Source organism: Paenibacillus sp. TC-CSREp1 (genome assembly GCF_050171015.1).
Taxonomy (GTDB): domain Bacteria; phylum Bacillota; class Bacilli; order Paenibacillales; family Paenibacillaceae; genus Paenibacillus; species Paenibacillus silvae.
In genome coordinates this window covers 1-42,348 of sequence record NZ_JBNOKM010000032.1, presented here as the reverse complement: position 1 = coordinate 42,348, position 42,348 = coordinate 1, and the positions used below count along the sequence as shown (strand labels likewise).

The 42,348-nt window shown below is 49.0% G+C and carries 39 protein-coding genes; 25 read left to right on the top strand and 14 right to left on the bottom strand.

Annotated features, from left to right (window positions below; translation table 11 throughout):
* The 5 genes from ACQSGY_RS29145 to ACQSGY_RS29125 form a co-directional block, all read left to right on the top strand.
* On the top strand, positions 1-342 hold a 342-nt coding region (locus ACQSGY_RS29145), incomplete at its 5' end, for a SufD family Fe-S cluster assembly protein (RefSeq protein ID WP_427182055.1).
* 143 nt (positions 343-485) lie between these two features.
* A complete protein-coding gene (locus tag ACQSGY_RS29140) occupies positions 486-1,055 on the top strand; it encodes a Crp/Fnr family transcriptional regulator (protein ID WP_427182053.1) in 570 nt (189 codons plus the stop codon).
* Between the two features lie 122 nt (positions 1,056-1,177).
* Positions 1,178-1,519, top strand: a complete 342-nt coding sequence (locus ACQSGY_RS29135) for a darcynin family protein (RefSeq protein ID WP_427182051.1) — start codon at positions 1,178-1,180, stop codon at positions 1,517-1,519.
* A 169-nt stretch (positions 1,520-1,688) separates the two neighbouring features.
* Positions 1,689-2,402 carry a M23 family metallopeptidase gene (locus ACQSGY_RS29130; protein ID WP_427182050.1) on the top strand — a complete coding sequence of 238 codons (714 nt, stop codon included), beginning with the start codon at positions 1,689-1,691 and terminating at the stop codon, positions 2,400-2,402.
* Positions 2,403-2,597: 195 nt separating this feature from the next.
* On the top strand, positions 2,598-2,732 hold the full coding sequence (locus tag ACQSGY_RS29125) for a YjcZ family sporulation protein (RefSeq protein ID WP_216520192.1): 135 nt from the start codon (positions 2,598-2,600) through the stop codon (positions 2,730-2,732).
* Between the two features lie 87 nt (positions 2,733-2,819).
* On the opposite strand, the gene ACQSGY_RS29120 is transcribed toward ACQSGY_RS29125, so the two are convergent.
* Together ACQSGY_RS29120 and ACQSGY_RS29115 are read right to left on the bottom strand one after the other, a co-directional pair.
* The gene (locus ACQSGY_RS29120; RefSeq protein ID WP_216520194.1) at positions 2,820-3,866 is read right to left on the bottom strand and encodes an HD-GYP domain-containing protein; all 1,047 of its coding nucleotides are present in this window, start codon (positions 3,864-3,866) and stop codon (positions 2,820-2,822) included.
* Positions 3,867-3,992: 126 nt separating this feature from the next.
* The gene (locus ACQSGY_RS29115) at positions 3,993-4,742 is read right to left on the bottom strand and encodes a molybdenum cofactor biosynthesis protein (RefSeq protein WP_427182049.1); all 750 of its coding nucleotides are present in this window, start codon (positions 4,740-4,742) and stop codon (positions 3,993-3,995) included.
* Between the two features lie 120 nt (positions 4,743-4,862).
* Here ACQSGY_RS29115 and ACQSGY_RS29110 point away from each other — a divergent pair, with 120 nt between their 5' ends.
* The 7 genes from ACQSGY_RS29110 to ACQSGY_RS29080 all read left to right on the top strand — a co-directional run bounded on the left by ACQSGY_RS29110 (position 4,863) and on the right by ACQSGY_RS29080 (position 11,595).
* On the top strand, positions 4,863-6,293 hold the full coding sequence (locus ACQSGY_RS29110) for a bifunctional metallophosphatase/5'-nucleotidase (RefSeq protein WP_427182048.1): 1,431 nt from the start codon (positions 4,863-4,865) through the stop codon (positions 6,291-6,293).
* A 106-nt stretch (positions 6,294-6,399) separates the two neighbouring features.
* Positions 6,400-7,485, top strand: coding sequence for an HD-GYP domain-containing protein (locus tag ACQSGY_RS29105; protein ID WP_427182047.1), 1,086 nt, complete (start codon positions 6,400-6,402; stop codon positions 7,483-7,485).
* A 217-nt stretch (positions 7,486-7,702) separates the two neighbouring features.
* Complete coding sequence (gene yfkAB / locus ACQSGY_RS29100; protein ID WP_427182046.1) at positions 7,703-8,839, top strand: radical SAM/CxCxxxxC motif protein YfkAB; 1,137 nt, start codon at positions 7,703-7,705, stop codon at positions 8,837-8,839.
* A 46-nt stretch (positions 8,840-8,885) separates the two neighbouring features.
* Complete coding sequence (locus ACQSGY_RS29095; protein WP_427182045.1) at positions 8,886-10,274, top strand: hemolysin family protein; 1,389 nt, start codon at positions 8,886-8,888, stop codon at positions 10,272-10,274.
* A gap of 219 nt (positions 10,275-10,493) precedes the next feature.
* Positions 10,494-10,754 carry a spore coat associated protein CotJA gene (locus tag ACQSGY_RS29090; RefSeq protein WP_427182044.1) on the top strand — a complete coding sequence of 87 codons (261 nt, stop codon included), beginning with the start codon at positions 10,494-10,496 and terminating at the stop codon, positions 10,752-10,754.
* Positions 10,723-11,001, top strand: coding sequence for a spore coat protein CotJB (locus tag ACQSGY_RS29085; protein WP_111271536.1), 279 nt, complete (start codon positions 10,723-10,725; stop codon positions 10,999-11,001). The genes ACQSGY_RS29090 and ACQSGY_RS29085 overlap by 32 nt, the downstream gene beginning before the upstream one ends.
* Before the next feature lie 24 nt (positions 11,002-11,025).
* Positions 11,026-11,595, top strand: coding sequence for a manganese catalase family protein (locus tag ACQSGY_RS29080; RefSeq protein WP_111271537.1), 570 nt, complete (start codon positions 11,026-11,028; stop codon positions 11,593-11,595).
* Between the two features lie 149 nt (positions 11,596-11,744).
* On the opposite strand, the gene ACQSGY_RS29075 is transcribed toward ACQSGY_RS29080, so the two are convergent.
* The 4 genes from ACQSGY_RS29075 to ACQSGY_RS29060 all read right to left on the bottom strand — a co-directional run bounded on the left by ACQSGY_RS29075 (position 11,745) and on the right by ACQSGY_RS29060 (position 15,396).
* A complete protein-coding gene (locus tag ACQSGY_RS29075) occupies positions 11,745-12,737 on the bottom strand; it encodes a 3-oxoacyl-[acyl-carrier-protein] synthase III C-terminal domain-containing protein (protein WP_427182042.1) in 993 nt (330 codons plus the stop codon).
* 60 nt (positions 12,738-12,797) lie between these two features.
* On the bottom strand, positions 12,798-13,139 hold the full coding sequence (locus tag ACQSGY_RS29070; RefSeq protein ID WP_427182041.1) for a hypothetical protein: 342 nt from the start codon (positions 13,137-13,139) through the stop codon (positions 12,798-12,800).
* Positions 13,140-13,377: 238 nt separating this feature from the next.
* Positions 13,378-13,746: a carboxymuconolactone decarboxylase family protein gene (locus tag ACQSGY_RS29065; RefSeq protein ID WP_427182039.1), complete on the bottom strand. Its 369-nt coding sequence runs from the start codon at positions 13,744-13,746 to the stop codon at positions 13,378-13,380.
* Positions 13,747-13,758: 12 nt separating this feature from the next.
* Positions 13,759-15,396, bottom strand: coding sequence for a thiamine pyrophosphate-binding protein (locus ACQSGY_RS29060; protein WP_427182037.1), 1,638 nt, complete (start codon positions 15,394-15,396; stop codon positions 13,759-13,761).
* Between the two features lie 345 nt (positions 15,397-15,741).
* On the opposite strand from ACQSGY_RS29060, the gene ACQSGY_RS29055 reads away from it, so the two are divergent.
* The 9 genes from ACQSGY_RS29055 to ACQSGY_RS29015 all read left to right on the top strand — a co-directional run bounded on the left by ACQSGY_RS29055 (position 15,742) and on the right by ACQSGY_RS29015 (position 26,764).
* The gene (locus ACQSGY_RS29055) at positions 15,742-16,719 is read left to right on the top strand and encodes a Gfo/Idh/MocA family protein (RefSeq protein WP_427182035.1); all 978 of its coding nucleotides are present in this window, start codon (positions 15,742-15,744) and stop codon (positions 16,717-16,719) included.
* Between the two features lie 18 nt (positions 16,720-16,737).
* Positions 16,738-17,424 carry an HAD family hydrolase gene (locus ACQSGY_RS29050; protein ID WP_427182033.1) on the top strand — a complete coding sequence of 229 codons (687 nt, stop codon included), beginning with the start codon at positions 16,738-16,740 and terminating at the stop codon, positions 17,422-17,424.
* Positions 17,425-17,610: 186 nt separating this feature from the next.
* Positions 17,611-18,501, top strand: a complete 891-nt coding sequence (locus ACQSGY_RS29045) for a carbohydrate ABC transporter permease (RefSeq protein ID WP_427182032.1) — start codon at positions 17,611-17,613, stop codon at positions 18,499-18,501.
* Positions 18,502-18,525: 24 nt separating this feature from the next.
* Entirely contained in the window at positions 18,526-19,410 is an 885-nt protein-coding gene (locus ACQSGY_RS29040) for a carbohydrate ABC transporter permease (RefSeq protein ID WP_427182056.1), read from the top strand.
* A gap of 120 nt (positions 19,411-19,530) precedes the next feature.
* Positions 19,531-21,273: a cache domain-containing sensor histidine kinase gene (locus tag ACQSGY_RS29035; RefSeq protein ID WP_427182030.1), complete on the top strand. Its 1,743-nt coding sequence runs from the start codon at positions 19,531-19,533 to the stop codon at positions 21,271-21,273.
* Positions 21,274-21,287: 14 nt separating this feature from the next.
* On the top strand, positions 21,288-22,895 hold the full coding sequence (locus ACQSGY_RS29030) for a helix-turn-helix domain-containing protein (protein WP_427182028.1): 1,608 nt from the start codon (positions 21,288-21,290) through the stop codon (positions 22,893-22,895).
* Positions 22,896-23,028: 133 nt separating this feature from the next.
* Positions 23,029-24,429, top strand: coding sequence for an ABC transporter substrate-binding protein (locus ACQSGY_RS29025; protein WP_427182026.1), 1,401 nt, complete (start codon positions 23,029-23,031; stop codon positions 24,427-24,429).
* 92 nt (positions 24,430-24,521) lie between these two features.
* Positions 24,522-24,857, top strand: coding sequence for a cupin domain-containing protein (locus ACQSGY_RS29020; protein WP_427182025.1), 336 nt, complete (start codon positions 24,522-24,524; stop codon positions 24,855-24,857).
* The gene (locus ACQSGY_RS29015; protein WP_427182023.1) at positions 24,854-26,764 is read left to right on the top strand and encodes an alginate lyase family protein; all 1,911 of its coding nucleotides are present in this window, start codon (positions 24,854-24,856) and stop codon (positions 26,762-26,764) included. The genes ACQSGY_RS29020 and ACQSGY_RS29015 overlap by 4 nt, the downstream gene beginning before the upstream one ends.
* 179 nt (positions 26,765-26,943) lie before the next feature.
* Here the strand turns inward: ACQSGY_RS29015 and ACQSGY_RS29010 are convergent, their stop codons facing one another.
* Genes ACQSGY_RS29010 through ACQSGY_RS28990 form a run of 5 tightly spaced genes read right to left on the bottom strand, consistent with a single transcriptional unit; the run spans position 26,944 to position 33,293 of the window.
* Complete coding sequence (locus ACQSGY_RS29010) at positions 26,944-28,119, bottom strand: YheC/YheD family protein (protein WP_427182021.1); 1,176 nt, start codon at positions 28,117-28,119, stop codon at positions 26,944-26,946.
* 36 nt (positions 28,120-28,155) lie between these two features.
* Positions 28,156-29,262, bottom strand: coding sequence for a YheC/YheD family protein (locus tag ACQSGY_RS29005; RefSeq protein ID WP_427182019.1), 1,107 nt, complete (start codon positions 29,260-29,262; stop codon positions 28,156-28,158).
* The gene (locus tag ACQSGY_RS29000; protein ID WP_427182017.1) at positions 29,262-30,635 is read right to left on the bottom strand and encodes a YheC/YheD family protein; all 1,374 of its coding nucleotides are present in this window, start codon (positions 30,633-30,635) and stop codon (positions 29,262-29,264) included. The genes ACQSGY_RS29005 and ACQSGY_RS29000 overlap by 1 nt, the downstream gene beginning before the upstream one ends.
* Before the next feature lie 52 nt (positions 30,636-30,687).
* A complete protein-coding gene (locus ACQSGY_RS28995; RefSeq protein ID WP_427182015.1) occupies positions 30,688-31,896 on the bottom strand; it encodes a YheC/YheD family protein in 1,209 nt (402 codons plus the stop codon).
* Between the two features lie 29 nt (positions 31,897-31,925).
* Entirely contained in the window at positions 31,926-33,293 is a 1,368-nt protein-coding gene (locus ACQSGY_RS28990; protein WP_427182013.1) for a YheC/YheD family protein, read from the bottom strand.
* A 231-nt stretch (positions 33,294-33,524) separates the two neighbouring features.
* Between ACQSGY_RS28990 and ACQSGY_RS28985 the strand changes: the two genes are divergently transcribed.
* The 3 genes from ACQSGY_RS28985 to ACQSGY_RS28975 all read left to right on the top strand — a co-directional run bounded on the left by ACQSGY_RS28985 (position 33,525) and on the right by ACQSGY_RS28975 (position 36,028).
* Complete coding sequence (locus ACQSGY_RS28985) at positions 33,525-33,872, top strand: YlbF family regulator (protein ID WP_427182011.1); 348 nt, start codon at positions 33,525-33,527, stop codon at positions 33,870-33,872.
* Between the two features lie 302 nt (positions 33,873-34,174).
* Positions 34,175-34,462: a hypothetical protein gene (locus tag ACQSGY_RS28980; RefSeq protein ID WP_188592953.1), complete on the top strand. Its 288-nt coding sequence runs from the start codon at positions 34,175-34,177 to the stop codon at positions 34,460-34,462.
* Positions 34,463-34,693: 231 nt separating this feature from the next.
* Positions 34,694-36,028, top strand: a complete 1,335-nt coding sequence (locus ACQSGY_RS28975) for a DRTGG domain-containing protein (protein WP_427182009.1) — start codon at positions 34,694-34,696, stop codon at positions 36,026-36,028.
* Between the two features lie 169 nt (positions 36,029-36,197).
* Here ACQSGY_RS28975 and ACQSGY_RS28970 read toward each other — a convergent pair whose 3' ends face one another.
* The 3 genes from ACQSGY_RS28970 to ACQSGY_RS28960 form a co-directional block, all read right to left on the bottom strand.
* Entirely contained in the window at positions 36,198-36,518 is a 321-nt protein-coding gene (locus ACQSGY_RS28970) for a YtpI family protein (RefSeq protein ID WP_188592955.1), read from the bottom strand.
* 95 nt (positions 36,519-36,613) lie between these two features.
* Positions 36,614-37,102 carry a hypothetical protein gene (locus ACQSGY_RS28965; protein WP_184179591.1) on the bottom strand — a complete coding sequence of 163 codons (489 nt, stop codon included), beginning with the start codon at positions 37,100-37,102 and terminating at the stop codon, positions 36,614-36,616.
* Between the two features lie 21 nt (positions 37,103-37,123).
* Positions 37,124-37,453, bottom strand: a complete 330-nt coding sequence (locus tag ACQSGY_RS28960) for a YtrH family sporulation protein (RefSeq protein ID WP_095288133.1) — start codon at positions 37,451-37,453, stop codon at positions 37,124-37,126.
* Positions 37,454-37,740: 287 nt separating this feature from the next.
* Between ACQSGY_RS28960 and ACQSGY_RS28955 the strand changes: the two genes are divergently transcribed.
* Positions 37,741-42,018: a DNA polymerase III subunit alpha gene (locus ACQSGY_RS28955; protein ID WP_427182008.1), complete on the top strand. Its 4,278-nt coding sequence runs from the start codon at positions 37,741-37,743 to the stop codon at positions 42,016-42,018.
* Positions 42,019-42,348 lie beyond the last annotated feature (330 nt).

The following is a 42,348-nucleotide window of genomic DNA, read 5'->3' as shown; positions in this document are numbered from 1 at the left end:
AAAGTAACGTACCGTGGTTTGGCTTCCTTCGGACGCCAGGCAGAGGGCGCGAAATCCAACATCAAATGTGACACACTCATTCTCGACAATGAGTCCACATCGGATACGATTCCTTACAACGAGATCATGAATGACAACATCATGCTGGAGCACGAAGCTACGGTATCGAAGGTTTCCGAAGATCAGCTCTTCTACCTGATGAGCCGTGGTCTGACTGAAGCGGAAGCTACACAGATGATCATCATGGGCTTCATCGAGCCATTTACGAAAGAACTGCCAATGGAATATGCCGTTGAGATGAATCGTCTCATCAAATTCGAGATGGAAGGTTCCATCGGTTAAGTTAATATATGTAAAATATTCATAAGAGAAGACGAACCGTTCCGGTTCGTCTTTTTCTTTGTTTCCCTTTTTAGTACAATACAGTACATATTATATGTGAATGTAAGATGACGTTTAATTTGAGTCAAATGTAGGAGGTGTGTATGCAGTATCATTACAAAGCCCTTCACATGGCAGCCTTGGAGGCCGGAATCTCGGCAGAAGAATGGGAATGGTTTGTGCAAGGAACCTCAGTGAAAGAAATCCCCAGGGGAACGACATTAATTCGTGCAGGCGAGAGAGTGCAGCACGCATATTTTTGCATTCAAGGATGTTTTCGATTGTATTACACGCTGCCTGATGGCAAAGATTTTAATGTTGCCTTTACGCTGGAGCAGGATTATGCCACATCCTATGCGGCAATGGTTTCAGGTGCTGAATCACCGTATACCATTGAAGCGCTGGAGGAGGCTGCTGTCATTGTTATTCCTTACGATGCGCTGCTGCACTTCATGGAAGCCAGTCATCATTGGGAGCGCTTTGTGCGTAAGGCGGTTGAGCGACTGTATATACGCAAGGAGGAACGAGAGCGAGAACTGTTATGTTTATCAGCACTGGAGCGTTATGAAGCATTCCTGCACAAATATCCTGGACTTGAAAACAGAATTCCTCAATATCATATTGCTGCGTATATTGGCATCTCTCCTGTTTCCCTTAGCCGCTTACTCAGGTAAACGAACGTGCCCCTCATGTCATTAACCTATGTTAATGCTAACGGCTACAGTGTGCGTTACACTATGACTAGATAAAGGGGGGATATCCACTCCCGGATCAGATGCACAAGGAGAGATGAGTCATGAGACATATGATGATTGTATTACTTGAATTTTATCCTTCCTGGCTGGCTTTGCCACGGGAACAGCGTAGAATGCATGCTGCTGCTTTAAAGGCTGCAATCGAAAAGTACAGCGGTCAGGTAAGCGTCAGATTTTTCGATGCAGAGGCATTGCCAGGTAAGGACTACACCGATTTTGTCGTATGCGAGACAGAGGATCTCAAAGCCTATCATTATTTATGGGAGGAAATTCGTGATTCAGAACCGTATACAAAGGGATATATGAAAATCAAAGATGTCATCATGGGATTAGAGAATGCATTTCAAGCATATGAACGGGAAGCTTTAGACATGCCTGAGTAAGGCGAACTGATTTGCATCAAAATAATATTATACTGACCTCACAAGCGCTGCACCGTAGATATACAATCGGGCGGCGTTTTTGGTTGAATTAATCCTTCTCCGCAGAGGATATAAGCACAAGCCATTGCATCACACAGCGCATGTAATGATAGAAAAAGGATGTGAAGCTATGAATGCAAACCCTTTCGAAGGGTATCGGATTACTAGTTCCTTCGGTTATCGAATTCATCCTATACATGGGGGACAGACGTTTCATCGAGGTGTAGATCTGGTTACCGAGCCATGGAATGGCCCTGTGTACGCTTTTCTGGACGGAAGCGTACGTTTTGCGTCTGAAGGGCAAACAGGCTCCGGCTTCGGCGGATATGGACTTACTGTAGCTCTGGAAGATCATCGGGGATACCTGCATTGTTATGGTCATCTTTCTCGAATTGCCGTTAAGGTTGGTGAGCGAGTGAGAAAAGGACAACTGGTCGGTTATCAAGGCAGTACGGGCCAGAGCACGGGACCCCATGTGCATTATGAGATTCGTAAAGCCAGTTCGCCTTCCTATGGATATACGTCCAGTGAAAAAGGAGTGGTTGAGCCGGGCGCTTATTTGTTAAAAGAGTATGGCATAGGGGCTCAGGAGGAGGAGGGTCAACCGATGACCAGTGAGGAAAAGCGGATGTTTACACTGATGCAGAAGCAATTGGAGCTTCAGGGAAGCTGGATTCAAGAGCAGAAGCGTTTGTCCAATATGAGTTGTCCTGAATGGGCACAGGAGGCGCTGACTTATTATCGGCCTTATATCAAGGATAATACAGGAAGCTACGACTTCTGGCGAATGCTTGTGATCATGTACCGCAAGGAAACAGGGAAACAGGTGAAGGAAACAGACTAATGTTGCTGAAGCATATTAAACCCTGACGGAAGAAGAAGGAGAATGGAACAATCAACATGAAGCGATGTTAAATGTTACTCCATCCCATCGGCTTCCGGGCTAAAAACCAAAAGCGGAAGATTGCCGTTTCGCCTAGTTCATCCGGAACTCAAGTGTCATATGTTAGGGTATACCTTATAAAGAGGAGGCAATCACATGAGCGAAGTAGGTTATGGCTGTGGAGGCAATAATGTTGGCGGCGTAGGTGGATACAATCCATGTACATCCGTGGGTGCGATCTTGGTACTGTTCATCTTGTTGGTTATCATCACAAAAGCTTTCTGTGTGTAACACAATCCTCAAATAAGATGAAAGACCAAAGGGAAGCTCGATTGAGCTTCCCTTTTCATGATGTTATTTTACATCGGATATCCCGGCTTACTGAACATAAATCTCAACAATTGCAATATCTCTTTCTTTCGCTAAATCAATAAAGGTTTCAGAGGTCTGAACGAGCGGGCGGAAATAATCAGCCGGGTTATTCATGACGATGACACCCGTGTGTCCAGTGGTGAGTAACACTTTTTTGCCAATAAAATTTGGCAGCATATGTTTGATCAATTCTTGTGTTGCCTCGGCATTCAATTGGCCGAAACTAAGGCTATACAATTCGCATAGCACGGAGATAAGTTCTTGCTTGGTTTGATAGACCCGGTTTGTTGTCATCGCGCTGTAGACATCGGCTACAGCCGTTATGCGTGCATAGGGGTGGATTTCATCGCCGCGTAATCCATATGGATATCCACTCCCATCCTCGCGTTCATGGTGCTGCAGGGCAACGAGTGCAATGATCTCGTCCTCTGTGGAGGCTTTAATAATATCGTAACCGTAAAAGGTGTGCTTTTTCATTTCTGCGAATTCTTCAGTTGTTAGTTTGCCTGGTTTATGTAAGATTTCAGCAGGAATCTTCGATTTGCCGATATCATGAAGATATCCAGCCTTGGCTACAGTAAGACATTCTTCAGGGTTATATCCCATCCAGCCGGCAATATAAAAAGCAAGCATACCGACCTGCAAGGAATGGTTATAGGTGTAGTCACTATCGCCATCCAGCATAAGCAGCAGGGAGACGACGTCCTTTTGCTTTTCGAGCTGCCCCGTCAAGGTGCCTACGATTTCATCAACCTGTGATTCATCAACAAAGCCTTGTTCTATAGCTTGCTCAAACAGGGAATGCGTACCTTTGATCGTGTCGTTAAACAGATTGGTTAACAGACGGGTTTGATCGGAAGGCAAGGTTTGTTCATCAGAGTGAAGGTTGGATGCAGGTTCTACATCTGCGAAATCAATTCCATGCTGCAGCAATTTGGATATATCATCTTCACTGAGAACGGAACCTTTCATCAGCATGTGGAGACCTGAAGCGTTGTAGATATCGTTTTTTAGCAGGTCGCCGGGTTTAAGATCTGTAACATGCACTCTCACGTATAAACCACCTTTTTCCTCGACTAATATCGACACATATCAATATAATAACAAGAAAAAAATGGGCTGACAACGACTTGTTTACTATTCATAGGTTTCTGTAAACCGCGTGTAGTCTCATTTTTTCTAGTCCATAGGGTTCCAAGGACCCAATTGATGACCTTTCCATTCAGAGCCATCTTCCCAGACTTCTTTTTTCCAAATGGGGACCGTTTGTTTCAGTTTTTCGATTGCATAACGACTTGCATCATAACAGTCACTACGATGAGGGGAAGACACAGCGATGATGACACTGATCTCTTCCACATCTACTTTACCGATCCGATGACTGATGGCAGTTTGCACACCGGGCCAGCGTTCCGAAATCTCCGCTCCGATGGCGGACATTTGGGAGAGAGCCATCGGTACATACGCTTCATATTCCAGAAAAACAGTGCGCTGATCGCCTGTCATTTCCCGAGTTGTGCCTACAAAAGTCAGAGTAGCCCCATGATTGGCAGTGATCACCAGCTTGGTGGTGGCTTCAACAGACAAGGCAGCATCGGTAATGAGGAACAGGCCGTCTTCAGTGCGATGCTCTTGTGTTTGAGGGGAATCCTGCTTGTCATACTCGGGACTTGAGGAACCATCCCCTCCAGATACAGGGGGAATCAAAGCAAGTTCATCTTCCGCTCTAAGTATAGTATCGGCCGGAGCGTACTTTTGATTTACTGCCAGAAAGGATGAATGAATCTGGGAGGCCGCTTCAGGGTAAGCAGCGCTTAATTGTTCCTTGAGTATGGAGGCTGTAGGTGTATCACCATCGAATTCAAACAATAGCTGTGATGTATTTAAACGTTCTGCAATGCCTGCAAATAGTTGAATGGTCAATTTCATAGATTGAATCACCTCTTTTTGATCTCTAAACCTTATAAATATATCATAACGACGTAGAAAATGTTATTCTTATCTATTAGAAGAATGTACGTTTTAATGAACGGCAGGGGAGGCACTTTAATGCACAGCAGCGAGAAGCAGACATTAACTATTTTACACACCAATGATCTTCACAGTCACTTCGGCTCTATGAGTGCGATTGCTGCTATGATTAGTCAGGAACGTGCACAGGGCGGACACCTGCTTGTGCTTGATATTGGTGATCACATGGATCGAATGGCTGTTGAAACGGAAGGCACACTCGGCATGGCGAATGTCGATGTAATGAATCTGACGGGTTATGATGCGATAACGATCGGAAATAACGAAGGCCTGACCTTCACGGCGGAACAACTAGCGCAAGCCTATAATGCACTTCTCTGTCCCATTGTATGTGGCAATGTAGTGGAGCACGCTACGGGACAACCTCCAGCATGGATGCAGACATCTGCGATTATTGACAAGGGGCCATTCCGAATCGGCCTGCTGGGCGCAACGGCTCCCTTTAATACATTTTACGAGCTGCTTGGATGGCAAGTGCTGGACCCGGTGGAGACGTTAAAGGAGCAGGTTAACAAGCTACGCCGACAAGTGGATGTCATTATCGTGCTTTCACACCTTGGTCTATCGACGGACCAAAAGCTCGCAGAGCAAACGGAAGGTATTGATGTGATTCTTGGCGGACATACCCATCACATTCTGGAAGAACCGCTCGTTATAGGACAGACGGTGCTTGGTGCTGCAGGCAAATTTGGACAATGGCTCGGGAAGGTTGTGCTGGAACGAGGCACTGAAGAAGGAACGCTGCGTCTGGTGAACAGTGGCTGTATCCCTATACAGGAAGAACTGTTGGAAGAGAACGTATCGCTGGCAATTTGGGCGAACGGAAGAGAAGCCGAGCGTGTGCTGGATCAGACAGCCGTTATTACGGACCGGGAGCTGTCGGTAGATTATGAGCGGGAATCCGCTTTTGCCACCTTGCTTGCGCAATCCGTAAGGCAATTTACAGGAGCTGAACTGTCCCTTGTGAATGCGGGTCAGCTGCTTGGAAATCTTCCACAAGGGCATATTACCAAGGGATTGTTACATTCCTTATGTCCATCTCCGATAAATGCTTGTACAATATGCTTGAATGGAAGCCAGATTCGTGAAGCACTTGAGCAGTCGCTGCTGCAGGAATTTGCTAACAAACCTATCGTAGGGTTTGGCTTTCGGGGCAAGATTCTGGGTACGTTATGTATGGACGGAATGGAAGTATGGTATGACCCGAATGCACCTGCGTATCACCGGATTCAATCGATTGTGGTGAACGGAGCTCCTATGGAAGATCGGCGTGAATATGTTGTTGGAACGCTTGACATGTTTACGTTTAATGTGGGATATCCATCCCTGGCTCAAGGAAGCAATATCAAGTACCATCTTCCAGAGTTTATACGAGATTTGGTGGAAAAGGAATTAAAGCGGCCGGGGGCGCTGGAGGAGAGCCTGCGGTCTCGCTGGTTTCAAAGCTAGAACAACAAGACTGCCTTCTGCTGAAGCGCGGCAGTGTTCATTACATCTACGGAGCGGGAGAGGATAGGCTGTGCGTTTAGTACATATAAACTTATTGCAGCCTGGCATGAAGCTGGGAAAACGAATTTTTAGTGAGGAAGGTCTGGTCTTGCTCAGTGAGGATGTAGAACTGACGAGTCGGTTGATCGGGCGATTGAAGGATCTCGGGATTGGATATGTGTATATTCAGGATGCAGCAACAGAGGATATTGTTGTACCCGACATGCTTCAGGAAGAAACGAAGCGAAGAGCGCTTGTGGAGATCAAGCAGCAGTTTCAACATATGTCCGGCTTCAGAAGCAAAAGTCAGATTCCTCATTTTGGCAAAGCGCTTAGTGGTGTAATGAATAATATATTGGAGGACATTGGAAGTCAAAAAGAAGCGATGATCATGTTAATGGACATGAACTCCAGTGACTTCGACCTGTATAACCACTCGCTGAATGTATGTGTCTATACCCTTGTTCTGGGCGTAGCCTCAGGCTACTCGCGCCAGCAGCTCATGGAGATTGGCCTGGGCGCCCTGCTGCATGATATCGGAAAAACACAGATTGCCTCTGAAATTTTACATAAACCCTCACGTCTCAGTGACGAGGAATTTAAAATTATTCAGCAGCACACCACATACGGACATCGCATCCTTAAAGATGAACCCGGAATTCCGCTGCTGGCTGCACACTGCGCTTTGCAGCACCATGAACGCATTGATGGCAGCGGCTATCCTTCAGGTTTGAAAGGCAATGAAATCCATGAATACGCCAAGTGGATTGCTCTTGCCGATTCTTACGATGCGATGACGACCAATCGGGTGTATCGTAAAGCTTTGCTTCCTCATCAAGCTGTGGAAGTGTTATACACCGGCTCAGGTACGCTTTACGAGCAGCGGATGCTTGAAAAATTCAGAGATTGTGTCGCGATTTATCCCGTAGGTCTGTCTGTAACGCTGAGTACGGGAGAAGTTGGCGTGGTGGCGGCCATTCAACCGCGTGTTCCGCAGCGACCGCTTGTTCGTGTGCTTAAAGATGCAAGAGGTGAAATGCTTGCTTCACCGTACGAAATCAATCTTGCTACAGAGCTTTCGGTGATGATCACAGGGGTGGAAGGCGTGGACTCTACTGCTGCAATTGCAATGGGCGAACCGCTGAATAACTGATTAAGCAGGATATGGACAAACGCTTAAGTGTATATCGGGAGCTTAAAGCTAATTTCCCGAAGCTGCACGAGCGTTTTTTGTCATCTAATGGACAGGGTTTGGCTGTGCAGTATAATTCATAATTGTGCTATGATAAAAGATAACTCCTAAAAGAGTAATCTCGAATATGATGTAAAATGAACATTTTAGGTTAATAAAAGGAATAAGGTGAAGAACTATGACCATGCTAAACTCAGGATCGGTACAACCGATGCCTTTATCACCCACGAATGATCCGTGGGACCCGATCGGCTCTCTGCGCAAATATGGACGGCATGTGCTGACCAGTGTAGAAATGACGGTGACACATCTGTGCAATATGCGGTGTGAACACTGTGCCGTAGGGGATATGCTTACGATGCAGGAGGCACCGGCTCTCCCGCTTCCATTGGTGCTGAAACGCCTGGATGAGGTGGAGCACCTGCAGACCATCAGTTTGACAGGGGGCGAGCCCAGCTTCAGCCAGAAAACGGTGGATGAGATGATTATTCCACTGCTTAAATATGCCAAGGAACGCGGAATCCGTTCCCAGATCAATTCGAATCTGACACTTGATATCAGTCGATATGAAAAGCTGCTCCCATATCTCGACGTCATGCATATCTCTTTCAACTATTTGAATGCCGATGATTTTCATCAGGTCGGGTTTGCGAACAGCGGCAGACCGGTGAAGCGTGAAGTGGCGGTGAAGATGTATGAAAAGATGATCGAGAACTCACGTAAGCTGAGCGAAGCCGGCATGTTTATTTCTGCCGAGTCCATGATCAACTATCGTACACATGACAAGCTCGAAGGCATTCACCAGCTGATTCGGGAGATGGGCTGTGTACGGCATGAGGTTCATCCAATGTACAATTCCAATTTTGCCTCGTCGCTGCCTGTGTTGTCACTGGATCATATGAGAGCAGCCATTCATCGTTTGCTGGATGTACGTGATAAAGACATGTGGATGCTGTTCGGAACACTGCCATTCTTTGCATGCAGTGCGGCTGAACAGGATCGTGAACTGATTCAGCGGTTGTACAGCGAGCCTAATGTGACGGTTCGCAATGATCCCGACGGACGTAACCGTGTTAATGTCAACATGTTTACCGGTAACGTGTACGTTACGGATTTTGCTGATATTCCGGCTTTCGGCAACATTCATGACCGTAAACTGGATGATGTGTTCCATGAATGGTCTGCGGAGCATCCGCTGAACCAGACGGTGAACTGTCATTGTGATGCAGCTTCCTGCTGTGGTCCGAATTTGCTGGTCGCTGACATGTATTACAAAGGTGTTGATTTTAAATCAAGAAAAGCAATTACACGTTGATATTCCAGGTTCATTCCTGAAATAGATAGAAAAGGGGAGTTTCAACTTGGAAGTGCATACCGAGTTTCATTTTGGACAGCTGGCATTTAATTTGATCTGTGTCTTTTTGCTCGTCTTTTTGAATGGCGTATTTGTCGCTGCGGAGTTCTCTCTGGTCAAAGTAAGACAGACACGCCTGACGCAATTACAGAGTGAGGGGAATCGTCTGGCCGGGTATGCATTGAAGGTGAATAGTAGACTCGACGCTTATTTATCAGCAACGCAGTTCGGGATTACACTGACGTCTCTCGGGCTAGGGTGGCTGGGGGAGCCCGCCATCTCCAAACTGCTAGTGGAGCCGCTTATGTTCAAGCTGGGTGTTACGGATACGGGGCTGATCGCAACAGTATCGGTCATCATCGGATTCTGTATCATTACGTTTCTGCATATTGTGCTTGGTGAGCTGGCACCCAAATCTCTGGCGATTCAGAAAACAGACGGGATTGCGCTGCTCTTGTCAGCGCCACTGCTGTTATTTTATAAAATCTTCTTTCCGTTCATCTGGGTGCTTAACGCCTCAGCGAATGCTTTATTACGTCTGGCTGGTATCGAACCAGCTAGTGAAAGTGAAGCCCATTCCGAGGATGAGCTGCGTATCCTGATGAAACAGAGTGCCAAGAGCGGTGTCATTGACAAGGATGAGATCAAGCTGATGGACAATATATTTGATTTCTCCGACATGCTGGCTCGGGAGGTCATGCTGCCGCGTACGGACATGGACTGTTTATATACCCATCTCCCTCTTGAGGAAAATCTGAAGATCATCAATGCCACCAAGCATTCTCGTTACCCGGTGGCTGTCGAGGATAAGGATGAGATTATCGGTTTCATCCATATTACCGATCTGCTGCTGGCTGAACCGGAGCAGCAGCAGGATCTCGCTGCACTGGTGCGCCCGATTCTGAACGTACCCGAGTCGATGGAGATTAGTCATGTGCTGCGTCTGATGCAGAAGAAGCACTCCCAGATGACCCTCGTCGTGGATGAGTACGGAGGGACTGCTGGGCTGCTGACAGCGGAAGAGATTCTGGAAGAAATCGTTGGTGATCTGTATGATGAGTTTGAAGATGAGCGACCGCATATGGAACGAATCGGTGAAGCTTTTTCAATAGACGGACGTTCGCTGATTGAGGATGTTCATAAATGGACTGGAGCAGTGATCGAGGACGAAGACGTTGATACGATTGGCGGCTGGTTGTTCAAAGAGCTGGAGGGCAGTCCGGCTAAAGGCAAAACCAGGGAACAGAACGGATATGTTTTCGAGGTGGAAGAATCCACGCGGCTGCGCATCAATCGGGTGAAGGTGTACAAGCAGATGAAAGACCCGGATACAAGCGCAGAAGCGAAAAACGGTGATCCATTGCCAGTTCAAGAGGAAGACCATAACAACAAGTAAAGCAAGGCCTTTGAAAGCAGTGTGCAGACACAGCGATCAAAGGTCTTTTTTTGTGCTCATTTCATAAAAAGAGGATTATCCTCTGCTAGCCTGACATATGGTTATAAGGACGGGGAAGGCTGGGGCCGTAAGCATAGTTGTTTAAATTAATTTTTGCATTTTGTTGGAAGGTAAGTCAGTGAAATGCAAGTCAGTGGAGTTCAAAAGGAGGCTGTTGGAATGAAGGATCCGCAGGTTCGGGCATATGTGCCTTTTATAGGTCCATTTGATCCGTGTAAGCCCATAGGCATTCGTACGTACCTGGTTCCACCGCAGTTGTTTATCCCCTTTCAGCCGATGGGCTGGCCACAATACAGTCCGGCTGAGGCGTTGAGAGTAGGCACGCTGTGGCCCGCATTATTTAGTCCGTATACATCGGAGAAAACGAAGGAAAGGGCGGTGGAGAGCGATGCAGAAGGAGCAGCAGCCGAAGGCTTGTGACGCCAGATATTATGAACTGCTGGAGGAGCTGCAGGCGCTGGATTTTGTGCTGGTCGAGCTGAATCTGTATCTGAACACACATCCGGGAGATTTTCAAAGCATTGAGCAGTATAACAAATTCAGTCAGGAGCGCATGCGCGTGGCACATGAGTTTCAACAGCTATATGGTCCGTTGACCAACTTTGGTCATGCATTTTCCAAATATCCGTGGGAGTGGTCACAGACACCTTGGCCTTGGCAAGTCTAAAAATCGAAGGAGGCGTCCTGTACAATGTGGGTTTATGAAAAAAAATTGCAATATCCGGTGCGGGTAAGCAAATGTGATCCTCATATGGCAAAGCTGCTGATGGAGCAATATGGCGGTGCGGATGGAGAACTCGCGGCAGCTCTGAGATACCTGAATCAACGTTATACCATTCCTGACAAAGTAATCGGTGTGCTGAACGACATCGGTACAGAAGAATTTGCGCACCTTGAGATGATTGCAACGATGATCTACAAACTCACCAAGGATGCCACCATAGAACAGCTGGAGCAGGCCGGGCTGGATGCCCATTATGCAGCACATGACAGAGCACTCTTTTACAACAATGCTGCTGGTGTTCCCTTCACGGCCACCTATATTCAGGCCAAGGGCGATCCGATCGCGGACCTGTACGAGGATATCGCAGCCGAAGAGAAGGCCCGGGCTACATATCAATGGTTGATTGATTTGACGGATGACGTGGATTTGCAGGACAGTCTGAAATTTTTGCGGGAACGGGAGATTGTGCACTCGCTGCGCTTCCGGGAAGCCGTTGAAATTCTCAAGGATGACCGGGAGACGAAGAAAATTTTCTAGGGCGTGTTTGAAAAAGCAAAAGGCAGCAGAGATTATCGGCAGTCCGTGAGGGCTGTCTTTTTTGTACGGGGAAATGAAAAAGGACGAATCAGAGGGAGGTGCCCCTTAAATTCGCCCTGCGTGTTATACAATGATGATGCATAAATGCATTAATATTCAACAACCATGGCAACATTTTGCCACCCGGCGCCAACGGTCCAGAACAACACTTTGTCACCGCGCTGTACCTTACCCGAGGTAATGGCTCGATGCAGTGCTATAAACGGACTGCTGGTGGAGGTATAACCGAACTCGTCTCCAACATATACGGCGATATCATCTGCGATGCCGATATTGTTGGATACCGCACGAATATTCGCTATGGACAGCTGGGAGAAACAAGCGGCTTTGATCTCGTCCGGCCTGATCTCGTTCCGCTGCAGCAAGGTCCGAATCGATTCCGAGGCGGCGTCAACACAGATCGAATCGTCAAACGGTATGAATTTGACATGAAAGGCTCCTGCATCCACTCCGGTGCTCCCCAGCTTGGCGAGTCCTTGGGCGGGGAATAAAGAATTTTGATACACACAGGTATCCGTCTGATAGATCGAATCGATAAAACCAACAGCGTGCTCATCCCGTTCGACAATTACGGCCGCGGCTGCATCTCCGAAATTGGCGAAATATACCGGATCATCCGGACTGGCGTGAGGAGCAATATAATCCGAGCCGATAATCAAGGCACGTTTGATTCGCGGATTGCCGAGCATTTGACGACTGACCTGTTCAAAGGCTGCCGTCATGCCTGCACAGTTGGCATTGCTGTCGATACAGATGGTGTGGGCTGCTCCGCTGATCAGATGATGAATCATTAAGGAATTCGTAGGGAAAATATACTCCGGTGTTTGGCTTGCGTAAGCAATCAAGTCAATATCCTGGCCGGTGAAGCCGGTTTTGGCGAGAAGTTGTCGCGCTGCCTCAAGGGCCATAGTCAATGAATTTTCGTCATCACGATCAATCTTGTAACGCGAATCACGTCCGAGTGCTTTTAACAAACCGCGTATATCCACCCCTCTTGCATCAAAATGTTCAATGTAATAGTCATTGTGCACCTTGGTTTCAGGGTGATATATGTCGATATCTACAATACGAATTCCAGCCATCGTCATCCTCCTCGTAAGTGGAAAGGCAGAGTTGTAACTAACGCCAGGTGATGCAGATCGTTACGCTGAAATAATCTCCAGATTGTCGAGCCCTACAGTCCGGCCCAGTCGGGCAAGCTGCATTTTCAGAATGGCATTGTTCTCCAGAGTTAACACGACTTTTTGATATTCATCCTTTTTGAACATGGTCAGGCAACCCTCAAGAAGAGGCACAATCTCAGGAGCAGTGACATTAAGCTTTTTGCAGTCGATGTCCAGGCTGTACTCTTTGGTGTTGATGGAAGCGATGGTATCCTGATACGCCGAGATGGAACGCAGACCATCCTCTTGAGAGAAGGAACCTTCCAGCTCAATGTGCAGCACTTTCTTTGAAGCATCCGTCTTTAGATTGAAATTTCCCATTGCGCATAATCTCTCCTTTGTCATATGAATGAAAGCTATCCTCTATGGAATGAAACAGTCCAATAGACCCTAAGACAAATGGTACGGGTTGTTATAGGTCGGAAGGATAATTTACCCATATTATAAAGGTATTATTGTAAAAAGATCAATAAAAAGGTCGAATGTTGTATATATATGTAGAACGATGAATTACTGGATTTCCCTTAACGTAATTAACCGGGTTTCCTTTAACGGAAATTTACTGAGTTTCTTCAATAGTGGCAAGGAGTACATTAAATGCGCTGATAATTCGCGGAGCACCTACACAGGGCGCGAGATGAAGCAGGATGCCCTTCAGTTCCTCCACGGTGATGCCCACACTTAGTGCCATGGCATAATGAACCCCGAGCTGCTCATACTGCCCCTGTGTAATTAACGAGGCGATAATGGCAACTTCCTTCCATTGCTCTGTAATGGTTGTACGCTGAAAAATATCACCATACGCCGTTCCCATAATAAACTCGGACAGCTCTGGAAAATGCTCTTTGATCGGTGCAAGTGCCTTCGCACCATACTGGCCGGAAAGCTTGGCAAAGCGGTCTAAACCCTGTGTTACCTGATCACTCATGTCTCATACCCCCTAATTCAAATGGACTACCCGGTGAGCTGTTGGTGGAATCTCATCCCGATCGGTCAGCAGCTCGATGACAGCGACTTGTTTGAGCTTCAACGCGGCCTCCAGTGCGGTAGAGAACTGCGGTAGCGTTTCTGCCCGGTAGGCTGTGGCTCCCAAAGATTCCGCAAATTGAACAGCATCCATCGGGACTTCATACAATGTGCCATCAATGCGGCCCGTCGTTTTTTCCATGCCTTTCAGTGCCATATCCAGCTGTTTGTTGTTTACAACGATAAAAATGACAGGCAGGTTTTTGCAGACAGCAGTATTGATTTCCGTGCCCAGCATCATGAAACAGCCGTCCCCGGTAATACACACTACCGTCTCTTCAGGTGCTGCGGCCTTGGCACCGATCGCCATGCCAATGGCATTGCCCATGCAGGCGAAGTAGGCATCAAATATGAAACTGCCCGGTTTCTTCACTTTATATCGCTGTACGGCATGGAAGCCATGACTTCCATCATCTACGATCAGCTTGTGATCATAAGGAAGCATGTCACTCATTCGATCCAGCACAGCCGCGAGAGACAGATGTGGCAGCTCGGGTAATCGGGACTGATATGGTACAGGCTGGCTGAAACCTTCGGAGGCAGCAGCAGGCTTGGGAGGCAAGGTGCTCAGCAGATACTGTAAGTTGTCTTTGATGTCGCCTGTTATATGTAAGGTCTTGGATTGAAGGATTTTACCTACGAAAGTTGGATCGGTGTCTATCTGGATCAGCTGTGCCGGATGATTGTGCGACTTGAGATTACAGAGCGTCATATCACTTAGTCTGGAGCCGAGCACAAGGTACAGATCACTTTGATTCAACAGCTCGTCCCCATGCGGGAAACCGCCTACGCCGCAGGGGCCGTGATACAAGGCATGATCCCATGTGATGGCTCCTTTGCCGCCGGGCGTTGTAATTACAGGAAGGTTTAACGTTTCAGCGAGCTGCCGCAGTTCCTCATGAGCCCCGGCGCGAGTTACCCCTTTGCCTGCAATAATTAAAGGATGCTGTGCTTGCTCGATTAGCGGCAGGATTCGATTCAGATTCGAGATGCTGAGTAATGGCTCTGGTTCGGGAATAGCGATGTGGCAGGCGGGAAGCTGCTCAGTTTGTACGTCAAAAGGAAGACAGAGATGTACAGGGCCTTTGTTCGGGCCAAGTGCAATAGATATGGCATGGCTCAGAATGGTTCCAAAGTGATCTCCACGCTCGATGAGTTTGCTAAACAGTGTAGCGGGTCTGAACATTTCGGCCAGATCGGCCAGATAAGAAGAGGAGTCCTGACACTGAGGGATACCCAGCTCCTGAATGGATTGATGACCTGTAAGGAACAGAACAGGCAGATTGTTGGCTTTGGCATGTGCCGCTGCCGTAAGCAGATTGGTTCCTCCGGGGCCTGATGTAGCGAAGGCTACACCGAGACGTCCTGTCTGCAACGCGTACCCCGAGGCGGCAAAGCCTGAACTGGCCTCGTGGCGGCCGGGGATGAATTCCAGACCGTGATCGACCATTTTCAGAAGAGCGGGACAGATTGATTTTCCGATAATACCAAATACATGAGTGACGCCCAGATTGCGCAGTGCTTCTGCCAAGTAATCCGCAACAGTTCTCACGCGTGAACACCTCGTTTCAAGTAGTAGGTTTTTAGAACCAGGCGGCTTATCCGATTGTACATGTTGGTATTTGTCTAAGGGTGTAAAAGGAATAATTCCTTGATATTAGAAATCGTATCTTTTTTTGTGTTTTCTTGTCAACACTTTCGTGAATCTAATTTCCTGATTCTAAAGTTGTGAACGCTTCAAATTTAATGAATACGATTACACAAATGTGATATATGCTCTATAACTAATTACCTATATGCATTAACGTAATGACGCAATGGTGCGATAATGTAATGATTGAACAGCGTATCTGACACAGGATTTCTGCTATACTGAAAGTGAACTGGAGGTAATATGATGAATGCATTGAAAATGGCTGTAATCGGCCTGGGGAAAATGGGCTTACATATGATTGATCAAGCAAAGAATACACAGATGGAACGGCCCGTGGAAATTGTCGCGGTGTGTGATGCCAATGAGGAAGGTCTGAAAGCTTTTGCTGCAGCCCATCCATCTGTGAAAACATATCTTGACTACCAGCAGCTGCTGGACGAGCAGCAGATTGATCTGGTGTACATTGCTGTGCCGCCGAGATATCATTATCCGGTCGTCATGGAAGTGCTGAAGCACAATATTCATGTGTTCTGTGAGAAACCGCTGGCAAACAGTCTTGAGGAAGCAGGACGGATGCTGGAAGCTGCGGAGCAAGCGGCAGAGCGGGCTGGAGTAGTTAATGCCGTTCATTTCTCTATGCCGCATGAACCTGCGGTGCTCAAGCTGCAGGACATGATTAGACAGCATGCTGCAGGCAGCATACGCAGAATAGATCTGATCCTGCAATTTCCGCAATGGCCGCGCTCCTGGCAACAGAACGACTGGATTACAAGCCGTGAGCAGGGAGGTTTCATCCTGGAAGTGGGCATTCACTGGATTCATATGATGCAGCAGGTGTTTGGGCCGCTTCATGTGCTGGATGCTCAAGTGACTTATCCTGCAAATCAGCCGAATGCGTGTGAGCAGGAAGTTCAGGCTGTGCTTGCACTGTCTGATGGAACGCGTATTCATGTACAGGGCATTTCTCACTTTGCCGGCGAGGAACGGGTATCTATGGTTGTATACGGAACGGAAGGCACGATCGCGCTGGAAAATTGGGATGAGCTGATGAGCGGACCTATCGGACAGCCGCTGTCTGCGGTGGAAGTGCTGGAATCCTCCAGCGAGCTGCCTGTTCTGAAACATGTGATCAACCGTATACAGGGCAAACCTGGAAAAATATACACATTCCAGGATGGATATGAGGCACAAAAGGTGCTGGAGGCATTGCGGAAGAATTAATCGAAAGGAATGATGGATATGACGAAAAAAACGGTACTGCGCAAACCGGAAGCGATGATTTTTGATATGGATGGCACGTTGTTTCAGACAGAGACCTTGCTTTTGCCTGCCTACCATCAGTTATTTGATACGCTGCGTGCAGAAGGACATTTTGAAGGCGAAACGCCGCCGGAAGAGCGGATGCTGGGCAGTCTGGGCATGCTTTTGGAGGATATCTGGAAGGTGGTTATGCCTGAGGCATCGGAAGCGGCTCATCGCCGGGCAGATGAGTTACTGCTGCAGCTGGAGATTGAAGGACTGGACGGTGGCAGCTCCAAGCTGTATCCCGGCGTGAAAGAAACACTTGAAGCGCTGAAGGCACAAGGCGTTCGTTTGTTTGTTGCCAGCAACGGTCTGGAGGATTATGTCAAGGGGGTGGCGTTCGCCCACGAGATTATGCCTTTGTTTGAAGGGGTATACAGTGCGGGACAGTATAAAACACCTTCCAAAATCAATCTCGTTCAGATTCTGCTGCAGAAACACCGGATTCAGGATGCTTGGATGGTGGGGGATCGTTCCTCGGACGTCGAAGCGGGTAAAATGAATCATCAAACCGTCATCGGCTGTGCATATGCCGGATTCGGAAGAGACGAAGAACTGGCTGGATCAGATGCACTGATCTCCGATTTTGCAGAGCTGCTGCGACTTTACGAAGAAGCGGAGTAAGCTGTTAGACGAATTCATCATACGATTCCACAAACCTGCATTACAGGCGTGATTGACGCCTGTGCAGGTTTTTTTGTTCTGATCACGCAGTCACATCCTCCCCTGTAGAAAGTTGATTTCCCTATCCCGCATCGGTTATAAATCCCTCTATACTTTCATTCAAAAGCTATAGGGGGCCTGAAACTGATGAAACCATCCAAACTGAACGCCTACATCTTCATACTGCCAAGCCTTTTCCTCACATTGGTATTCGGAATCTATCCGTTGTTATGGGCTCTGCGTTATATGTTCTATGACTATCAGGGCATCGGCAAACCCGTATTTATCGGACTGGATAACTTCGGGCGGATTATACGGGACGGACAGTTCTGGGAGTCTGTCAAAAATACAGGGGTTTACGCGCTCGGGAAACTGGTCGTTACGATCCCGCTTTCACTCATTCTCGCTATTATTCTGAATCGCAAGTGGCGTGGCCGTTCGTTATTCAGAGCGGTATTTTATCTTCCGACCATCTTCAGTGCTTCGGTTATGGCTATCGTGTTTTTTATAATTTTCAATTCATATAACGGTATTCTGAATCAGCTGCTGCTCAAATATCACATCATTGGCGAGCCGATCAGCTGGCTGGGGGCGGATCATGCGATGCTGACGACCATCATCATTGCCATCTGGGGCGCTGTCGGCAACTACATGTTATTGTTCATCGCAGGCTTGCAGAGCATTCCGGAGGAACTGTATGAGGCGGCTTCACTGGACGGGGCGAGTGAGTTTCAGAAGCTCCGCAATGTAACCATTCCGCTGCTGGGGCCAGTTCTGCAGATGATCATTATGCTTGCCATCACAACCGCGCTTAAAGGTTACGAGAGCATTATGGTATTAACCGAGGGTGGACCGTATGGAAAAACAGAAGTTATGTATCTGTACCTGTTCAAATTGCTGTTCCCGGTATCAGCAGATACGCAATCCCTTCAACAGCTCGGATACGGAAGTGCAGTCGGCTTTACGACGGCTCTCATTGTAGGTGCGGTTACGCTTATTTACTTCCGGATTTCCAAAAAGCTTAATGATGTCTACTAAATGAATGAACAGGAGGAAACGATGATGACTCAAACCGTGCTTGCACCTTCAAGTTCAACTGCTACAGGCTCATTCAGGTGGGCGCGCTGGACCAAGCGAACAGTGCTCTTTATATTTCTGATCATCATTGCACTATTATCGTTGTTCCCGATTATTCTCGTACTGTTAGGTTCATTCAAATCCAATCAGGAGCTGACAGGCGGAGCAACCATCTGGCCGAAAATATGGCAGTTTACGAACTATGCCCAGGCTTGGAAAACTGCGAATTTTTCCGGTTTTACCGTCAACAGCGTTTTTGTAAGCATTGCGACAACTGTGGGCACTTTACTCGTATCTTCTATGGCAGCTTATGCTGTGGACCGGGTTAACTTCAAAGGAAAAAAAGCCTATACGCTGCTCATGGCATCCACCTTGTTCATCTCCATTGGAGCCGTGGTGCTCCGTCCGCAATTTGATCTGATGGTCAAACTCGGATTAAACAATTCGTTATGGGGCGTCATCATTATACTGATCAGTGCTCATGCAGCAACCTATTTTATTCTGGTCGGTTTCTTCAAAAGCATCCCCCACGAGCTGGATGAGGCGGCCATGATCGACGGCTGTAATTTCTTCACTACGTACTGGCGCATTATTTTGCCGCTGCTGCGTCCGGGTTTGGCGGTTGCCGGTTTGGGTGTGTTCCAGAACTCGTGGAACGAGTATATCCTTCCTTTTGTATTTACGATGAGCAATCCCAAGCTGCAAACACTGCCTGTTGGTCTCGCGAATCTGCGCTACGGGATCGGAGCAGCGGCAGAGGTACAGTTGATGATGGCCGGGGCCTGCCTGTCAATTTTGCCATTGTTGATCGTGTATATTTTTGCCAATAAATCGTTTATGCAAGTTACGCTTGGGGCTGTCAAAGGCTAGATGGTCAAACAGAACAATGGAGATTCAGGGGACGGTATTCCGAGCAGATTCCGCTGTGCTATACTCTTGTTAAATTACAGCGGACAAGGCCAGCCCTCGTTCAAGGAGTGACCGTCTATCATGTCTTACTTCTACCAGATGTCCTTGAAAAAACGGATACAGCTTATATATATTTTTCTCGTTGTTTTATGTATCAGTGTAACGGGCATTTGTTCTTATCTCTTTGCTGCCCGAAGTATAGAGCGGAATGCCCTGCAGCTGAAACAGAGCATCCTGAACAAGTCTGTACAGGTCATGGACGAGCATCTGCGCCACATCGTCGTATCGTCTTATTCGTTTATGCTGAGTGATACGTTCGCACAGGTGATGCAGGATGTTCGCAATCATAATGAAACCCGTTATTATCAGAATCTCTCCCTGCTTCAGACGACCTTTGCCCAGCTGAAGCTGGTGGAGCCGCTGATTGATACGGCGTATCTGAAGACACCGATCGGCAACTTTTTCTCAACAAAGGATTTTCCGAACCAGAGCACTGCTTTTGAGCAGGAATACGGAGAATATGTGAAGCAGCCAGGCTGGAATACGATGTGGTTCGGGTCACACCCGAGTCAGCTTTTCCAATCCAGGGGGAACGTGCTGTCCCTGCTGCTCAAGCCGATCGTGGTGGATAATCATACATTTTCGGAAGTATACATGGTTGTGAACATGAGAGAAGCCGCGATGCGGGATATTCTGAATCAGGATTTGATGAACAGTCAGGTACAACTGTTTTTGCTGCATAAAAATGGAGGCGAGATCATTCGTCCCGGCTCGGGGACATTTGATCTGGTAACGGAGCCAGGTTTCGCACAACGCTTGAATTCCGGCTCGGGCGACTTCACCTATACGAACGGACAGGGAGAAGACATGCTGGTGAACTATTCATCTCTTTCCATGAATGAGGAATGGGTGATGGTGAGCGCTCAGTCCAAGGCCGATTTGTTGTCACCGCTCAAGAAAATCCGGTGGCTCGTTATCCTTATTATGCTGTTCTGCATACTGCTCGCACTCGGGTTATCCGACCTGTTATCCTCCGCACTCTTGAAACCGCTCAACAAACTGCGCCGCCTCATGGTTGAAGTAGAATACAATGATCTGGATGTAAGATTCCGCAGCAAATATGATGATGAGGTCAGTGCGGTGGGACACCGGTTTAACCGGATGCTGGACCAGATCCAGATTTTGTTTGAAGAGGTGCGAGCCACAGAGCAGGACAAGCGGCGACTGGAAGTGAAGGCGCTGCAGGCTCAGGTTGACCCCCATTTTCTGTACAATACCTTGAATACGATGTTCTGGAAAAGCGAGAGCGGAGAGAAACAAGATGTGAGCGCAATGATCGTGTCACTCTCCCTGCTCTTCAGGCTTGGCCTGAATGACGGAAAGGATATCACGACCGTTGAGCAGGAGATCAAACATGTCGAGCAGTACATGCAGCTGCAGCAGAAATGCTACGAGGACTTGTTTGAATATCGAATCGAGGTGCACGAGTCCTGCAGAAGCATTGAAATTTTGAAAATTTTGCTCCAGCCTCTCGTAGAAAATGCGATACTGCATGGCTTTAATGACAAAGAAGATGTGGGATTCATTCTGATCCGAATTGAACGTCATGAGCACACCCTGCGCCTGGAGGTCGCTGACAATGGATGCGGCATGGACGTGGCCAAAATTCATGCTGAAGAGCTGCCAGCAGGAGAGCGAAAAGGGTACGCCATATCGAATCTCGTTGACCGATTAAACTTGCAATACGGCGAACAGGCTTCGCTTGGTTTTCATAGTGAAATCAATGTGGGAACCACGGTGGTTATCACCATTCCGATCAGCTAGGAGGGAGCGTACGTATGGAGCAATTGACGATGTGTGTTATGGATGATATTCAGGCTGTGGTCAAAGGCATAACGTCCACTATTCCGTGGCAGGAGCATGATGTCAAGATTGTTGGCACAGCGAACAATGGAGAGCAAGGCTGGTCCCTTCTGTTGGAACAGCAGCCGGATATCGTGATTACAGATATCAAAATGCCTCGGCTCAGCGGACTCGAACTCATGAAGCAAGCAATGGATGCCGGACTGCAGTCCAAATTTATTTTTATCAGCGGGTATTCCGATTTTCACTATGCCCAGGAAGCGATCAAGCTGGGAGCCTTCGATTATCTGCTTAAACCGTTTACCCCGGAAGATATTTTGGGCGCAGTGCTCAAGGTAAGACAGGTGATTGAGAATGAACAAGCAAAGTCAAAGCAGCTCCAGAAGCTCAAGCAGAAAGCGGTCAGTAGCAGTGAATATGAACGTCAAAGCTATCTTCTCGGTTTGCTGCGGCACGAGATTGGCGGGTTTCTGAATGAAAGCCGATGGGATGAGCTGCACATTGAGCTGGATTCCTCAAATCTGAATGTGATGGTCATTGAGGTGGACGGGTATACACGTTATGGTTCCACGATGCATCTGGATGCCGAGATTGTTCCCTTTGCCGTGCAAAACATCGTGAGCGAAACGCTGAACCGGTATACCCGTAGCGTAGTGCTGCGTGAAAACCGGTATCGGCTGGCCGCGATATTCAACACCTCCGATCAGGTTGAAGTATCCGAGCTGATGGAGCAATGTCGTCACAATGTAGAACAGTACAGCAAAAAGACCATCTCGATCGGACTGGGCACGATGGCCCGCAGACCTCAGGAAATCTGGATGTCCTATGCTAACGCTGATAAAGCCATATCTTATCGCTTTTACAGCGAGGGGAACTGCATTTTTCAGTATGCAGAGCTGGAAAATCAGGACGTGGTCGCCCCGGTGTATCCCTTGGAAAAGGAAAAGGAGCTCTTCTATGCATTGAAATGTGGCAATGAGGGCACTTGTCATCGGATCATTGATGAGATTCTGGAGTCATGGCAAAATGCCAAGGGCTTTCCTGAGCCGCTGACGATGATACGCCTTTTGTCCGGCTTGGCCTTTGCCATCTACCGCGCGTTCTGTGATGAAATTACAGAGGAGGAACGTCTTCGTCTGGAGGCTGATCTGACTGTGCTTGAAGCGATGCGCTCGTTAACCTTTGACGGCTGGGGGGCTTACATCAAACATTTCAGCAGTATGGGCTGTGAGATTATGGACAAAAAGAGACTCACGGATGTGAAACAGGCCATCAGCAAATCCAAGGAGTTTATCAGCATGAATCTGTCCGAAAACCTGACATTGCAGAATTGTGCCCAGTCGGTTCATTTAAGTCCAAGCTACTTTGCCAATGCGTTCAAAAAGGAGACAGGCATGACCCTGATCCAGTATATTACGAAGCTAAGAATGGAAAAGGCGAAGGAACTGCTCGTTGAAGGTGTGCAGGTGCAGGAAATATGCCAGATGCTGGGGTATGAGGACAGGCCTTATTTCAGCGGTCTGTTCAAGAAGTATTGCGGCATGACACCTACTCACTTCAGGCAGATGTATGAGAACGGATAAGGACATAGATCGTTATTTTTCCCACCATGCATAGTCAGAATGTCCCTCACTTCGACCTCAAGAGAGCGTTTATCATAACGTTAACGGGGAGCCAAACAAAGGGTTGTCCATACAAGCATAAGGGGGCATTTCAATGGTTAAAAAGTGGATGATGACTACACTAAGTGCTGTGCTTGCATTAACGGTAGCTGGTTGTTCTACGGATAGTGGAACGAAAACAGACGGGGGGACAGCGGCTGGTGGAGGAGCTCAGAACAGCAGCAAAACGAAAGTGGTCTACTGGACTCCGGACCGTCATGACGCTGATTTCATGAAGTCCAAGATTGATCAGTTCAACCAGACCAACAAAGACAACATTGAAGTGGAAATGACCGTCATGGGAGACAATTATCCGCAGGCTGTTGATATTGCTTTTGCGAGTAAGCAGGCTCCGGATGTATTCCAGATTGATGATTTTCAAACGTATTATCAGAAGGGGTACCTTGCTCCAATCGACGGCTACATGAGTGAAGAGATGAAAACGACGTTCAAGAACAGCCTGATTGAAAATAAAAACACCATCGACGGTAAAATCTATACCCTTCCAAACACAGGCCAGATCTGGAGACTGGTATACAATAAAGATATTTTCCAAAAAGCAGGCATTGCTGCTCCGCCTAAAACAATCGCAGAGATGGTAGCGGATGCAAAGAAAATTACCGAGGTCGGCAAAAGTGAAGGCATCTATGGCTTTGCCAGCCCGTTCAAGAGCGGCAGCGGTTTCTGGAGAGCGGCAAACACCATCGCTGGTGCAAGCACCAACGTAGGTATCGACGGTTTTAACTACAAAACAGGTCAGTTTGACTTCAGCATGTACAAATCGATTGCCGAGGCACTTCGCCAAATGAACCAGGACGGCAGCATGCTGCCAGGGGTGGAAAGTCTGGATATCGATCCGCTGAGAGCGCAATTCGCACAAGGCAAAATCGGTATGTACATCAATCACTCCGGTGAGCCGGGCGTGTATAAGGATCAGTTCCCGACCAAAGAAAACTGGGGCGCTGCGCCTGTACCAACCGATGACGGCACGATTAAAGGAGCTTCGCAGGTTATTGGTGGTTCTTACATCGGCATCAACGCAGATTCGAAAAACAAAGAGGCGGCATGGAAGTTCATGGAGTATGTCTACAGCACAGATCTTCAAAGTGAATACTATGAGAAAGGCTATGGTATTTCACTGATTCCTGCCGTGCTCAGCTCAGGTAAAAAACCAAGCATTCCTGGCATTGAAGGTTTCCTGCCGAAGAAGTTTGACGCCATCTTCCCGGCAAATCCGGGTGTCATTACGGAAAGCTCCTTGGAAGGTATGAAATGGGCAGAAGCCTTCTCTGCTTATGTATTCACTGGCGGTGATCTGGATGCTGTGATTAAAGATCTGAATACTCGTTATAATGCAGCACTTGAGAAAAGCAAAGCGGCTGGCCTGACTAAGGTGACGGCTGATCCATCCTTTGATTCTTCGAAGCTTCAAGGAAAATTATCTACAGAAGAGTAAGTACTTCATAAGGCGGCCGTCGTCTAAACACTTCGGCCGCTTCTATTTAAATAGAAGATCATCTTTATTTTATGGAGAGAGGGGTAAAACAAATGTTCATTAATCAGCAATCCATAGAACCACACATCATTAACGAGACAAGTTCGCGTAAAATTTTAGGTATGGGCGGTACACTGATGATGGTGGAGGTTACGTTCAGCAAAGGTGGAATCGGTGAAGTCCACTCCCACGATGCGCATGAGCAGGTCAGCTACATTGTAAAGGGAAGCTTTGAGGTTCAGGTGGGGGATGAAACACGTATTCTCAAAGCCGGAGACAGCTTCTATGCCGGCTTGAATGTGCCTCATGGTGTAAAGGCGCTGGAGGATGCGGTCATACTGGATGTGTTTACACCGTTTCGTCAGGACTTCCTTGAGGCAGACCAATGAATGACTTTTACCTTTCAGCTGACGAACTGCAGCAGGCGGCACTGTATTACCAGCAGCATTTCCCGGAGGAAGCCCGTAATTCAGTCACGATCGCCAATCGTGCTGTGCTGAATGAATTCATCGTACCGTATACCAATGATCTGACGAACTGGATTCCGCTCGGAACGCCGGTGGATTGGCTTCATAATCCAACGAACGACCTGGAATTTACCTGGGGCATCAACAGACACTGGCATATGCTCGATCTGGGTAAAGCCTATCTGATGAAAGGCAATCCGCTGTATGTGACGACTTTTATAGATCACTTCCGTACCTGGAGAGAGCAAAATCCGGTACCCGTTGATTTGCTCTACGATGAGGCTGTATATTTTCAAAAGCCGGGTCCATGGCGTTTGCTTGAAACAGGTCTGCGTGTGCAATCGTGGATTGCAGCGTACAAATATATGGAAGGAAGTCCGCAGCTGGACGAGGCCTTTCGCAGTGAATTTCTGCAGGGGCTGGAGGAGCACGCGGAGTTCCTGACACATTATCTGGGCAGTACAGAGATCAATCATGCCATTATGCATATGCAGGGTTTGTTCATGATTGCCGCATTTTACAAGGAGCATCCGCGCAGTCCCTTCTGGCGTCAGGTTGCTGCAGAGCGACTGGAGCTGTGTCTGCTGCATCAGTTAAATGAAGAAGGCATTCAGGTGGAGCTGAACACCCATTATCATAACGCGAGTATTGAAATGTTCGGCACACCTTATCTGCTGGCAGGCATTACGGGACACCCGTTCTCGGCATGGTATGGTGAGTGCCTGCGCAACATGGCTGCGTTTACCGAAGCCATGATCAGGCCGGATCATCAATCGACAGGCATCGGGGATTCGGACTGGCTGAGCGATGGTCGTCAGCGGCTGACGCTGCTGGGTGCCATTTTGAACGATGAAGATTTGATGGCAAGAGGGACGGACAGCTCGGAGTGTCTCTGGTTAGTCGGCGCAGCCCAATATGAGCAGTGTGTCAGACTGCAGTCGGAGGCCGGGCGTGTCCTGCCAAGTCGTTCCTTTGCGCAGACAGGGTACTATATCATGAGAGATGAGCGAAACTATTTGTTCTTTGATGCAGCTCCGATGGGCGGTGCGCACGGTCATGCCGATGCGCTTAATATCGAGTGGATGTGGAAAAAACGCTTGTTCTTCACAGATACCGGACGTTATACGTACGAGGAAGGACAGTGGAGACATTATTTCAAAAGTACACGGGCTCATAACACGGTTACGATAGACGGAGCCGACCAGACCCCTTATGTATCTACACAGCAGTGGGGTGAGCCTGAGGCAGAAGCGATAACCCATCGCTATGAAAGTCATGCACTCTATCACTTTATTGATGCTTCCCAGGATGGATACACACATCTGTCCGATCCGGTGACACATCGCCGCTGGGTGCTTGCGGGAAAAAGGGTTCCTCTGCTGCTGATTGTAGACTGGCTTGCTGCAGAGAATACACATACGCTGGAGCAGCGGTTCCATCTGCATCCTGAAGCGCGACTTGTGCTGGTCAAGGACGACCTTGCCAAGCAGCGGGCAGGCATTCGATTTGACGATGCTCCTGCCAAGGTGTGCATCAAATTTGTGATGGAAGGAAAGGGCAGGGAAACGTTTGGCATCACCGAACAGGAGGGCTGGGTTTCCGAAATGTATGGCTCGAAGTCTGAAACGGCTGTGATTCAGGCCAAAGCGCAGTTTTCAGGCAAGGTGGGGGTTGCCGCGATCTGCCTGCCATCGGATGAGATAGAAGAGGCAATCCAGGTGACGGACTATACACTGGAACCAGAGCACATGAGGTTCACGCTGTCCTATATGTATCAAGGTCAGGAAGGTCGGATTGTGATTGATGAGCACAAGGTAAGCTGGGCCTAGATGCAGCCAGGTAGTCAGCAAAAAGTAGTTAATAAAGCGAAAAACAGGATTGAGGTTCAAGTTGATGAATCTTCAATCCTGTTTTTATTTCCCAAATACGCTCTATATCCACGAGTATAACTATACTCGTACTTTTACAAATCCAAATCATACATATACACACAACGGAAAAGTGTTTTTCATCTCACCTTGCGGCCTCGCTTCACTCTTGCAGCTTTTGGCGCAACGGGTCTGGGAGAAGGTTTTTTGACCGTGCCTTCCGGCCGATTGCGGTATACCCACAACGCATATTCCAGAGGCTGTGTAATCGCTTTGGAATAGGTGCTGCGTTCACCAATGCGGGCAAAGACTTCACGAGCAGGCTTGGGGTTAACCTCCAGCAGATAGATGTGTCCGTTTTTGTCTATCGCCAAATCCAGGGCAAGCTCGCAAAGGGCCCCGTACGTATCCTCCAGAAATGTGGCCACATCAATCCCGAATTTTTCGGCAGTTGCCGTCACTTCTGACCGAAGTTCCTCTTCGGGAATCCACTGCTTCAATAATCGTTCCATGGCAACGGCCTGACCACCGCCATGCAGGTTGGAGGTGACACTTTTCTCTGCGCCCATCCGTCCTGCGCAGCCCGTAAGCTCCCACTTGCCTTCTCCATTCTTCTGAACCAGCATACGGTAGTCATGCACTCTTCCATTGGGGAGCTGAAGCTGAATTCCTTTTTGCACGAGATATTTATCTTTCATGTTCCAGTGCTGGAGAAGCGGGCCGAGTCTTGATAGATGCACCCTGCGTGGTGAAATGATACGCCGCTTCTGATCCCGTCCCTGAACCAGCACCGTGTTAGGCTCCTTGCTGCTGCGTTCTACGCGCAGAATACCACGCCCGCCCGTGCCGTTAATCGGCTTCAGGTAGATCAGCGAGGAAGCCTTCAGCATACGGTTGACATCGGACATATCCTGAAACAGCACTGTCTCGGGCAAATGCTGCCGGAAGGACGGTTTCTCGGAAAGTGTCTGATGAATCGTCCACTTGTTACGGAGCGGACGATTGAGAAAGAGCAGATGCCCGTACTTTTGACGAAAGGCAAGCAGCTGCTGGAAACGATGGTTGCGTTGAATGCGGCATCGGTCGAAAATCAGATCAGGGAATGAGCGCCATTCCCTGGACCATCCGTTTTTTTCATCATACACCATCGCTTCGATCTGCCTGCCGCCGGAATGCACATCTGCAGGAGTGAAAACGTAAATATCGAGTCCCCGTTTGCGCCCTTCAATAATCATCCGGCGATAGATGCTTCGTTCTTCAAGAGCGCGGTGTTCGTTCAAGTACAACGTCATAATGCCCAGAACAGGTGAGGACACAAACAATCACCTTCTTTATATACAGATTTCTGTCCGTCATCGTGCAGACTGGCGGGCGAGATAAGCGCTGTACTGGAAAATGCGCTCCAGTGAACGCCGTCTGATCTGTGGTTCGTCGAACTTCATCGGCTTGGCATTGGCTTCAAAGAACCAGATTTCCCCCAGATCATCCACCCCCAGGTCCATAGACATTTCTCCCAGCTTATAACCTGAGCCGCGTTCAACCTGTCTCGCAATCATCAGGGAAGTGGACTTTACCCGCTTCATCAGGGCTGTTGTCATCTCTTCCCCGAACAGATCGGTGAGCAGTTCCTCAGGGTCTTCGACTGTACCACCGCGAGGCACATGGGTTGTGATGCTGCGAGAGCCTGCCAGCCGTGCTCCGATGCCGGTTACACTCCATTGTCCTTTGCCGTTTTTCTGCACAAGCACACGGAGATCAAAAGGACGTTTATGAGAAGAGGCAAGCTCGATGCCCTGCTGCATGATATAAGGCGTACGCCCGGTTTCCTTGCGAATCCGTGCCCAGAGCTTGGATAATGTTGCTGCCTTGTAAGTCATGCTTTTGCGGGTATTTTGTATTTTAAGCCGGTAAGGAAGTTTTTCTTTTTCCTGAAATTTGAGCATCATAATGCCTTTGCCCGCTTTGCCGCTCTCCGGCTTGAGATACAGATAAGGGTAGGTTCGCAGCACCGTGCCAAGTGAAGAGGCACTTCGCATCCGCCGGGTATGTGGAATCAGTCGCTGGGTAGACTTGGATTTTTTGAGCCATTCAAACAGATCCCATTTGTTGAAAAAGAACGGGTTATACAGCTCGATGCCGGATTGCAGACATTCATCAATTTTGCGCTGAACGGAAGGTTTGCGCTCGTCTTCCCGATTCGGAATCCGGTTATACAAAACATGAGGGAGAGGGAACGGCTGTGAAACCCATTTGCCGCTCCCTTTGTTATACGTATATCCCTTCACTGTAGGTACAGTCACATCAAGGTCGCGGACCGTTACGATATAAACGACATATCCCATGCTCTCGCCCGTCTGCAGAATATCCTGAAAATTTTGATGATTTCCTCTGAACATTCGCTGTTGATCATGCATGGTGAGCACAGCGATGACAGGTTTGAAATCATCGTGAAGGCTCATCAAATGCCTTCCCTCTTCCGGAATTTGCTCAGATACAGGCAGTGCTCCAAAATGTGTTCCACCGACGATTTCCCCTCCAGCCGGAGTGAAGGGTGACGGAAGATGGAGCGCCCGGGTTTGGCGTTCGCTTCGAACATCCATACATGTTCCTCCTGATCAATGCCCAGGTCAAAGCCAATTTCACCAATCAGATGCTGGTGCTGGGATTCTATCGCCTGGGCCAGTGTGATAGCGACGGCTTTCGCCTGCTGCAGAACCTCGCCCGCCCGTTCTCCAAAATTGCGGCTGAGCGCCTGTTCGGGCGTCATCAGAGAGCCACCATTTTTGATGTGAGTGGTTACACTTCCGCGTCCTGCCTTTTTGGCCCCGATGCCAACAACGACCCACTGGTTGTTACCGTTTTTGTGCATGTGAAAACGAAAATCAATCGGGCAATCATCAATCTCGATCAGGCGTATTCCTTGTTGAACAACATAACCACGCAGATGCTTGCCATGTCTGCCCTGCAGCATACGCATCAGGCTGTTAAAAGAGCCAAAGCGAAGCAGTGCATTGCCGCCCTTTTTGCGATACCGTGCGAAATAGCCGCGTTTGGGCGAATAGGTCAAGCGATAAATTCCGTTGCCGAGACTGCCCGCGGTCGGTTTATAATATACGAACTGGTGCCGCTCCAGCATTTCCTTCATTTGTTCCACCGTAGGATTGGTGATGGACTCGGGTATATAACGTCCTACGGTTGGCTCGTTCTCCAGCAGGTTGTATATATCTGATTTGTTGAAGAAGCTCCAGTTGAAAAAAGGAATTTTGCGGCGAACAAATCGCTCCCGCAGCTGATTGATGGCTGGTGAAAAATCAGATCGGCGGCTTGGCAAACGGTTGTAAACCACATCCGGCAGCGGCACAGTTCTGCGGATAAAGCTGCCGCTATCGTTCAGAAAGTAACCGGAAACCGTCTCGTTCTGCCAGTTAATATCTCGCGGAGTGAACGCATAAATATAAGATTTACGGCTTCCTTCACGAAGAAGCTGCTTGATGAATCCTGTACGCGAGCCGAATGGATTCGAGGTTGATGATGTTCCATCGGATAACACGCCGATGAGTGGGCCTAACTGAACCTCGTCATTCTGAAGGTTGCGAAGATAAATGCTGCCGCGTTTGGGTACGTTCATTAGATTACGAATGCCGGATGCCAGATACAGATGTTTCCCGGCCTTCCGAATCGGTTTGATGGTAGCAGGCACGCGATCACGGCCAAAGCGAAGATGAATTGTTTTTTTGCCGGACAGGTTGAGGCTTTTCATTAAAGCATTGGATACATAGACTACTTTTTCGGGTTTTTGAGTGAAATGCAGATTACAAAAGGTCAAACTCATGATTTATCCTCCTATCCTGAAAAAGATCCTTGTGCTCCATGGCAAGCAGGTATTACAGGCCCTGGCCGCCTGGAATCAGGATGCGTTTCAGGCCAGCTTTGCTGGATGAATTCGGCATTTTCATTGGACGCGAGACGTCCGCGAGAACAATTTGCTGCAGCAGATAACGGGCATAAGCAAGCGGCCGTGTATACGTCAGGGCGTGCATGTGTTCATCCTTCGCTTCCGCAAATGAGGTGCGGCCTGGCTTGGAGTTTACTTCGATCAGCCACAATCTTCCATCCGCATCCGCTCCAAAATCCAGACCCAGTTCTGCAAGCCTGCCGAAACGGCTCTCCAGCAGCGGAGGGATGAGAGCAGCAGAATGCCTGATTTGCTGCAGCAGCAGTGAAGCCTGATCTGTGCCGTATCGTTCAGCAAGGTATTTATCAGCAGGATACGCGGTACCCCCTCCGTGAAGATTCGAGGTGAGAGAGCCTTCGGGACCTTCGCGTACCATGCAGCCTGTGAGCGTCCAGCGGCCATGCCCGTTTTTTTGCAGCAGCGCCCGGATATCAAATACTCTTCCGAGATGGCTAAGCTCCAGATAAGGCTGCACAATCATCTTTTGTACAGCCTGATGTGATTCCAGCCAGGAAGATACGTCCGATGCTTGCTGAAATGTCTGATGAAAGTATTCGTTGTCTGTGTTTCGGCCCTCCACGATCCAGGCAGATGGCGTCTCTTGGGTAGACAGACGAAAGGTGTTTTTGCCATGAGTTCCTGATGCGGGTTTGAAAAATAAACCTTTGGGCCAGCGTGCAAGCCAACTTTCCCAGGGAATAGACGACCTCACCCGTGAAGTAGGTATGAGCACTTTGCGAAGCGGACCGTGCCCCGACAGGGCTTGATAAATGTCCCATTTGCCAGGCAGACTGGCTGACCATGAGCGCTCCCGCAGACTGCATGCAGGAGGCAGGCAGGCTTCAATCTGCTGCCTTGCCCTTCGAGAGAGAGGCCGCAGGCAGCGGTTCATAACCAGATCAATGGTTGGAATGTGAACGGCCCGCCACTGCTTCTGATTTTTCCAATCGTAGATGTAACCTCTGCGAATGTGACTCTCACTCAAGCTGTCTGGAATGGGAATGACAACAATTCGCATCCCGTATCTGGAGCTTCCCACACTGAGCCGGCGGCAGAAATATTCATCTGCGAAAGGAGGTGCACCTGTTGTTTCGCGGACAAGAACAGCCATCGTATAGCGCTGCGTAGATGTAAGCATAGTGCTGCGCCTCCTTCATAAGATGAACTTCAAAATCCGGCCAGATATGTGGAGTATTCAAGCATGGCCTTGACCGAAGGGCGAATTTTGCTTTCGCTCAGCGGTGTATTATCATTTTTGGATGGTTTGGAATTGACCTCAAGCAGCCAGACACGTCCGCTCGTATCCAGAGCCAGATCAATGCCAAGTTCGCCGAAATGGGCAGGAATAGCACTCTCGATGCCTTTGGCAATATCCAGGGCGGCTGTATGCAGTCCGGCATACGCCGAAGCTTTTGCACTACTGGACAGCTGTGTTTTGGATACAGCCTCCTTCACCGTGCTGAGACTTCCGCCCCGTGCCAGATTGGATACATAATGACTGCCGCCTGCAATGCGGGCAACGATGGAGGTTACGCTCCATTTGCCCTTTTTGTTCTTCTGCACAAGCGCGCGGAAATCAACAGGTCTGCCGCTGTTATCAATGAGGGTCAGCCCTTGCTGGATCTGATAACGCGTTGTTTTCATTTTTCCGGACATACTGGCATACAGTTTATCCAGAGAAGCATACGTTTGCTTGCGGGTACCTCCGACACTTGTCGCCAGAGTCATATAACTTCCGTCCGGCTGGCGGGATACCCGGATGATGCCTTTGCCCAGTGAGCCGCGTACCGGCTTCAGAAAGATGACCGGATAACGCTGACACATCGTCTTGAGCATGCTGGATGCTTTGAGTAAATGGGACTCAGGCAGAACCCGTTTAAGTGTCTGGATGGACTTGAGTGCGTCAAACACTTCATTTTTGTCCAGAAACTTTTCATTAAAGGTGTGTGTGCCGTACTGCGATTTTACTTCTTTCATAAAATGCTGTACGCTAGGTTTGTTCTCGAGTTTGCGGGACGTCAGCCGGTTATTGACTACATCTGCTATCGGCAGAACGGTCTTTTTCCAGCCCTCATCATACACCCAGCCTTTCATATAGCCGGTTACTGCTCCGATGTCCTCTGGTGTAAAAAAGGATACATAGGCGCCCTGCTTTCGGCAGGCATGCACTAATTCCTGACAGAACATCGTAATGGAGCCAAAGGGCCGATCAGGCTGATCGGGGTAATCCTGGCTGACCATAACGCTGATGTAAGGTCCAAGGCGAAGCGTATGGCTGGAAGCACGGTAAGATACCCTCAGGACCGAACGGGGCACAAGGCCGGTTTTGCTGGCTACCGTCTGATTCAGTCTCAGCCCGTCATATCGGGGAACCGGAATGACGGTAACTTCACGGCGGTAAGAGCCGAATTGAAGCTGAAGAGGCCTTCCTGAAGGAATCTTGAGTGCCTTGAGGACCCCTTCGCCCAGCATGATGACGTCGTCCTGCAGGATGCCCGAGCCGGTAACCTGTATCGTTACTTTTTTAGTGGACATCACGGATCTCCTTCCGGGCGGCAGCTTGATGTCTGATCTTGAAGTTGAACGGCATCTGAACATGGCATGTGCTTCATCATATGAGGACATATACCCCTTGGTGATTGACCCACCCGGAATTAAATGTGTTTGATTCGGGACTTTTCGGGCGGCTTGATCCAGAGCTTTGGTTTGAGAGCATAGCAATACGAATTCACATGGATGAAACAACCAATTCGAGGAGGAATCATAATGAATATTTATGACAAGGCCAATGATCTGGCAAAAGCTTTGAGAGAAAGCACGGAGGTAGAGGAGATTACCTCTGCGATGAAACTGATTGAATCTGACTCCGAAGCGAAAGCAATGCTGGATAACTTCCGCAATCAGCAGATGGAACTGCAGCAGCGGATGATGAGCGGGGACATGCCTGCACCGGATGAGATGGAGAAAATGGAGAAGCTCTTCGAGGTATTGAGCCTGAACCTGAACATTCGCCGTCTGTTTGATGCAGAGCGTCGCCTTAGCGTAATTATCGAGGATGTTAACAAAATTATTGCAGACAGCCTCGCTCATCTGTACGGCGGAGCGGAAGCCTAACATAGACACGTACTTGTCCGTTTTTTTCTCTAAACCTCTCATATTACCTCCGAATCGTTCATAGACTAGCAATATAGAGTTGACCTATATAAGTTGAACTCGTCATTTATACTGAAACGGAGAGGACAGAAAAGACCTGAAAAAGCGAAGCGTTCGCCTTTATCACCGGATTTTCCCCTTTGAAAAAGGAATCGAAAAAATCTGGGGATAACAGCGATTGGAAGGTTATTCTGTCATTGGAGTGAAACGTATAAATAACTTTGGTTCGACTTATCACAGATCAACGAACGAAGGAGCTGTGAATGGTGAAGAGGTTGAATAAAACAAAGCATGTCATCTATCTGCTGGTTGCATTGTCGATGCTGGTCATTGCACTTCCGCGAATTTCCTTTGCCGGTGGGTTGGACTGGGTTAATATTTTTGGCATCGTATGGGTGCTGTTTTCCCTGTTGATTGTAGGAGCTCATTTGCATTTTATTCTTGGTGTCGATGAGGAGAAGAAACGTGCGCTGGAGGCAGTACGACGGGCGAAGCTGCGGCAGTGGGAGATGAAGCTGCTGGACAAGCAGGAGCAAAGAAAGTCTGTATAAAGATTGTACGGGTCCTGCCCGTGTACCTGAATAAGACCGAAATCCTTGATTGTTATAGGGTTTCGGTCTTTTTTTTGTAATCAGACGTGGTGAAAGACACTTTGGAATAGAATGCACAGTAAAGCGCTGTGCACCATTCTCTAAGGCCCATAGCCCGTATGGGGTTATTTTCCTTCAATCATGTTATAATAGATACAGTATGGTACAGATGCAACTTTGGGGGTGATACAGATGGACGGGCAAGAGGAAAACGTAACGAAGCATGAGCAGCTTCTTCAGCATATTGAGCAGTTGAAGGTCGGAAGCAAAATTTCCGTGCGTGGATTGGCGCGTGAACTGGGCGTGAGTGAAGGAACAGCATATCGTGCGGTCAAAGAAGCAGAAAACTTCGGATTGGTCGTAACCAAAGAGAGAATTGGAACCGTTCGGATTGAGAAAAGACCACGGGGAATGTCGGAGCAGCTGACCTTTGCTGATGTGGTTACGATCGTTGAAGGACATGTACTGGGCGGCAATGAGGGTTTGACGAAACCGCTGCACAAGTACGTGATCGGGGCGATGAAGGAGCAGGCCATGGCACGTTACATTGATGCTGGAAGCCTGCTGATTGTGGGTAACAGAGAGGATGCGCACTCCCTTGCACTGGAGCAGGGAGCGGGTGTACTGATTACTGGCGGATTTGGCACAAGCAGGGATGTGAGAGTGATGGCGGATGAGCTGGGGCTACCCATCATTTCCTCCAGGCATGATACATTTACGGTGGCTTCCATGATTAACCGTGCGATTTTCGACCGGCTGATCAAGAAAAAAATTATGCTGGTCGAGGACATTATCGGCCAGAAACCACGGCTGCAGGTGCTTAAAGTGAACAGTTCTGCCGCAGATTTTCATATGCTGGTTTCCGAGACCGGAGAGCATCGTTTTCCCGTTGTAGATGAGTGGAATCGCGTTATCGGCATTGTCAGTCTGAAGGATGTCAGTGAACTGCAGGCAGACCAAAGTATTGAAAAGTGTGTGGTTCGCCGCCCGGTTACAGCATCCTTGCAAACATCTCTGGCCTCGGCCGCGCAGATCATGACCTGGGAAGGCATTGATTTCCTGCCAATTGTCGACCGCAACCGTAAACTGATCGCTTCCGTTACACGCAAGGAAGTGCTTCAGGCTATGCGGGATGCCCAGAAGCAGCCGCAGCTTGGCGAGACATTTGATCATTTGATCTGGAATGGATTCGCAGAGGAACGCGGGGAGCATAATGAACTGCTGTTCCACGGGTTTATTATTCCCCAGATGGCAACGGATCTTGGCACGATCTCGGAAGGGGTACTGCTGAATATTATGACACAAGCTGGACGCAGGGCTGCCTGGGATGTAACAGGAAACGACCACGTGGTGGATAATGTTACGACATATTTTGTGCGTCCTGTGCAGATTGAGGATCAGATTATTGTACGTCCGATGATTCTGGAGACCAGCCGTCGTACCTGCAAAATGGACATCGTCATCACCCGAGAGGGCAGTGTGGTGTGTAAAGCCGTAATAACCCTGCAATCCATAGATCATGCGTAGTAGGGTGAACATCTCGTAAATAGATTCGTAAATCGAATTGGATTGAATATTAAAGACAGATTATATGTGAGGAAAAAGGCATCACCCAAAAGAGAGCACCCCGGTTCAGCGGGCATGCTCTCTTTTGGGTGATGCTTGTTGCATTGGGCAAACACATGTTGTTCGGTCGTTAAGCTGATGCGTCACCGGAACGCTGTTGAAGCCTGGCGTAATAACTGCGGTTACGTAATCCGGCGAATACGTTATAGGCACCGATTACCAGGAAAAGCGCTTCCACTATAACAGAAAGTGTAGATCCTGTGTAGACAAACATCAGGATTAACGCAAGAAGCATGAGCATACATCCCATCCAGATATTGGTCCAGGAACGATACAAGCCTGCAAGATGCGGGTCTGGAGTCCGGCGCGAACGAATGCTGTTCAGTGCGGAACAGATCATAACGATGGCAAACAGGGCAATGAGCACATATTTGAATACTTCGATCAACACGCAGAAGCAGCTCCTTTTCTGAAAAACCTATACTGCCCTTATTGTATCATGTGATCGTTCAGACAAGGGCAGTTTTTTTGAAGTTTTTCCTGAGATTAAGCGGGTACGTGCATTCGAATCTGTACCCAGACCTGAAGCACACCTTCCATGACAAGCATCGTTTTGACCTGAACGACATATTCTTTTTCTCTGACCGTATAGATTTTCTGATTGAGCATGATCCGGGTCATTTTGCTGTACTCATCAATGTTAAATACATCTCTTCCACGCAGTACCTCCAGATCGTCCCCCAGCTTCTGAAGCATCAATTTCAGTGAAGCCTCATCCGGCCCTTTATCGGATTCCTCTGCGCGAATTTTGATCTCCTTGATTACCGTTTGGCGTTTACTGTATTTTTTCAGCGTTTTGATATCCTCCTCGTTCTGATGCAGCTGCAGCTGCAGCTCCTGGTTGTTTAGCCACAACTGGTTGTAGCTCACATGAAACACTCCGTTATACACGACACATCCAGCGATCATTCCCAGCACAAAAACAGCAGTCATACGCATCAGCGGGCGGTAACGGGAGAAGGGAGGAAGTCTCATGGCTCGTTATCCCGGGTTAACTTAACCCCGGCCTCCACCGCATACCCACTTGACGAGCTCGGTTCCCATATGCGCACCCATAAACGCAGAGATCAGGTACAAAATTTGTTTGACCGCCGGTGACAGGTTGCCATCCAGAACATTGCTCTCGATTACACGCATTGGATCGATCGTGCCGCCTACAGCGGCAGCGAGTGCCCATATTTTGATTTTGCCGGAAATATCGAGCATCGTCTGTGTAGGAGGCTGGAGAGAGATAACTGCACCAATGCCTCCAATCATCGCCCCGCCCAGCACGATTCCAAATGCAATAAAAAAATCAAGAATGGCTTTGGATAAAAAAGTGCTCACTGGCAACACCCCTTTCAGACCCAGCAGCACACCTCCTGTCTCGAGTCTGCAACAGGGGGAGCGGCTTGTACTTCTATTGTATGGGCGAGCCCCCTGTCGTTATGATAAAATAGAATAATAAACTCTTTTATATATAAGGAGCATTCTTATCGTTATAAAATCATTCATTTAACGCGTGTCTTCATGAATCCGCAGGATTCGAATAATACGCATGAGAGATACATTAGGGCAGCACGCAGCCTGTGCTGAGTGCTGTCACTGTTAGCGGTGAAAGGAAGTAAAAAAACATGAGTTCTTTTGTGCATTTGCATGTTCACAGCGAATACAGTTTGCTGGATGGCGCTGCGCGTATTCCGGATCTCGTGGATAAAGCCGCAGATCTGGGAATGACAACCCTGGCGCTGACCGATCATGGCGTAATGTATGGTGCGATACCATTTTATAAAGCTTGTCTGGAACGGGGCATCAAGCCCATTATTGGCTGTGAGGCTTATATGACTGCAGGTTCTCGCAAGGAGCGTGGCAGTCGCAAGGATCAGCCGATCTACCATTTGATTTTGCTGGCGAAAAATATGACTGGATACCGGAACCTGATGAAGCTGTGTTCCATTGGACATTTGGAAGGTTTCCATTATAAGCCTCGTATTGATATGGAGAGTCTGGCTGCGCATCATGAAGGGATTATCTGTCTAAGCGCCTGTCTTGGTGGCGAAGTGCCACAGCATCTGCTGCATGGACGTGAAGAAGAGGCGCGCCGGGCAGCGATGCGTTACAAAAATATTTTCGGGCCGGACTATTATCTGGAGCTGCAGGATCACGGGCTGTCTGAGCAAAAGAGAGTTAATCCGCAGCTGATCAAGCTGGCGGCTGAACTGGATATTCCGCTTGTGGCAACGAATGATGCCCACTATCTGTCGGAGGAGGATGCAGAGCTGCAGGATGTGCTGATCTGTATCGGTACAGGCAAAACGGTAGAGGATGAGACTCGTTTGCGGATCGGCTCGAATCAGTTGTATTTGAAAAGTGCAGAGCAGATGTCCCGTCTGTTTCCTCATGTGCCGGAGGCTATTGCCAATACGGTGTGCATTGCAGATGCCTGTAAGCTGGAACTGGAATTCGGCAAATCCATTTTGCCGGAATACCGTCCATTGCCTGAGGGGCTCAGTCCATCGGCATATTTGCGTCAGCTGTGTGAGGAAGGCATGCGATCCCGTTATGTCGATTCCGAGCGCTGGAACGATGCGGGGCTCAGGGCAGAGCTTGAACAACGACTGGATTATGAGCTGCGTGTCATTGACAGCATGGGATTCTCCGATTATTTCCTGATTGTATGGGACTTTATCGCGTATGCACACCAGCAGGGCATCGTTACCGGACCTGGACGGGGTTCATCTGCGGGAAGTCTCGTGGCATACACGCTGCACATTACGGATGTAGATCCGATGAAATACAATCTGCTCTTCGAACGGTTTCTGAACCCTGAGCGGATATCCATGCCCGATATCGATATCGATTTCAGTGATGAACGCCGTGACGAGGTCATTGATTATGTGGCACAGAAATACGGCAAAGCCCACGTTGCCCAGATTATTACGTTTGGAACGATGGCGGCCCGGGCTGCTGTTCGTGATGTCGGGCGGGCGCTGAATGTGCCATATGGCGAAGTGGACAAGGCTGCGAAGCTGATTCCTGCACAGCTTGGCATTAACATTGAACGAGCGATGGAAGCTGCACCTGAGCTAAAAATGCTCTATGAAACAAAACCGAAAACACGCGAGCTGCTGGATATGGCGATGAAGGTCGAGGGCATGCCGCGTCATGCCTCTACTCACGCCGCGGGTGTGGTGATCTCCCGTGACCCGTTGACTGATGCGGTGCCGCTTCAGGAGGGGAGTGAAGGAACAGCATTAACCCAATATTCCATGGAGAGCCTGGAATCGATCGGGCTGCTCAAAATGGACTTTCTCGGACTGCGGACACTATCTATTATAGAACGGTGCCTTCGCTGGATCGGGGAACGTGCAGAGGTTCCGGATTTCACGCGCATCGCGGATGATGATCCGCTCACATATGAGATGCTGGGACGCGGGGATACGATGGGTATATTCCAGCTGGAATCTGCCGGAGTGCGCCGTGTGTTGAAGGAAATGAAGCCAAGTGTATTCGAGGATATTATTTCCGTGCTGGCCCTGTATCGTCCAGGCCCGATGGAGTTTATCTCCAAATATATTCAAGGAAAGCACGGACAGATTGAAGTCGATTATCCGCATGGAGACCTGGAGCCGATTCTGAAAGATACGTATGGCATTATCGTGTACCAGGAGCAGATTATGCAGATTGCTTCGCGGATGGCGGGTTTCTCGCTGGGTGAAGCCGACCTGCTTCGCAGAGCGGTGTCCAAGAAAAAGCGGGAAGTGCTTGATGAGGAACGCGGACACTTTGTTCAGGGCAGTCTGAAACAAGGGTACAGTGAGGCCGAAGCCTATCTGGTTTACGATATGATCGTCAAGTTTGCGAACTATGGCTTTCCACGTGCACATGCTGCTGCGTACGGGGTGCTTGCTTTTCAAACCGCATATCTGAAGGCGCACTATCCCGTGCATTTCATGGCCTCCATGCTGACGGCTGTGATGGGCAGTCACCGGAAGGTTGCAGAATATGTTGTCGAATGCAGGCACATGCAGATTGACGTGCTTCCGCCAGATGTTAATGAGAGCGGTGTTTTATTTACACCGGTGTTTGCAGCTGCGGGTGACAGGAGTAATGCCCTGTCAACGAATGTGAAAGAGACAATTTCTGAAGGTGTACAGGAAAATGCCGCTTCTGAAGGTGAATTGAATAATGCTGCTATTGAAGGTCAATTGAAAAATGCCAATAATGGATATTCAAAAGAGCCTCAGCCCGATGAAGCTCGTGAAGCCAATGAAGCTCATGAGGCTTACGTAACCGGCGAAGCCCATGTAATTCATGATGATCGTTCGCTTGCTCATTACGGCGAACAGGAGGACTACGGGGATGCACCGTTACCGGATGATCCGGGCCCGATGCCGGAAGAGGACGGGAGCGGCGGCTGGCAGGCTGTGTCCGCTATGCCTGGGCATGATATGTCCGCAGGGCGGACGGATCCGGGCTTGGTCAACGTATCGGCATCACAAGCGGTGCAGCTGCAGGCTCGGGAGCATGATCAGCAACAAGACCAGATGAATGCACAGAACGATGATAAGCGGACTGCATATGCATCTCCATCTGTACAGCAGGGTTCGTCTATCGAGATGAGAGCAGAGCTGGCAGGTGATGGAGAAATCGGGAAGACGACTTCATCCGCGTCAGGGGCGATACGTTTTGGCCTGGCCGCAGTGAAAAATGTCGGGACACAGGCGATGGAAAGCATTATGGCTGTTAGACAGGAAAAGCCGTTTGACAGTCTGCTTGATTTTTGCCGTCGTGTCGATCTGCGGGTATGCAATAAACGTGTTATTGAATCGCTCATTCAGGCCGGGGCATTTGACAGCCTGCCTGGACACCGTGCTCAGCTGCTGGCGATGCTGGACGAGACGGTGGAGGCGGCACTCAAGTGGCGTAAAGAGCGCGAGGACTTGCAGATTCAGCTGTTTGATTTTGTAGAGACGCCGAACTGGGAGATCGAATACCCTGAAATTCCACCGTTCTCTGCCAGTCAGCAGCTGGAGCTGGAGCGTGAACTGCTCGGCTTGTATCTGTCGGGTCATCCCTTGGATGATTACGAGGCTGTGCTGGCATCCAGCGGGGCTGACCGCATCATGGAGTTAACAGAGGCGGCTGACGATACGATGGCTGTCGCCGCAGGTATGGTCGTGTCTGTGAAGTCGATTACGACGAAACAGGGCAAGGCTATGGCGTTCATGGAGCTGGAAGACCAGGTCGAACGCTGTGAAGTGGTTCTCTTTCCCGAGGTATGGCGGCGTAGCCAGCAGCATGTCGGGAAAGGTGAACTGCTCGTCGTGCGCGCCAGAGTGCAGCAGCAGGACGAAGGGTTCAAGCTGCTGGCCGAGGAAGTGTCGCCGCTGACACCGGCGGCACTGGAGCAGCAGCTGCGCAGCCGCGAGCGCCGCGGCAAGCCCGGCAGCGGCAGCGCTTCGCGCCCGGCGCAAGCGGCTTCGCCGCAGCGTCCGGCGGGCGCGGGAGCCGCAGCGCAGCGCAGCAGCGCAGGCGGTAACGCTTCCGCTGCGCGTGGCAGCGGAAGCCGTGGCCCTGCCTCGGCGCGCAGCGAGGCAGGCACAGGCACCGCAGCCGGCGCGCGCGCGGGCAGTGCGGCGACTGCGGGCAGCGCGGGGCCGAGCCGCGCCCCGCGGGGGGCCGAGCAGCGGGTGTTCGTGAAGCTCACCCCGCAGGCCGAGCAGCCCGAGCTGCTGGTGCGCCTCAAAGAGCTGCTGCAGCAGCACCCAGGCCCGGTAGCGACCGTGCTCTTCTACGAGCAGCAGCAGAAGCTGCTCGCCCTGAGCGACGCCTACCGGATCAAACCTTCACCGGCCCTGTTCTCCGAAATGGAGAAAATGCTTGGTGAAGGCACAGTCAAAATCAAATAAAGCTGAAGCACGTAAGCATCCGCTTCAGCCAGAGTGTCCGCCGTGCATTAGTTGAACGGCGGACATTTTTTTAGCAAAAGCTTTTCTGCAGGAACACAACAAACCACCCCGTATACTACAACTCGATGTAGTTCCCCATAAACGTTCAACGAGAGAGCATTTCGCTTCGCTCTTCACTAAGCTCTAAGCTCTAACGATTCCCACAAACCTTATTTTGTGAAAATAGAGGCTGTTATAATTCTAACGATCACCAGAACACTAGTCATGCGTTAAACCTGACATGAATAATCAGCAAAAAAAAGTGAATTTAGACTTCCAAACCATAAAAAA

What these genes read in the sequence shown, in the direction of transcription:
- ACQSGY_RS29140 (WP_427182053.1), top strand. Translation starts at nt 486, where the DNA reads ATGCAGTATCATTACAAAGCCCTTCACATGGCAGCCTTGGAGGCCGGA.
- ACQSGY_RS29135 (WP_427182051.1), top strand. Translation starts at nt 1,178, where the DNA reads ATGAGACATATGATGATTGTATTACTTGAATTTTATCCTTCCTGGCTG.
- ACQSGY_RS29130 (WP_427182050.1), top strand. Translation starts at nt 1,689, where the DNA reads ATGAATGCAAACCCTTTCGAAGGGTATCGGATTACTAGTTCCTTCGGT.
- ACQSGY_RS29125 (WP_216520192.1), top strand. Translation starts at nt 2,598, where the DNA reads ATGAGCGAAGTAGGTTATGGCTGTGGAGGCAATAATGTTGGCGGCGTA.
- ACQSGY_RS29115 (WP_427182049.1), bottom strand. Translation starts at nt 4,742, where the DNA reads ATGAAATTGACCATTCAACTATTTGCAGGCATTGCAGAACGTTTAAAT.
- ACQSGY_RS29110 (WP_427182048.1), top strand. Translation starts at nt 4,863, where the DNA reads ATGCACAGCAGCGAGAAGCAGACATTAACTATTTTACACACCAATGAT.
- ACQSGY_RS29105 (WP_427182047.1), top strand. Translation starts at nt 6,400, where the DNA reads ATGAAGCTGGGAAAACGAATTTTTAGTGAGGAAGGTCTGGTCTTGCTC.
- yfkAB (WP_427182046.1), top strand. Translation starts at nt 7,703, where the DNA reads ATGACCATGCTAAACTCAGGATCGGTACAACCGATGCCTTTATCACCC.
- ACQSGY_RS29090 (WP_427182044.1), top strand. Translation starts at nt 10,494, where the DNA reads ATGAAGGATCCGCAGGTTCGGGCATATGTGCCTTTTATAGGTCCATTT.
- ACQSGY_RS29085 (WP_111271536.1), top strand. Translation starts at nt 10,723, where the DNA reads ATGCAGAAGGAGCAGCAGCCGAAGGCTTGTGACGCCAGATATTATGAA.
- ACQSGY_RS29080 (WP_111271537.1), top strand. Translation starts at nt 11,026, where the DNA reads ATGTGGGTTTATGAAAAAAAATTGCAATATCCGGTGCGGGTAAGCAAA.
- ACQSGY_RS29075 (WP_427182042.1), bottom strand. Translation starts at nt 12,737, where the DNA reads ATGGCTGGAATTCGTATTGTAGATATCGACATATATCACCCTGAAACC.
- ACQSGY_RS29070 (WP_427182041.1), bottom strand. Translation starts at nt 13,139, where the DNA reads ATGGGAAATTTCAATCTAAAGACGGATGCTTCAAAGAAAGTGCTGCAC.
- ACQSGY_RS29065 (WP_427182039.1), bottom strand. Translation starts at nt 13,746, where the DNA reads ATGAGTGATCAGGTAACACAGGGTTTAGACCGCTTTGCCAAGCTTTCC.
- ACQSGY_RS29055 (WP_427182035.1), top strand. Translation starts at nt 15,742, where the DNA reads ATGAATGCATTGAAAATGGCTGTAATCGGCCTGGGGAAAATGGGCTTA.
- ACQSGY_RS29050 (WP_427182033.1), top strand. Translation starts at nt 16,738, where the DNA reads ATGACGAAAAAAACGGTACTGCGCAAACCGGAAGCGATGATTTTTGAT.
- ACQSGY_RS29045 (WP_427182032.1), top strand. Translation starts at nt 17,611, where the DNA reads ATGAAACCATCCAAACTGAACGCCTACATCTTCATACTGCCAAGCCTT.
- ACQSGY_RS29040 (WP_427182056.1), top strand. Translation starts at nt 18,526, where the DNA reads ATGACTCAAACCGTGCTTGCACCTTCAAGTTCAACTGCTACAGGCTCA.
- ACQSGY_RS29035 (WP_427182030.1), top strand. Translation starts at nt 19,531, where the DNA reads ATGTCTTACTTCTACCAGATGTCCTTGAAAAAACGGATACAGCTTATA.
- ACQSGY_RS29030 (WP_427182028.1), top strand. Translation starts at nt 21,288, where the DNA reads ATGGAGCAATTGACGATGTGTGTTATGGATGATATTCAGGCTGTGGTC.
- ACQSGY_RS29025 (WP_427182026.1), top strand. Translation starts at nt 23,029, where the DNA reads ATGGTTAAAAAGTGGATGATGACTACACTAAGTGCTGTGCTTGCATTA.
- ACQSGY_RS29020 (WP_427182025.1), top strand. Translation starts at nt 24,522, where the DNA reads ATGTTCATTAATCAGCAATCCATAGAACCACACATCATTAACGAGACA.
- ACQSGY_RS29015 (WP_427182023.1), top strand. Translation starts at nt 24,854, where the DNA reads ATGAATGACTTTTACCTTTCAGCTGACGAACTGCAGCAGGCGGCACTG.
- ACQSGY_RS29005 (WP_427182019.1), bottom strand. Translation starts at nt 29,262, where the DNA reads ATGAGCCTTCACGATGATTTCAAACCTGTCATCGCTGTGCTCACCATG.
- ACQSGY_RS29000 (WP_427182017.1), bottom strand. Translation starts at nt 30,635, where the DNA reads ATGAGTTTGACCTTTTGTAATCTGCATTTCACTCAAAAACCCGAAAAA.
- ACQSGY_RS28995 (WP_427182015.1), bottom strand. Translation starts at nt 31,896, where the DNA reads ATGCTTACATCTACGCAGCGCTATACGATGGCTGTTCTTGTCCGCGAA.
- ACQSGY_RS28990 (WP_427182013.1), bottom strand. Translation starts at nt 33,293, where the DNA reads ATGTCCACTAAAAAAGTAACGATACAGGTTACCGGCTCGGGCATCCTG.
- ACQSGY_RS28985 (WP_427182011.1), top strand. Translation starts at nt 33,525, where the DNA reads ATGAATATTTATGACAAGGCCAATGATCTGGCAAAAGCTTTGAGAGAA.
- ACQSGY_RS28980 (WP_188592953.1), top strand. Translation starts at nt 34,175, where the DNA reads ATGGTGAAGAGGTTGAATAAAACAAAGCATGTCATCTATCTGCTGGTT.
- ACQSGY_RS28975 (WP_427182009.1), top strand. Translation starts at nt 34,694, where the DNA reads ATGGACGGGCAAGAGGAAAACGTAACGAAGCATGAGCAGCTTCTTCAG.
- ACQSGY_RS28965 (WP_184179591.1), bottom strand. Translation starts at nt 37,102, where the DNA reads ATGAGACTTCCTCCCTTCTCCCGTTACCGCCCGCTGATGCGTATGACT.
- ACQSGY_RS28955 (WP_427182008.1), top strand. Translation starts at nt 37,741, where the DNA reads ATGAGTTCTTTTGTGCATTTGCATGTTCACAGCGAATACAGTTTGCTG.